Origin of the sequence: Klebsiella sp. K5-306 (assembly GCF_051835185.1) — a bacterium.
GTDB lineage: Bacteria > Pseudomonadota > Gammaproteobacteria > Enterobacterales > Enterobacteriaceae > Klebsiella > Klebsiella oxytoca.
Genome location: NZ_JAIFJY010000010.1, coordinates 115,344 through 171,306, shown reverse-complemented (window position 1 = coordinate 171,306; position 55,963 = coordinate 115,344). Strand labels below are relative to the sequence as shown.

The 55,963-nt window shown below is 51.9% G+C and carries 62 protein-coding genes and 1 pseudogene (2 of these 63 only partly in view); 50 read left to right on the top strand and 13 right to left on the bottom strand.

Annotated features, from left to right (window positions below):
- The 5 genes in view from K2184_RS16790 to K2184_RS16770 are tightly spaced (at most 14 nt apart) and all read left to right on the top strand, a layout consistent with a single transcriptional unit that may run on beyond the window.
- Positions 1–556: the 3' portion of a DNA adenine methylase gene (locus tag K2184_RS16790; RefSeq protein WP_047720913.1), read on the top strand. 254 nt of this gene lie to the left of the window's left edge; only the last 556 of its 810 coding nucleotides appear in the window; its start codon lies beyond the left edge, outside the window; its stop codon occupies positions 554–556.
- A gap of 9 nt (positions 557–565) precedes the next feature.
- On the top strand, positions 566–955 hold the full coding sequence (locus tag K2184_RS16785) for a RusA family crossover junction endodeoxyribonuclease (RefSeq protein ID WP_125286717.1): 390 nt from the start codon (positions 566–568) through the stop codon (positions 953–955).
- 14 nt (positions 956–969) lie between these two features.
- Positions 970–1,665: a phage antirepressor KilAC domain-containing protein gene (locus K2184_RS16780; protein WP_047720915.1), complete on the top strand. Its 696-nt coding sequence runs from the start codon at positions 970–972 to the stop codon at positions 1,663–1,665.
- Entirely contained in the window at positions 1,662–2,642 is a 981-nt protein-coding gene (locus K2184_RS16775) for a DUF968 domain-containing protein (RefSeq protein WP_154952927.1), read from the top strand. Before K2184_RS16780 ends, K2184_RS16775 begins: the two co-directional genes overlap by 4 nt.
- Positions 2,643–2,655: 13 nt before the next feature.
- On the top strand, positions 2,656–3,234 hold the full coding sequence (locus tag K2184_RS16770; protein WP_127673849.1) for a DUF1133 family protein: 579 nt from the start codon (positions 2,656–2,658) through the stop codon (positions 3,232–3,234).
- 582 nt (positions 3,235–3,816) lie between these two features.
- Here K2184_RS16770 and K2184_RS16765 read toward each other — a convergent pair.
- Positions 3,817–4,227 carry a hypothetical protein gene (locus K2184_RS16765; protein WP_181680420.1) on the bottom strand — a complete coding sequence of 137 codons (411 nt, stop codon included), beginning with the start codon at positions 4,225–4,227 and terminating at the stop codon, positions 3,817–3,819.
- A gap of 242 nt (positions 4,228–4,469) precedes the next feature.
- Between K2184_RS16765 and K2184_RS16760 the strand changes: the two genes are divergently transcribed.
- From K2184_RS16760 to K2184_RS16730, 7 genes are all read left to right on the top strand, one after another.
- Complete coding sequence (locus tag K2184_RS16760) at positions 4,470–4,865, top strand: phage holin family protein (protein ID WP_004121584.1); 396 nt, start codon at positions 4,470–4,472, stop codon at positions 4,863–4,865.
- Positions 4,852–5,133: a phage holin family protein gene (locus K2184_RS16755; protein WP_004121581.1), complete on the top strand. Its 282-nt coding sequence runs from the start codon at positions 4,852–4,854 to the stop codon at positions 5,131–5,133. The genes K2184_RS16760 and K2184_RS16755 overlap by 14 nt, the downstream gene beginning before the upstream one ends.
- Complete coding sequence (locus tag K2184_RS16750) at positions 5,133–5,762, top strand: glycoside hydrolase family 19 protein (protein WP_102811754.1); 630 nt, start codon at positions 5,133–5,135, stop codon at positions 5,760–5,762. The genes K2184_RS16755 and K2184_RS16750 overlap by 1 nt, the downstream gene beginning before the upstream one ends.
- 7 nt (positions 5,763–5,769) lie before the next feature.
- Positions 5,770–6,045 (top strand): hypothetical protein, encoded by a 276-nt coding sequence (locus K2184_RS16745; protein WP_142481531.1) that lies wholly within the window; start codon positions 5,770–5,772, stop codon positions 6,043–6,045.
- Positions 5,996–6,190, top strand: coding sequence for a hypothetical protein (locus tag K2184_RS16740; protein ID WP_142481533.1), 195 nt, complete (start codon positions 5,996–5,998; stop codon positions 6,188–6,190). The genes K2184_RS16745 and K2184_RS16740 overlap by 50 nt, the downstream gene beginning before the upstream one ends.
- On the top strand, positions 6,187–6,480 hold the full coding sequence (locus K2184_RS16735; RefSeq protein WP_181680421.1) for an Acb2/Tad1 domain-containing protein: 294 nt from the start codon (positions 6,187–6,189) through the stop codon (positions 6,478–6,480). The genes K2184_RS16740 and K2184_RS16735 overlap by 4 nt, the downstream gene beginning before the upstream one ends.
- Before the next feature lie 124 nt (positions 6,481–6,604).
- Positions 6,605–6,790, top strand: a complete 186-nt coding sequence (locus tag K2184_RS16730) for a hypothetical protein (RefSeq protein ID WP_014228564.1) — start codon at positions 6,605–6,607, stop codon at positions 6,788–6,790.
- Positions 6,791–7,004: 214 nt separating this feature from the next.
- On the opposite strand, the gene K2184_RS16725 is transcribed toward K2184_RS16730, so the two are convergent.
- Positions 7,005–7,169: a YnfU family zinc-binding protein gene (locus tag K2184_RS16725; RefSeq protein WP_224226066.1), complete on the bottom strand. Its 165-nt coding sequence runs from the start codon at positions 7,167–7,169 to the stop codon at positions 7,005–7,007.
- Positions 7,170–7,752: 583 nt separating this feature from the next.
- Here K2184_RS16725 and K2184_RS16720 point away from each other — a divergent pair.
- From K2184_RS16720 to K2184_RS16610, 23 genes and pseudogenes are all read left to right on the top strand, one after another.
- A complete protein-coding gene (locus tag K2184_RS16720; protein ID WP_032694447.1) occupies positions 7,753–7,998 on the top strand; it encodes a DUF2560 family protein in 246 nt (81 codons plus the stop codon).
- 54 nt (positions 7,999–8,052) lie between these two features.
- The gene (locus K2184_RS16715; protein WP_032694448.1) at positions 8,053–8,394 is read left to right on the top strand and encodes an HNH endonuclease; all 342 of its coding nucleotides are present in this window, start codon (positions 8,053–8,055) and stop codon (positions 8,392–8,394) included.
- Positions 8,395–8,511: 117 nt separating this feature from the next.
- Positions 8,512–8,976 carry a phage terminase small subunit P27 family gene (locus K2184_RS16710; RefSeq protein ID WP_181680422.1) on the top strand — a complete coding sequence of 155 codons (465 nt, stop codon included), beginning with the start codon at positions 8,512–8,514 and terminating at the stop codon, positions 8,974–8,976.
- A complete protein-coding gene (locus K2184_RS16705; protein WP_181680423.1) occupies positions 8,930–10,672 on the top strand; it encodes a terminase large subunit in 1,743 nt (580 codons plus the stop codon). The genes K2184_RS16710 and K2184_RS16705 overlap by 47 nt, the downstream gene beginning before the upstream one ends.
- Positions 10,672–11,979 carry a phage portal protein gene (locus K2184_RS16700; RefSeq protein ID WP_181680424.1) on the top strand — a complete coding sequence of 436 codons (1,308 nt, stop codon included), beginning with the start codon at positions 10,672–10,674 and terminating at the stop codon, positions 11,977–11,979. The genes K2184_RS16705 and K2184_RS16700 overlap by 1 nt, the downstream gene beginning before the upstream one ends.
- Positions 11,980–11,991: 12 nt before the next feature.
- A complete protein-coding gene (locus K2184_RS16695) occupies positions 11,992–12,840 on the top strand; it encodes a head maturation protease, ClpP-related (protein WP_017145568.1) in 849 nt (282 codons plus the stop codon).
- A gap of 9 nt (positions 12,841–12,849) precedes the next feature.
- Positions 12,850–14,067 (top strand): phage major capsid protein, encoded by a 1,218-nt coding sequence (locus K2184_RS16690; protein ID WP_181680425.1) that lies wholly within the window; start codon positions 12,850–12,852, stop codon positions 14,065–14,067.
- 42 nt (positions 14,068–14,109) lie between these two features.
- Positions 14,110–14,406: a DUF7210 family protein gene (locus K2184_RS16685; protein WP_439237767.1), complete on the top strand. Its 297-nt coding sequence runs from the start codon at positions 14,110–14,112 to the stop codon at positions 14,404–14,406.
- Entirely contained in the window at positions 14,406–14,732 is a 327-nt protein-coding gene (locus K2184_RS16680; RefSeq protein ID WP_181680427.1) for a head-tail connector protein, read from the top strand. The genes K2184_RS16685 and K2184_RS16680 overlap by 1 nt, the downstream gene beginning before the upstream one ends.
- 11 nt (positions 14,733–14,743) lie before the next feature.
- A complete protein-coding gene (locus K2184_RS16675; protein WP_181680428.1) occupies positions 14,744–15,082 on the top strand; it encodes a phage head closure protein in 339 nt (112 codons plus the stop codon).
- The gene (locus K2184_RS16670) at positions 15,079–15,528 is read left to right on the top strand and encodes an HK97-gp10 family putative phage morphogenesis protein (protein ID WP_181680429.1); all 450 of its coding nucleotides are present in this window, start codon (positions 15,079–15,081) and stop codon (positions 15,526–15,528) included. The genes K2184_RS16675 and K2184_RS16670 overlap by 4 nt, the downstream gene beginning before the upstream one ends.
- Positions 15,525–15,872 (top strand): DUF3168 domain-containing protein, encoded by a 348-nt coding sequence (locus K2184_RS16665; protein ID WP_181680430.1) that lies wholly within the window; start codon positions 15,525–15,527, stop codon positions 15,870–15,872. The genes K2184_RS16670 and K2184_RS16665 overlap by 4 nt, the downstream gene beginning before the upstream one ends.
- A gap of 56 nt (positions 15,873–15,928) precedes the next feature.
- Positions 15,929–16,633, top strand: a complete 705-nt coding sequence (locus K2184_RS16660) for an immunoglobulin domain-containing protein (RefSeq protein WP_181680431.1) — start codon at positions 15,929–15,931, stop codon at positions 16,631–16,633.
- A 30-nt stretch (positions 16,634–16,663) separates the two neighbouring features.
- Complete coding sequence (locus K2184_RS16655; protein WP_049069900.1) at positions 16,664–17,068, top strand: phage tail assembly chaperone; 405 nt, start codon at positions 16,664–16,666, stop codon at positions 17,066–17,068.
- A 2-nt stretch (positions 17,069–17,070) separates the two neighbouring features.
- The gene (locus tag K2184_RS16650; RefSeq protein WP_064351957.1) at positions 17,071–17,376 is read left to right on the top strand and encodes a phage tail assembly protein T; all 306 of its coding nucleotides are present in this window, start codon (positions 17,071–17,073) and stop codon (positions 17,374–17,376) included.
- A gap of 50 nt (positions 17,377–17,426) precedes the next feature.
- Entirely contained in the window at positions 17,427–17,612 is a 186-nt protein-coding gene (locus K2184_RS16645) for a YebO family protein (protein ID WP_017145578.1), read from the top strand.
- Positions 17,613–17,653: 41 nt separating this feature from the next.
- Positions 17,654–21,007, top strand: coding sequence for a phage tail tape measure protein (locus K2184_RS16640; RefSeq protein WP_181680432.1), 3,354 nt, complete (start codon positions 17,654–17,656; stop codon positions 21,005–21,007).
- Between the two features lie 21 nt (positions 21,008–21,028).
- Entirely contained in the window at positions 21,029–21,502 is a 474-nt protein-coding gene (locus K2184_RS16635) for a hypothetical protein (RefSeq protein WP_015370207.1), read from the top strand.
- A complete protein-coding gene (locus tag K2184_RS16630) occupies positions 21,489–21,965 on the top strand; it encodes a DUF1833 family protein (RefSeq protein WP_064374426.1) in 477 nt (158 codons plus the stop codon). The genes K2184_RS16635 and K2184_RS16630 overlap by 14 nt, the downstream gene beginning before the upstream one ends.
- Before the next feature lie 12 nt (positions 21,966–21,977).
- Entirely contained in the window at positions 21,978–22,358 is a 381-nt protein-coding gene (locus K2184_RS16625; protein ID WP_154927089.1) for a nitrite transporter, read from the top strand.
- The gene (locus K2184_RS16620) at positions 22,355–25,432 is read left to right on the top strand and encodes a host specificity factor TipJ family phage tail protein (RefSeq protein WP_181680433.1); all 3,078 of its coding nucleotides are present in this window, start codon (positions 22,355–22,357) and stop codon (positions 25,430–25,432) included. The genes K2184_RS16625 and K2184_RS16620 overlap by 4 nt, the downstream gene beginning before the upstream one ends.
- Before the next feature lie 77 nt (positions 25,433–25,509).
- A pseudogene (locus K2184_RS16615) lies at positions 25,510–25,896 on the top strand (right-handed parallel beta-helix repeat-containing protein); the annotation flags it as partial.
- Positions 25,897–28,486: 2,590 nt separating this feature from the next.
- Positions 28,487–29,215: a LamG-like jellyroll fold domain-containing protein gene (locus K2184_RS16610; protein ID WP_181334827.1), complete on the top strand. Its 729-nt coding sequence runs from the start codon at positions 28,487–28,489 to the stop codon at positions 29,213–29,215.
- A gap of 232 nt (positions 29,216–29,447) precedes the next feature.
- Here K2184_RS16610 and K2184_RS16605 read toward each other — a convergent pair whose 3' ends face one another.
- Complete coding sequence (locus tag K2184_RS16605) at positions 29,448–29,984, bottom strand: hypothetical protein (RefSeq protein ID WP_177942926.1); 537 nt, start codon at positions 29,982–29,984, stop codon at positions 29,448–29,450.
- 93 nt (positions 29,985–30,077) lie between these two features.
- Between K2184_RS16605 and K2184_RS16600 the strand changes: the two genes are divergently transcribed.
- A complete protein-coding gene (locus K2184_RS16600; RefSeq protein WP_064353157.1) occupies positions 30,078–30,257 on the top strand; it encodes a hypothetical protein in 180 nt (59 codons plus the stop codon).
- Between the two features lie 144 nt (positions 30,258–30,401).
- Complete coding sequence (locus K2184_RS16595; RefSeq protein ID WP_064374392.1) at positions 30,402–30,719, top strand: hypothetical protein; 318 nt, start codon at positions 30,402–30,404, stop codon at positions 30,717–30,719.
- Between the two features lie 140 nt (positions 30,720–30,859).
- Here the strand turns inward: K2184_RS16595 and K2184_RS16590 are convergent, their stop codons facing one another.
- Complete coding sequence (locus K2184_RS16590) at positions 30,860–32,143, bottom strand: YeaH/YhbH family protein (protein WP_064374391.1); 1,284 nt, start codon at positions 32,141–32,143, stop codon at positions 30,860–30,862.
- A 130-nt stretch (positions 32,144–32,273) separates the two neighbouring features.
- A complete protein-coding gene (gene yeaG / locus K2184_RS16585) occupies positions 32,274–34,208 on the bottom strand; it encodes a protein kinase YeaG (RefSeq protein ID WP_004101257.1) in 1,935 nt (644 codons plus the stop codon).
- Between the two features lie 427 nt (positions 34,209–34,635).
- Between yeaG and K2184_RS16580 the strand changes: the two genes are divergently transcribed.
- Both K2184_RS16580 and K2184_RS16575 read left to right on the top strand, forming a co-directional pair.
- On the top strand, positions 34,636–35,382 hold the full coding sequence (locus K2184_RS16580) for a MipA/OmpV family protein (protein WP_004101263.1): 747 nt from the start codon (positions 34,636–34,638) through the stop codon (positions 35,380–35,382).
- A gap of 93 nt (positions 35,383–35,475) precedes the next feature.
- Positions 35,476–36,330 carry an aldo/keto reductase gene (locus K2184_RS16575; protein ID WP_004101265.1) on the top strand — a complete coding sequence of 285 codons (855 nt, stop codon included), beginning with the start codon at positions 35,476–35,478 and terminating at the stop codon, positions 36,328–36,330.
- 163 nt (positions 36,331–36,493) lie between these two features.
- Here K2184_RS16575 and K2184_RS16570 read toward each other — a convergent pair whose 3' ends face one another.
- Both K2184_RS16570 and gapA read right to left on the bottom strand, forming a co-directional pair.
- The gene (locus tag K2184_RS16570) at positions 36,494–37,378 is read right to left on the bottom strand and encodes a D-hexose-6-phosphate mutarotase (RefSeq protein WP_004112268.1); all 885 of its coding nucleotides are present in this window, start codon (positions 37,376–37,378) and stop codon (positions 36,494–36,496) included.
- A gap of 269 nt (positions 37,379–37,647) precedes the next feature.
- On the bottom strand, positions 37,648–38,643 hold the full coding sequence (gene gapA / locus K2184_RS16565) for a glyceraldehyde-3-phosphate dehydrogenase (protein ID WP_004101269.1): 996 nt from the start codon (positions 38,641–38,643) through the stop codon (positions 37,648–37,650).
- 339 nt (positions 38,644–38,982) lie between these two features.
- Between gapA and msrB the strand changes: the two genes are divergently transcribed.
- The gene (gene msrB / locus K2184_RS16560; RefSeq protein WP_004101271.1) at positions 38,983–39,396 is read left to right on the top strand and encodes a peptide-methionine (R)-S-oxide reductase MsrB; all 414 of its coding nucleotides are present in this window, start codon (positions 38,983–38,985) and stop codon (positions 39,394–39,396) included.
- Between the two features lie 43 nt (positions 39,397–39,439).
- On the top strand, positions 39,440–39,715 hold the full coding sequence (locus K2184_RS16555; protein ID WP_004101272.1) for a YeaC family protein: 276 nt from the start codon (positions 39,440–39,442) through the stop codon (positions 39,713–39,715).
- Between the two features lie 49 nt (positions 39,716–39,764).
- On the opposite strand, the gene yajD is transcribed toward K2184_RS16555, so the two are convergent.
- Together yajD and K2184_RS16545 are read right to left on the bottom strand one after the other, a co-directional pair.
- Positions 39,765–40,109 (bottom strand): HNH nuclease YajD, encoded by a 345-nt coding sequence (yajD, locus tag K2184_RS16550; RefSeq protein WP_004101273.1) that lies wholly within the window; start codon positions 40,107–40,109, stop codon positions 39,765–39,767.
- A 100-nt stretch (positions 40,110–40,209) separates the two neighbouring features.
- Complete coding sequence (locus K2184_RS16545; RefSeq protein ID WP_024274039.1) at positions 40,210–41,463, bottom strand: glycoside hydrolase family 18 protein; 1,254 nt, start codon at positions 41,461–41,463, stop codon at positions 40,210–40,212.
- A gap of 323 nt (positions 41,464–41,786) precedes the next feature.
- Here K2184_RS16545 and K2184_RS16540 point away from each other — a divergent pair, with 323 nt between their 5' ends.
- The 8 genes from K2184_RS16540 (at position 41,787) to K2184_RS16505 (ending at position 50,530) form a co-directional block, all read left to right on the top strand.
- Complete coding sequence (locus K2184_RS16540; RefSeq protein ID WP_163525083.1) at positions 41,787–42,863, top strand: zinc-binding dehydrogenase; 1,077 nt, start codon at positions 41,787–41,789, stop codon at positions 42,861–42,863.
- A 26-nt stretch (positions 42,864–42,889) separates the two neighbouring features.
- Positions 42,890–44,269: an MFS transporter gene (locus K2184_RS16535; protein WP_163525082.1), complete on the top strand. Its 1,380-nt coding sequence runs from the start codon at positions 42,890–42,892 to the stop codon at positions 44,267–44,269.
- Positions 44,270–44,286: 17 nt separating this feature from the next.
- A complete protein-coding gene (locus K2184_RS16530) occupies positions 44,287–45,330 on the top strand; it encodes an NAD(P)-dependent alcohol dehydrogenase (protein ID WP_064370415.1) in 1,044 nt (347 codons plus the stop codon).
- A gap of 24 nt (positions 45,331–45,354) precedes the next feature.
- A complete protein-coding gene (locus tag K2184_RS16525; RefSeq protein ID WP_016808483.1) occupies positions 45,355–46,191 on the top strand; it encodes a ketose-bisphosphate aldolase in 837 nt (278 codons plus the stop codon).
- Positions 46,192–46,195: 4 nt separating this feature from the next.
- Positions 46,196–47,143: a carbohydrate kinase family protein gene (locus tag K2184_RS16520; RefSeq protein ID WP_004112280.1), complete on the top strand. Its 948-nt coding sequence runs from the start codon at positions 46,196–46,198 to the stop codon at positions 47,141–47,143.
- 9 nt (positions 47,144–47,152) lie between these two features.
- Complete coding sequence (gene ydjG, locus K2184_RS16515) at positions 47,153–48,136, top strand: NADH-dependent methylglyoxal reductase (RefSeq protein ID WP_196552848.1); 984 nt, start codon at positions 47,153–47,155, stop codon at positions 48,134–48,136.
- Positions 48,137–48,271: 135 nt separating this feature from the next.
- Positions 48,272–49,030, top strand: coding sequence for a DeoR/GlpR family DNA-binding transcription regulator (locus tag K2184_RS16510; protein WP_026055917.1), 759 nt, complete (start codon positions 48,272–48,274; stop codon positions 49,028–49,030).
- A gap of 141 nt (positions 49,031–49,171) precedes the next feature.
- The gene (locus K2184_RS16505; protein WP_023320745.1) at positions 49,172–50,530 is read left to right on the top strand and encodes an MFS transporter; all 1,359 of its coding nucleotides are present in this window, start codon (positions 49,172–49,174) and stop codon (positions 50,528–50,530) included.
- Between the two features lie 37 nt (positions 50,531–50,567).
- On the opposite strand, the gene pncA is transcribed toward K2184_RS16505, so the two are convergent.
- The 3 genes from pncA to sppA form a co-directional block, all read right to left on the bottom strand.
- Positions 50,568–51,209: a bifunctional nicotinamidase/pyrazinamidase gene (gene pncA, locus K2184_RS16500; protein WP_032728098.1), complete on the bottom strand. Its 642-nt coding sequence runs from the start codon at positions 51,207–51,209 to the stop codon at positions 50,568–50,570.
- 10 nt (positions 51,210–51,219) lie between these two features.
- Complete coding sequence (gene ansA, locus K2184_RS16495) at positions 51,220–52,236, bottom strand: asparaginase (RefSeq protein ID WP_004101295.1); 1,017 nt, start codon at positions 52,234–52,236, stop codon at positions 51,220–51,222.
- Between the two features lie 253 nt (positions 52,237–52,489).
- Positions 52,490–54,343, bottom strand: a complete 1,854-nt coding sequence (gene sppA / locus K2184_RS16490) for a signal peptide peptidase SppA (protein ID WP_004112300.1) — start codon at positions 54,341–54,343, stop codon at positions 52,490–52,492.
- 166 nt (positions 54,344–54,509) lie between these two features.
- Here sppA and K2184_RS16485 point away from each other — a divergent pair, with 166 nt between their 5' ends.
- Positions 54,510–55,061 (top strand): NAD(P)H nitroreductase, encoded by a 552-nt coding sequence (locus K2184_RS16485; protein ID WP_004101297.1) that lies wholly within the window; start codon positions 54,510–54,512, stop codon positions 55,059–55,061.
- 231 nt (positions 55,062–55,292) lie between these two features.
- Here K2184_RS16485 and phoC read toward each other — a convergent pair whose 3' ends face one another.
- On the bottom strand, positions 55,293–55,963 hold the 3' portion of the coding sequence (gene phoC / locus K2184_RS16480; RefSeq protein ID WP_004101298.1) for an acid phosphatase PhoC. The gene runs 76 nt beyond the window's last position; 671 of the gene's 747 nt are visible here — the last part of the coding sequence; its start codon lies beyond the right edge, outside the window; its stop codon occupies positions 55,293–55,295.

The following is a 55,963-nucleotide window of genomic DNA, read 5'->3' as shown; positions in this document are numbered from 1 at the left end:
TCCTGAAGGTTATGAACTGATCAGGAAGGAATTCAACGCGCAGACACTGGATGCAGCCGAGCGTGCAGCTGCATTCTTGTATCTCAACCGGCATTGCTTCAATGGGCTGATGCGTTACAACCTGGCCCATCAGTTCAACGTTGGCTGGGGAAAATACAAAGCTCCCTATTTCCCATTTCAGGAGATGAAGGCTTTCGCTGATATGTCTCACAACTGCGTATTCATGACATCCGGTTATCGCCGGACTATCGGCCTTGCAGGGAAAGGTGACGTTGTGTATTGCGATCCCCCTTATGAACCGATGCCCGGTACTGCAGGGTTTACCGCGTATGCCGCTGGTGGTTTTAACTGGGATGACCAGGTATTGCTGGCTAAGCACTGCGTAGAAGCGCACCAACGTGGCGCGAGGGTAGTCATTTCAAACTCATCAGCCCCCAGGGTAGTAGACCTGTACCGGGAGCATGGTTTTAATCTGGAATTTATCAAAGCGCGTCGTTCGATCTCCTGCAATGGCACCACGCGGGAAGTCGCTCGGGATGTCGTGGCGATCCTCTAAGGGGGCCTTATGAAACTGACACTGCCATTTCCACCAAGCGTAAACAGTTACTGGCGCGCTCCCATCAAAGGGCCACTGAAGGGACGGCATCTGGTTAGCGAGACTGGTCGCAAGTTCCAGAAAGCAGCCAGGGCGGCAATTATCGAACAGTTACGGGCAGTCCCAAGGCCATCAAGTGAGCTGGCGGAAGTTCATATTGTTCTGTATCCGCCGGATCAGCGCCGTCGTGATATTGACAACTACAACAAAGCGCTGTTCGACGCGCTGACTCAAACCGGTGTCTGGGAGGACGACAGCCAGGTGAAACGTATGCTGGTGGAGTGGGGGAACATCGTGAAGAAAGGGAAAGTAGAAATCACCATTAAGCGATTTATTTCCCCGGCAGTTGCAGCTGCCTGACAAGTGGAGAACGTATGAATCAGTTAATCGCAAGCAAGACAGTTACGATGTCGAGCATCGAAATATCTGTTCTGGTAGATAAGCGCCACGACAACGTAAAAAGAACAATTGAAGCGCTGGTGGATAAGGGCGTTATAGCTTCTCCTCAAATTGAGGAAAAGCCCACTGCAGGGCGGACGATGTCGGTATATCTCTTCAGGGGAGAGAAGGGCAAGCGAGACAGTATTATTGTTGTCGCGCAATTATCGCCAGAATTCACAGCACGCCTTGTTGACCGCTGGAATGAGCTTGAAGCTGCACAACATCCGGTCATCCCGCAGTCTTTCTCGGATGCTTTGCGTCTGGCTGCTGATTTGCAGGAACAAAAAGAGCATCTGTCGCAAGAACTGGCATTAGCCGCACCGAAGGTTGATTTTGTTGATCGTTACTGTACTGCTAACGGTTCAATGTCATTCCGTCAGGTGGCAAAGCTTCTTCAGGCTAAGGAAACAGAGTTCCGCTTATTCCTGATTGAGAATGACATCATGTACCGGCTTGGAGGAACGCTGACGCCGATGGCTCAGCATATCGATGCGGGACGTTTTGAGGTTAAGACAGGCACATCACTTACATCAAACCACGCGTTCAGTCAGGCTCGCTTTACCGCCAAAGGGGTCAGGTGGATTGGAGGCCTGTGGACAGAGTACAAAGCAGGAGGACACGCAGCGTGAGAGCACTACTTACTCCTGAGATCGCCCCTAAAATGGGCGTTGTTCTTCTTCGCCCAGGTGCTGAGCTTATGCCATTGTTCAGGCGAGGACGTGTACTGATTGAGCCTGAGCCAGAGCGTTACGCTGAATATCAGACTGGAGCTATCCCTCCAGCAACACAGCCGCTGGAAGGTGACCCAACGGTATTGCCTATCTTTGAAAATATGGATGTGCTGATCCGTGCTGGCGGTTTAGTAGGCCTTGAGGCCGAGTTGGAGCGTACTTTCGAATGTCAGTATCCGCATGCAACCTGGCATAGTGAGAATTTCACACTCTTCCGCCATGAACCTGGAAGCATTCGCCTTTGCTGGGGTTGTGACAATCTTGTCAGGGACCAATTCACACAGGAACTGGCAGGCATTGCGCGTAAAAACCTGGTATCCTGGCTGATATCAGTCATACGTTCCAGACTGGGATTTAATGAGGACCATGCACTAACAATTCCGGAGTTGTGCTGGTGGCTGGTCATTAACGATCTGTCGCACGTCATACCGGAAACGCTGGCAAGAAAAGCGATGCGATTGCCTGAAGTCAGGCACCAGTCAGTGATGAAAGAAAGTGATTTACAGCCAGAGTTTGCGGCAACCGAATTAGTCCAAAAAAAGATACTGGCGCTGAAAGTGGATACTGAAACGCCGGAATCATTCATGCTTCGGCCAAAGCGCCGACGCTGGATAAACGAGAATTACACCAGTTGGGTTAAAACCCAGCAGTGTGCCTGCTGTAATAAACCAGCAGATGACCCCCATCACCTGATAGGCCACGGACAAGGTGGAATGGGAACGAAAGCGCACGACCTGTTTGTGTTGCCGCTTTGCAGAGCGCACCACGACGAGTTGCACGCTGACACCGTGGCATTTGAACAGAAATATGGCTCACAGCTGGAGCTGATATTTCGATTCTTAGATCGTTCGCTGGCAATCGGCGTACTGGCGTAAGTGGAGACGCAAGATGATTAATCCTTCTGAAGTTGGCAAATCCGGCGAAATGGTTCGCCTCCGCACACTGGAAAGCATCTGGATACAGGGAAAGCTGCGTATGTGGGGCCGCTGGTCGTATATCGGCGGTGGTAGCGGCGGCAATATGTTTAATCAGTTACTGGCATCCGGAAAGATAACGAAAACGGCTATCAATGAGGCACTACGCCGGATGAAGAAGTCAGGCTTAACCAGACCAGAGCTTGAGGCATTCTTTAAAGAGATTCTCAGCAGTAAAAACAAAAGCGGCCTAGCGTTCTGCTCTGACGAGGAGGGATTAAAAATTGATGGTGTTATTGCTGGGGTCATAATGAATGAGGACTACCGGTCACTCTATGGTGTGATTGTTGATCGCTATCGCTTACGCAAAAGTAAACTTCAGATGGCTAACGAGCTTATGGAAAAACATCCTGACTGGGCACTGATTACGTGCCGCAGAAGAATTGACACATGGATAAGTTTGGCAGAATCGATACTTTACGCACCACTATGTGACGCGTTCGGCACAAATGGCGACAGATTTTACTTGCAAAGTGAGCAGGAAAGTGCTTGAATTGTGGTAGGCTCGGGACGTTAAAGCGAACTGAGCAGCAAAAATTACTGAAGCCCGAGGTTAACGCCTTGGGCTTTTTGCTTTCCGGCGACACGACAGGGGTATTCGCGAGATGCATTGCATCAGTACCCCTGTCACATCGTCGTAGAGCATTGAAACGAGTTTCATCAGATGTTAAATTTTTGGTGTGGTGAATCCCCCTATGCGGAGGGGCATTGCCAGTCTGATATGTTTTTTTGCGCATTGCGAGTCGTCTGTGGACTGGCGGCGACTTACCGGGAGGCACCCGGCACCACACCTAATAAAAAATGATGATAGCTGTAAGGCCCACTTCGGTGGGCTTTTTCTTTGGGCAAAAAAAAAGCCCGCATGGTTTCATGCAGGCAAGGCAGTTACATTTAGATTTTGTCCCGGTATATGTTTTTTTGTCCGGAAGTCGAAAGATACTGTCTTGACTACTTTTTGTAAATAACGGATTCAAATCACAAGGCCATGCATTTGCATGGCTTTTTTATTTGTGCCACCAGAGCATCATTCACTCTGTGCTTTGTCGTTAATCCATCTGGCGGCCATCCTAAAGGACTATCTGCTGAGTTCTTTTTTCAGAGGTTGCATTTTCTTCAGTATCTCATCTGAATTAGTGACTGAGAAACCCGTCGGGAAAAATAGCATTCCATCGGATGGATGTTCATCGTGCCAGTGCTTCGTGGTGGCCATCGTATGAGCGTCGAGATAACTGGTGTAAGCATCAAGGAGAGCGTTTTTCCTGCGCCTCGGGGCGTAAGGTAGCAACTGGTTGAAATCAGCATCGCTGATAAGCCTGAATGGATAAGAGCCTCCTTCAATAGCCTCAATTTCGCTTAGCAACTTTCCCCGCAGTGGTGCGGAATGCTTCCTGAACTCTGCCTTACGTGACGAATGGTTACTGATTAGTGACGGAATAAAGAGCCCTAGCAGTGTCAGTATCACTCCGATTACTGAAATAATTTCCATGAGATTTCCCTATGCCTGATTTTATTTATTCAGTATTACCCGTGGTGGGATTCGGTTTTTCTTGTTTTGGTCTTGGATACATCCTTGGCTTCGTACGCGGACGAGACTGAACAAGAAGAATAAATCCGTCTGAGAGGGTGGTGAACCCTGATATTTTTACAGTGATTTTTGGTGGCTGTCACCTGGCGGCCATCCTATTTTCCCCTCGTTCTGAGAGGATCCACAGCAATAGAGGGGGCTAAATGTCCGATCCTGTTTCTGCCACAACGATAGCAGCTGGTGGACTGTTCGGCGCCAGCCTATTCGGCCTGGCAACTGGTATTGATTACGGCGTGGTATTTGGCGCGTTTGCTGGTGCGGTGTTCTATGTCGCAACGGCGGTGAATATTAGCCGCATAAAGCTGGTGGGCTATTTCATCACTTCATTCATATTCGGTGTGATTGGTGCTCCTCTGCTGGGGTCGTACTTCTCAAAGTGGACTGGTTACAACGACAGGCCGCTTGATGCACTCGGAGCGGTAATCGTGGCAGCCATAGCTATAAAGCTGCTGACTTTCGTAAACAGTCAGGACCTGGGTAGCCTGTTTGGGATTCTCTCTCGCTTACGTGGAGGAGGGACAAGCAATGGTAACAAGTGATCCGAGCGCAATCATTAATGCGGTGATATGCGCTGTAATTGTTGTTGTGCTGATGTTCTACCGGCGTGATGGGTCAAGACACCGCCCCATGATTTCGCTGATGGCTTACTTCACTGTTCTGGTTTACGCCAGCATTCCTTTCCGTTTCCTGTTTGGCCTGTACGAGTCATCCCACTGGCTGGTGGTGCTGGCTAACATTCTTATCTGCGGCGCGGTTCTCTGGTTCAGGGGGAATGTGGCGCGACTGGTTGATGCACTGAGGCACTGATGAACCAATCACAATTTCAACGGGCGGCTGGTATTAGCGCCGGGTTAGCTGCGCGCTGGTTTCCGCATATTGATGCTGCGATGAAAGAATTCGGCATTACTGCTCCACTCGATCAGGCGATGTTCATTGCCCAGATGGGGCACGAGTCCGGAGGCTTTACCCGGCTGGTGGAAAACCTGAACTATGCAGCTGACAACCTTGTACCTACGTTCGGTAAACACCGTGTCACCGCCCAGCAGGCCGCCGCACTCGGCAGAGCGGCAACACAACCAGCTAATCAGCGAGCAATCGCGAACCTGGTGTATGGGGGCGAGTGGGGGAAAAAGAACCTCGGAAATCAGGTTGCCGGTGATGGCTGGAAATATCGCGGTCGCGGCCTGAAACAAGTTACGGGCTTGAGCAACTATCGCAGCTGCGGACAGGCGCTGAAGCTTGACCTTGTTACCCAGCCTGAGCTGCTGGAGCGAGATGATTACGCCGCGCGTTCAGCCGCATGGTTTTATGTCTCCCACGGTTGCCTTCTTCATTCCGGTGATGTTGAACGCGTAACGTTGCTTATCAACGGTGGCCGCAACGGTCTGGATAAACGCCGAGCGCTGTTTAACCAGGCTAAATCAGTACTGGTGTGAGGTCACTATGGGCATTGAAATGATTATTGGTCTGGTAACTGCGTTGCTGGCCGTTATCGCTGGCGCATTTGGGTTAGGCCATTCACGTGGAACCAGCAAGGCGGAAGCCAAAGCCGAACAGCAGCGCACAGAAGAGAACGCAGCTGCTACAGTCGCAGCAGCAGAACGGAAAGCGCAAGCAACGAAAGAGGCCAGCGATGTACAGGAAGACGTTAAGCGTATGGTCGATGACGATGTTGATCGCGAGCTGCGCGAAAGATTTACCCGCCCCGGTAGTCGTTGATACGGCCTGCAACTGGGTGAGGGTCATCTACCTGACCGACCACGATATTGACGTTCTCGACCGTCAGACCAAGCGCGACATTCTGGCGCACAACAAATCAGTGCAGGCTAACTGCCCGCAACCAACCGAAAAGGCTACGAAATGAGTGAAGCAAAACCGCAGGACGGCAGCACTGTAAAAGGCTACCGCACATTAACCGCGGGCGAGATTGAGCGCATGAACCGCCTCAAAGGCGTCAGCCGCCACTTATGTAGTTTGCTTGATACCGAGCAAGGTGACTTGTTGGCTGTCCGTAATGGCCCGGCAATGTTAAGTGCTGAGCAGGCTCTGGAGATTGATGAAGCTTTGCGCTGTCTGGCAATCGCTCGCACCAAAATGCAGGAAGCCTGTATGTGGGCATGCCGCGCGGTGGCTCGCCCTGACGCTGATTGCTAACACAACTTGCGAAAAGAAATCCACCGAAAATAAGTCAGTCGATGCTTGATGATTAGCAGATAGTCTGCTAACGCTATCGTGATAGTATTTCAGCGGAGTTTATCTATTAAAAGGAATGCGCGATGTGGACGTACTGATTGACAGTGCTTTCGAGGGATATCTCTTCCTCTTACTGGATATGTGGACAGTTTTAATTGTTGCTTTCGTCGGGTTGGCTCTGTCATTTTATGGCGTGCAAATGCGTAGAACTGCCGTCACCTTCTTTCTGCTTGCTGCGATAATCGGGACTGCTGGTTCGATCTATACTTAAATGTAGGTTGCAGAGAATATGCAGAAAGTCAACCCGCAATCCAACGGTGGCTATTACTGCGGTTACTCGTGTCATATGCCCTGACACACATAATTTGAACCCAGGTCGCCAATGGCGGCCTTTTTTATTGCCAGAAGCAGGAGAAGAAGCATGTCAACGTTTCGTTTACTGAAGCCTAAGAGTGAACATCAGCTTCAGTAAAGTATTCGATCAGTTACTTAACAGGTTTACTTTCTGAGGGGAGGAAAATATTTCCGCAGTATGGGCAGATCAATGTTATATCGTTTTTAATTCTCGACAGGCTATGTGTTGACTGGCGAGAGCAGTGAGGACAGGTGCTTTTTACAGGCCTGAGTGTACGTATCTTGTCTTTGAGCATAGACATGGTTTTATCCTCGTGAGTGATTGCTAACCATACACCACAGGACAGTAAATAGCTCACTTTTTAACCTTTATTTTTTTGTGACTATTTGGCTTGTACGGAAGATGGCAACGAACGATTAAATCTAATTTCGTCAGTGCAAGACCATTGCACCTGTTCGAAGGCGAGTGAACCGGCTAATGTTTTATTTTAAAGATTTTCATCGTGTGAGTGTGATGACCCCTGGCAGGATAATCATCCGTCTGGCCAGACTAATTGAATAGCAGTTATCGATTAACAAGAAGAACTGCCATTATTGTGTGGTTGCTGGTATGAAAAAAAATGAAACACACTACTCTCATTGCACCTCCGTCCCAACACCAGTCTGTCGGAGGTCAGTTACTCGTTTAAGTGAGGCTCTCCCGGATGGCTCCTGAGAGTTTATTTAATCGATAACTGTGCATGACAAAAGGCCGCATTTTTTTGCGGCCTTTTTCTTAGCCATCAGAAAGGCCACCTCCGGGTGGCTTTTTTAATGGCATCACGGAGCCGCTTTCCGAAGTGGTTTGATAAAGCCTCCCACATCGCACAGAGGTAAGACATGGCAGAAATCACCGACGCCCAGCAGATTCGCCTGAACCTGCTTTCCACCCTGAACTACGACACAGCAGCAGCTAAAGTCGCTGTAGAGTTTGTTCAGGATAGTCCGCTTAAATATCAGCTATTCATCCAGCAATACAGCCGTGTCACATCAGAGACTGAAGTGGTGGCAAAGACGATGAAAGCAGTGCAGGAAGCAACTGAAGCGCTGCCGCTCTTTGATACCGCTGCTGAGCAGTCCAGCTAGGCATTACAGCAGGCATTCACTGAGTGCCTGTGATAATGCTCAAGGAACGAAAACATGAACAAAGAACCGCGCATATATGGCAGCAAATGGGACCGTGAGCGTCTTCTATTCCTTCGTGCGCACCCCTTATGCGTCATGTGCCACGAGCAAGGCAGGGTGACAGCCGCCACGGTGGTTGACCACATCATCCCGCATAAACTGAAAGAGGCTCTGCGTTCTGGTGACAGCAAGGCAATAGCGAAAGCGCAAAAGCTTTTCTGGAGCCGGAAGAACTGGCAAGGGCTGTGTAAGCAGCACCATGACTCAACGAAGCAGCGAATGGAGAAGCGCGGCACCGTTATCGGCTGTGATGAAAACGGTATTCCGCTTGATCCAAACTCTCACTGGTTCAGATGACGTCAATTCCATAGGGGAGGGGCGGGTCAAAAGTTCAGAAGTCTGACCCGAAATGACCGCCGCCCATCCTTTTTGTGCACAACCGCGAAATGAAAAGTTTTTTTCTGGGAGGTTCCGATGGCAGGAAGACGCCCGAAACCGACCCATCTCAAAGTGGTAACCGGTAATCCGGGAAAACGAAAACTCAACGATAAAGAACCCGCGCCAGCGCGAGAAATACCCAGCCCTCCGGCGCATCTCACCGACTGGGGAAAAGTAGCCTGGGGAAAACTCACCATGCTACTCGACGGAATGGGGATTCTGACCGTTGCAGATACGCTGGCGCTGGAGCGTCTTTGCGATATTTATGCCGATATTTTGCAGCTGCGCCTCACTATCGCCGATGAGGGCCGAACATATACGGTGCAGACCGATGGTGGCTTTTTGATTAAGGCAAATCCGGCTGTGGCCATGCTGGCCGATGCTGATCGCCGTTTCAAAAGTTATCTGGTTGAATTCGGTCTTACACCTGCAGCCAGGACGAAGGTGAAAGTAGATGGTGGAGAAAAAGAAGAAGACCCGCTCAACCAGTTCTTCGGTTGATCCCGCCACGCAATATGCGCGGGATGTAGACTCCGGCAAAGAAATCGCCGGTCCTGATATTAGAAACTCCTGTAAACGACATCTCAGGGATTTGGAATCCTGCCATGCTCGCGGGTTGATATGGGATGTTGCAGCGGCGCAGCGTGCCATCGACTTTTTTGCAAAAGTACTGAAGCTCAACGGCGGTGAGCATGAGGGCAAACCCTTTAACCTGCTGCCGTGGCAGTGCTTTATTGTAGGTTCGATATTCGGGTGGAAAAACTCAGACGACTATCGCCGGTACCGGATGGCTTACGTCGAGTCAGGTAAAGGCTCTGGCAAATCTCCACTTGCAGCGGGTATTGCTCTTTACTGTCTGGTCGCCGACAAAGAACCTCGCGCAGAAGTCTACGCAGCGGCGACGAAAAAAGACCAGGCCATGATCCTTTTTCGTGATGCTGTCGCAATGGTGGATCAGTCCCCTGCGTTAGCACAGCGAATAAATAAATCAGGCGGCGCGGGGAAAGAGTGGAACCTTGCGTTTCTTCAGACCGGCTCATTTTTCCGGCCTATCAGTTCGGATGATGGGCAGTCGGGGCCACGCCCACACTGTGCGTTGATTGACGAAATTCACGAGCACAAAAACAACCAGGTTGTGGAAATGATGCGCGCCGGGACGAAAGGTCGTCGCCAGGCGTTGATTTTCATGATCACTAACAGCGGCCACGATAAAACCAGCGTCTGCTATGACTATCACGAGTATGGGCGGAAAGTTGCCGAAGGCTCGATTGAGGACGACAGTTTCTTTTCTTTCATTTGCTCCCTGGATGAAGGAGAAGACCCTTTCAAGGATGAGTCCTGCTGGAAAAAAGCAAACCCCTCACTTGGTCACACTTTTACCGATCGTTACCTCCGCGAGCAGGTTACTCAGGCTCGGGGGATGCCGTCGAAGGAAAGTATTGTTCGGCGGTTAAACTTCTGTCAGTGGGTGGATGCCGATAATCCCTGGATGAGCAGCGATGTGTGGATGGGGTGTGAAGAGGACTTTGACCTGCAGGAGATGCAGGGAGAAGAATGCTATGGCGGCCTGGACCTTTCAGGAACTCGTGACCTTACGTCTCTGGCGCTCTTTTTCCCTAAAAAAAGAAAGCTGCTGGTGGAGTTCTGGACACCAAAAGATACTTTGCTGGATAGAGCGAAAACAGACCGCGTACCTTATGACGCATGGGAACGGGGAGGCCATATTCATACTACGCCCGGAAAGGCGGTGAAATATGGCTTTGTTGCTGAACGCATTGCTGATCTTTCCATGTTGTTCGATATAAAGGCGATCGCCTTCGACCAGTACCGCATCAAATATCTTGAACCGGAACTGGAGAGCGCTTCTGTGTCGGTACCGCTTATTCCTCATGGACAGGGATATTACAAGGCGCAGGATTCTGGACTGTGGATGCCTCATTCCATCGAACTCTTTGAACAGATGCTGGATGATGGCGTAATCATTATTAAAACAAACCCCTGCCTCCGATGGAACGCTGCTTCCGCCGTAACCGAAGCCGACCAAAAAGAAAACCGCATATTCGCCAAGAAAAAGAGTACTGGTCGAATAGATGGTGTGGTTGCGTCAGCGATGGCAATTGGTGCTGCAGAAGGTTATGAGCCTGATGATGGCGATATTGAGGGCTTTTTTGACGATCCGATCATAGTGGGTATCTGATGGCTAAGAATAAACAGCAACCAGGGCGTGTTAAGAGCGCTCTTTTAAACTGGCTTGGTGTTCCCATAAGCCTGACGAACGGTGAATTCTGGCGGGAGTGGTTCGGAACCAGCAGTAGCGGAAAAGTGGTCACCGCTGACAAAGTTATCCGGCTTTCTGCCGTCTGGGCGTGTGTGAGGCTCCTAAGTGAGTCGGTCTCCACGCTACCGCTAAAAATCTACGAGAGGCAGGCAGATGGATCGCGAAAGCTGGCCCAGAACAATCCCGCCTACCAGATATTATGCAGGCGTCCTAACCCGGAAATGACACCTTCCCGCTTCATGCTAATGATTGTGGCCAGTGTTTGTCTGCGCGGAAATGCGTTTGTCGAAAAGCTGTATATCGGTAGCAAGCTGGTATCGTTGGTCCCGTTACTTCCTCAGAATATGGTTGTAAAGCGACTCGATAGCAGAAAATTGCAGTACACCTATACGGATAACGGCGTTCAGCGGATCATTCCTATAGACAGGATGATGCATATTCGTGGGTTTGGTCTTGATGGTGTGTGCGGGATGATGCCGACAATGGCCGGGGTTGACGTTTTCGGCGCGGCCATGTCGGTTGATGAAGCCGCGGCGAAAATCTTCGAAAATGGCCTGCAAAGTACCGGATTCCTGTCTTCAAAAACGGCGCTTAATAAGGAACAGCGAGAAAGATTGCGTCAAAACCTTCAATCTTTTATTGGTTCTAAAAACGCCGGGAAACTGATGGTTCTGGAAAATGAGCTGACATACCAGAATGTCACCATGAACCCGGAAGCAGCGCAGTTGCTTGAAAGCCGTTCATTCAGCATTGAGGAAATATGCCGCTGGTTTCGTGTGCCTCCATTTATGGTCGGCCATACGACAAAACAATCAAGCTGGGCGTCGAGTCTTGAGGGGATGAACATGCTGTTCCTGACCCATACTCTGCGCCCCCTGCTGGTGAATATTGAGCAGGAAATCTCGCGTTGCCTTCTGAACAGTGATGAGGATTTGTTTGCTGAGTTCTCCGTTGAGGGTCTGCTGCGAGCCGACAGCGCAGGACGTGCCGCGTACTATACCAGCGCCCTGCAGAATGGCTGGATGTCCCGCAACGATGTGCGAAGGCTGGAAAATATGCCACCAATTGAAGGCGGGGATATTTATACAGTTCAGCTCAACCTGACTCAGTTGAAGAATCTTGAAAACAGCAACCCGGCGGTTCAGGCGCTGGCTGTAAGAGAACTTCATAACCACGTATTCCCTGATATTCCTTTCGAGCAATCGCCACTTAAACAGGCTGCTTAGGAGCCAATCCCCATGACAATTAGACAACTTCCGGTTGCTCCGGCGGGGCGCCCGTGCGCGGGTGTTACCAGTGAGCCCCAGCCCTCAGCGCTTGAACGCTGGAATGGTGGGATCAGGGCTGCATCCGATAATGACAACTCGATTTCTATTTTTGATGTTGTTGGACGTGATTACTGGGATGAGGGTGTCACGGCAAAACGCATCTCCGGCGCACTACGTTCAATGAACGGTGCAGATGTGACGGTAAACATCAACTCCCCTGGTGGCGATATGTTTGAAGGACTGGCAATTTACAACCTTCTCCGCGAGTACCAGGGGAAAGTCACTGTAAAAGTGCTGGGCATTGCTGCCAGCGCCGCTTCGATTATTGCTATGGCCGGGGACGATATTCAAATCGGGCGCGGTGCCTTTCTGATGATCCATAACTGCTGGGTAGTGGCGATGGGCAACCGCCATGATTTTGCGGAATTATCGACTTCTCTTGAGCCATTTGATACCGCTATGGCGGATATCTATTCAGCGCGTTCAGGGCTTGATATCGCGACCGTACAGCAGCTTATGGATGCTGAAAGCTATATCGGAGGCAGCGACGCAGTAGAAAAAGGTCTGGCCGACAGTCTGCTTTCTGCTGATGCCGTAAGCGATGGTGATGACTCCCCGTCTGCAGCGCTGCGAAAACTTGATGCGCTACTGGCGAAAACAAATACCCCCCGGTCTGAGCGGCGGAAATTAATCAAAGCGTTAACAGGTAACACGCCGGGCGCTGTTACCGATTCCCATGGTAAGCCTGGCGCTGCCGAAGAAATCAAACCTGAAACCCTCAATTCACTTGAAAGCGCCCTTGCGGCGTTAGTCAAATAAGGACCCTTTATGTCTGAAGTAAACGAGATTCTGAAAAAAGTCACCGCCTCCATTGAAGAAGCAACAGGCAAATTCAACGCCAAAGCGGAAGAGGCTCTGACTGAGGCGAAGAAGAACGGTAAATTGTCAGCGGAAACTAAAGAAACCGTAGACAAAATGGCGACCGAGTTTAATGCACTCAAAGAAGCCGAAAAAACCCTGAAGGCTGCGCTGGGCGAACTGGAGCAGCATGTTGCGCAGATGCCACTGGCAAACGCAAAAATGGTTGTTGAGACTGTCGGCCAGCAGGTTATTTCTGCAGAAGCCATTAAAGTTCTTTCGTCCAGCATCGAAGGGAACAAGCGTATTTCTGTTCCTGTAAAAGCTGCGCTGATCTCCAGTGACGTTCCTGAAGGTATTGTTGAGCCACAAAGACTGCCAGGTATTGATGTAGCGCCAAAGCAGCGGTTATTTATTCGAGATTTAATCGCGCCTGGGCGCACTGGATCACCGGCTATTTTCTGGGTGCAGCAGACCGGCTTTACCAATGCTGCAAAAGTGGTTCCGGAGAATACGGCCAAGCCGTACAGCAATATTGAGTTCACGCCGAAAATCACTCCTGTGACAACCATCGCGCACATGTTCAAGGCATCCAAGCAGATTCTGGACGACTTCGCTCAGTTGCAGTCCATGATTGATGCTGAAATGCGTTACGGCCTCAAGTATGTCGAAGAGCAGGAGATTTTGTTCGGCGATGGCACTGGCGCACACCTTCATGGCATCGTGCCGCAGGCAACGGCTTATAGCGCGGCATTTGCCGTTGAACAGCAGAACGGTATTGACGATCTGCGCCTGGCAATGCTTCAGGCTCAACTTGCCCGCTTCCCTGCATCCGGACATGTTCTGCACTTCATGGACTGGGCGAAAATCGAACTGACTAAAGACACTCTGGGGCGCTATATCCTGGCGAACCCGGCGGCGTTGACTGGGCCGACGCTGTGGGGGCTTCCGGTTGTTGCCACCGAAGCATCAGCTTTCCAGGGTAAGTTCCTGACTGGTGCATTTAATGCTGCGGCCCAGTTGTTCGATCGTGAAGATGCAAACGTTGTGATTTCGACTGAGAACGGCGACGACTTTGAGAAAAACATGATCTCCATTCGCTGTGAAGAGCGTCTGGCGTTAGCAGTAAAACGCCCTGAAGCATTTATTTACGGCTCCTTTACTGTACCGGCTTCCGGCGGTCAGTAATTTCTCTGGCGGCCTCCGGGCCGCACTTTTCGGGGTAATACCATGAAACTTATCGCGGTGAAACCGATTTACTTTGGCGGGGTAGTGGTGACGGAAGGCGAGTCACTGGAGACTCTGGAACAGCATGGCCGTGAACTGGTTAAAAAAGGTTATGCACGGCTGGTGGATGTTGATAATTCTGCGCAGCCAGAACAGCCAGAACAGCCAGAACAGCCAGAACAGCCAGAACAGCCAGAACAGCCAGAACAGCCAGAACAGCCAGAACAGCCAGAACAGCCAGAACAGCCGGAACAGCCGGAACAGCCGGAAACCGTGCCAGATAAGAAGGCTAAAAAATAATGTTAAAACTTGAAGTGGTTAAAGAGCACTGTCGCATTGAGCCTGATTTTACCGATGACGACTCAATATTGACCCTCTACATCGGAGCTGCTTCTCGTTACGTCGAAACATGGACTCGTCGCAAAATGTATGAGTCTGAAACCATCGAGGGGTATGCAGATGATCCTGATTCAATTCTCCCTGGCGATGATGTGAAAGCAGCGATGCTTCTGCTTATCGGTCACTGGTACGAAAACCGTGAAACGGTCTCTGTTGGTCAGGCTGCTACAGATATTCCGTTTACTGTCGAGGCACTTCTCCAGCCTTACAAAATCTATGGCATTTAAGCGGGGGAATTATGCAGGCAGGACGATTACGGCACCGGATCACCATCCAAAATTTCACCACCACCAGAACGCCTTCAGGTCAGCCGGGTGAAAAATGGGAAGATGGGAAAACCATCTGGGCCGAGGTTAAGGGGATAAGCGGTCGTGAGCTGTTAGCCGCTGGCGTAGAGCATGCTGATGCGACAATCCGGGTCTGGGTGCGTTTTCGCAGGGATATTTCAGCCACATCCCGATTGAAGGTGCGCACCGGCCCGTTTAAAGGCGCAGTTCTTAACGTTACCGGGCCTCCGGTTCCGGATATCAAAGGTACCCGGCTGGAAATTCTCTGCAAACAGGGGACCGAAAAATGATTGATGTGAATCTGGATTTTTCCGGTTTGCAGGATATCGCCCGAGACCTGCAAACCCTCAGCAAAGCTGAAAACAATAAAGTCCTCCGGGATTCGACCCGCGCCGGGGCCGAAGTTCTCCGGCAGGAAGTGATTGACAGGGCTCCTGAGCAAACCGGGAAGCTGAAGAAAAACGTTGTTGTCGTCACCCAGAAAAGCCGCCGACGCGGTGAAATTTCCTCGGGGGTGCATATTCGTGGTGTTAATCCGCGAACGGGAAACAGCGACAACACCATGAAGGCCAGCAACAAGCGGAATGCTTTTTACTGGCGCTTTGTCGAACTTGGGACTGCTACAGCTCCGGCACATCCCTTTGTGCGCCCTGCGTATGACACCCGACAGGAAGAAGCCGCGCAGGCTGCAATGAACCAAATGAACAAGGCGATCGATGAGGTGCTGGCGAAATGACAGAGGATGATCTCTATGACCTGCTGTCGCCGCTGGCAGGCGGGCGCGTTTATCCGTATGTGGTGCCGCTTGGCAGCGACGATTTACCCGCCGCGGCCGCTCCTTACATCATTTTCTCGATACCGACTGATGTTGCCGGGGATGTGTTCTGTGGGCAGGCCGAATCGACGCTGCACATTCAGGTAGATGTGTGGGCCAAAACGAACGATGAGGCCAGGGCGTTGCGGCTTGAGGCCCTTTCCCGGCTGGAAGTGCTTTCACCTACCGAAGTAACCAAAATCCCCGGTTACGACACTACAACCCACTTGCATCGGGCAACGCTCGAAATAACGGTCATTGCCTGACTGGAACCAATCCAATCTGACCGCCGCTGGCGGTTTTTTCATTTATGGAGGCTGCAATGTCAGCACTATTCGAACGCGCCCAAAAAACGAAAGTAATGATTACGTCAGTGCCGGTCACTGAGGATGAGCTGGATGTAGCAACCTGGCTCAACCTGAGTTGCACCATTAAGCAGGCCAGCTTTACCGCTGGTCAGAAAAACGATATTGACGTGACCACGCTATGCTCCGAAGAAACGGAAAATATCAACGGACTACCGGCCCCGTCTGAAATGTCGCTCTCCGGTAACTTTTACCGCAACCCGGCGCAGGATACGCTGCGTACTGCTTATGATAATGACGGCGTATACGGGTTTAAGGTTGTTTTCCCTTCCGGAAACGGCTTCCTGTTCCGCGCCGAAGTTCGTCAGCATACCTGGGATTCACAGACCAACGGTGTTGTTGCTGCAACGTTCTCCCTGCGCCTGAAAGGAAAACCAACCAACATTGACGCCTCTGGTATTCTGTCTTTTGCCACAGACCTTCCCGCATCGCAAACGGTAGCGGCCGGAAGCGCCCTGACAATGAGTGTGGTGGTTCAGGGCGGCACAGAACCTTATACCTACGTCTGGAAAAAGGGCTCGTCCACCGTCAGCGGGCAGACCAGCGCAACGTTTAATAAGGCCAGCGCAGTATCAGGCGATGCGGGTGTTTATTCCTGCGTGGTTACTGATGCCGATGGCACCGTTATCACCTCTGCTGACCACACTGTCACCATCAGTTAATGGAGCGCCGGGAAACCGGCGATAAACTTAATGTCAAAACAGAATCTTAAAGCGCTGGCGCTGGCCCCGATGGCGGGTTTTCGTAAAAAAGAAGTCACCGTTCCGGAATGGGAAAACGCCAAAGTTATCATTCGTGAACCATCGGCTGAGGCCTGGATTCGCTGGCAGGGGATTGCCAGCCCGGAACAACCAAAACTACCGGAAGGGCAGGAAGCGCCAGAGGTGCCAGAACTGACCCCTTCAGAACGCGCGTTCCGCACGATGCGGGCAGATGTCACACTCTTCATTGATATTCTGCTGGATACCGACCTACAGTACGTTTTCACCGTCGATGATACCGAACAGGTTGAAGCAATTTATGGCCCTGTCCATTCCCGGTTGTTGAAACAGGCGCTTGATCTCATTCGTGATGCGGATGATGCCAAAGCAAAGTAAAAATGCCTGGCATGCAGTTCCTGATGGCGCTGGCGCTCCGGATGGGCCGCACGCTGGGCGAACTGCGACAAACCATGACGGTCGGCGAATTCAGAATGTGGGCTGAATACGACCGTATCAGCCCGATCGGTGATATCCGTGGCGATATTCTCAATGCTCAGCTGGTTTCAGCGATGTACGGGGCTCAGGGCGGTAAAGTCACCATTGAAGACGCACAGATTCAGTGGAGCGCAGAAGAGGAAGTGGCAAGCGACAGCGGCGATCCCTTTGCAGGCTTAGAAGCCGCTTTGCTCGCGGCTTCTCAGTGACAATACATGCGTGACGGTTTAGGATATCGCCAAATACAGGGGGAGGCGTTATGGAACCGTTATTCGTAGTCTTTGGTGTTTTTGGTTGGCTAATTAATATTATTATTGTTTTTTATTTGATTCGTTTTAGTGTAAGAGCTAATGATCAGGTAGCAGCCTTGCAGGAAATAAATAAAAAGCAAGATGCACAAATTGATTTGTTAATACAAATAGCCCATCAAAATAAAAACACTTAAACTAAAGCCCCGCAAACGCGGGGTGTTTTATTAGGTGATGTATGGCTACTCTCCGTGAGTTAATTATAAAAATATCTGCTAATTCTCAATCGTTTCAGACTGAAATATCTCGCGCCTCTAGAATGGGCAATGATTATTATAAGGTAATGCAATCAGGTGGTCGCCAAGCAGCAGCGGCCTCAAGAGAAACAAAAAGAGCTATTTCTGAGTTAACAAATCAAATGAACTCGGCAAAATCATCTGCCATTGGAATGGCTGGGGCTTTTGCGGGGGCATTTGCTACCGGGCATCTGATAAACCTCGCCGATGAATGGAGCTCTGTTAATGCAAGGCTGAAACAAGCCTCGCAATCTACTGATGACTTCAAAACGTCTCAAAATGCTTTAATGGAAATTAGTCAGAGGACAGGTACAGCTTTCTCTGATAACGCAGCTTTATTTTCGCGCTCAGCTGCATCTATGAGAGAATATGGGTATAGTTCGCAGGAAGTACTGAAAGTTACAGAAGCAATATCAACTGGATTAAAGCTATCTGGAGCAAGCTCATCCGAAGCAAGTTCAGTGATTACTCAATTTAGCCAAGCGCTAGCTCAAGGAGTTCTTCGTGGTGAGGAATTCAATTCTGTAAACGAAAATGGAGATCGAGTCATCCGTGCCTTGGCTTCCGGAATGGGAGTGGCAAGAAAAGACCTAAAGGCGATGGCTGATCAAGGGCTTTTAACTTCAGATAAGGTTGTTCCTGCGTTAGTTAGTCAATTAGGTACGCTCAGGAAAGAATATGAAGCAATGCCTCAAACAGTTTCGGCTGCTACGACTAAAATCGAGAATGCATTCTTGGCTTGGGTTGGCGGAGCTAATGAAGCTACCGGAGCTACAACCACTCTTGTGGGCGTTCTCAATTCTGTGGCGAATAACATTGACACGGTTGCAACAGCAGCTGGAGCATTGGCGGCAATTGGTGGGGCTAAGTATTTTGGGGGGATTGTAGGAAATATTGGTACTCAAACAGGGAATATTCTTGATGCTAGGAAGAATGAAATAGCTTTGGCTGCTGCGCGGTCACAATCGGCTACTCAATCTCAGAGAAAAGCGGTTGCTGATGCTATTGCAGCTGAAAGGGCTTATCAATTAGCACAAAGTGAATTAGAATTAGCCAAAAATACTAATGCCGAAGCTACAGCAACTCAGAATGCAATTTCAAAGCGCCGTTCGATGATAACGGCTAATGCTGCTTTAGTACAATCAAATATAACCGTTAGGGCTTCTCAAGAGGCGCTTAATAAAACCACCTCTGCTTTAGGATTAGTAAAAAACGGGGCGGCCGGACTACTTTCTTTAGTCGGCGGTATCCCCGGTGTTTTGATGTTAGGTGCTGGAGCATGGTATACGATTTACCAACGTCAAGAGCAAGCTCGCGCATCGGCTGTGCAATATGCTGATACCTTGGATCAAGTAAGAGACAGTCTTAAATCTATGTCTCAGACACAAATATCAGCCAATTTGGGGCAAGCAAATCTCTCCATTGATGCTCAAGATTATAATATTGATAAACAGAAACAGAAGGTAGCGGAGCTTTCTAATCAACTTTATAACGCCAGACAGGCCGCTAAGGCAGCTACTGAAGGAACCTGGCTATATAACGATGCAACTGAAAAAGCAGGGATTTTTGCTTCTGAATTAGCCGTTGAAGAGGGCAAGCTTGAATTAATGCTCAAAAAACGCCAGCAGACGCAAGATTTAATTACTGATATTACAAATGCAGCAATTAGTAAAACAGTTGAAATGACAGGCGCTGTTAGTTCTCTGGCAGATATGTACGACAGGCTTAATAAAGTTACTCGGCAAGCTGTCTTAGCAACCCAGGCTTATCAAGGCCCTGTCCTGCCCGGACTTGATTCTAAGCAACAATCCGCAATGGATAGAGCAAAGCAGCAGGCAGAACTTGCTGGTTTGAGCGGAGTTGAGCGAGCAAGGCGACAGGCCCAATTTGAAGCTTCAGACTTAAATCTTCCGGCAGGGCAATACGAGAAATATATAAATTATGCTGTTGATAGTGAGAGGAAGCTTCAGGAATTACGTGACTCCAATAAGAAAAGCCGAGGTAAAAGCCAGGAAGAAAAAACGGAAGATACATATACCCGCATTGTTAAACAACAAGAAGAACAGATTGCACTCGCCGGACAAAGCAATGAACTGGCAAAAATAAAATATCAGATAGTTCAGGGGGAGTTATCCTCACTCGATCAAGCTAAAAAAGAAACCCTTCTGCACAATGCTGCGCTAATTGATCAGAAAAACATTGCTGAACAGTTAAAAACGTTCCGTGAGGGGCTGGCTGACAGCAACGCTGCTGCACGCGACCGGGAGAATATTGATTTTCTTGGTGCCGGGATGGGGGATAAGGCCCGCGACCGCATGAAGGAAATGGCGGATATTCGTACTGATTTTCTCAAACAGCAGCGGGACCTGCAGAGGGATTTCAGCAAAGGTCAGATTTCTGAGGACCTGTACAAACAGCAAACGGAAGCGCTACAGGCGGCGCTTACTGAACGGCTCCAGATTCAGGAGGACTACTACAAGAAAACCGATGAACAGCAGTCAGACTGGCGGGCGGGGATCAGCGATTCACTGATGAACTACGCCGATCAGGCTGCTGATCTCAGTTCAATGGCAGCATCAGCAACCAGCGAGATTCTCAATAACACCACGAACTCCATTTCCAACAACCTGACCAGTGTTCTGACTGGTGCGACCTCGTTCAAAGATGGGATGTCGAATATCTTCAGCTCTCTGGGTGAAACGGTGATTAAGACGCTGATCCAGATGGCAACACAGGCGTTAATCACCAAAGCGATTATGGCGTCGTTCGGCGGTGGTGCTGGTGGGATGTTCGGTAGTCTTTTTGGTGGAGCAAGTGGAGCTGCAAGTAGTGGAACTGCGCTGCAAAGCTTTGGATCGTCTTTTGCCTTTAATGCCCTCGGTGGTGTCTACGATTCGCCTTCACTTTCCGCATACAGCGGCGGTGTATACAGCACTCCGCAGTATTTTGCCTTTGCGAAAGGGGCTGGTGTGTTCGGTGAAGCTGGTCCGGAAGCAATTATGCCGCTGACCCGTGGGGCTGATGGTTCACTGGGTGTTCGTGCGGTTGGTCGTGAGTCCCCTGCAGTACAGAGCGCAGCAAGCCAGATTCAGGCACAGCCACGGATAGCTGTCAGCGTGGACGCACGAAGCACCTTCACCGGCAAACCCGATGACATAACGATGCAGGCTGTAGAGCGAAGAAATGATGCTCTTGAACAGCGGATAGTTAACACCTTAACCGCCGAGGTAAATAACCCACAGAAGAAATTCGGCCGGGCTATTTACTCCAATCTACAGCCAAAAAAACCACGATAAACCAGCCCGGAGGGAAAGTTAATGGCAGATATTATCTATCCGGATGAATACCTGCCTATGCCGCTGATGGACGGGTACGGTTTTAAGCCCATATCACCGATACTGCGAACGGAAATGACGTCCGGTCGCGCTCAGCAGCGAAGGCGATATACCTCAACACCCACCCAGGCATCGGTTAAATGGATTTTTAAAACTGATGCTCTGGCGCAGGTGTTTGAGGCGTTTTTCAGGGATGCGCTTAAAGATGGCCAGTCATGGTTCTATCTGAAACTCCAGACTCCCATCGGGGTAAAGCCCTATAAAGCCAGGTTCGTGGATATTTACGAAGGGCCGACGCTGGTCGCGCCAAAATACTGGCAGTACAGCGCAACGCTGGAATTATGGGAGCGCCCGTTACCGCCTTCAGGCTGGGGAAATTACCCGGAATGGCTGGCGGGCCAGTCGTTACTAGATATTGCGCTAAACAGAGAGTGGCCGAAGCATGACAATTCTTGAGCGACTATATGCCAGCAGCGGATCGGAGGTTATTCACGATACGTTGCAGATATCGGCAGGCGATGATAACTACTGGCTAACCAGTGGCTGGGATGACGTTTCCGTGATGCTGGAAAATGGTCAGCCGGCGACGTTTGAAGCCTGCGCGATAGAAATTGCATTGCCAGCGCGTAATGCGGACGGAACGCAGGATCTGAAATTCGCCCTGAGTAATATTGACGGTGTCGTTTCGGGAGCCATCGATAAAGTTCTGGATGAAATGAAATCAGCCACGCTGACATTTCGGCGGTATATTTCATCCGATCTGTCTGCTCCGGCATCATCACCGTATACGCTCGATATCAAATCCGGCTCCTGGACCCCGACAGTAGTTCAGGTCACGGCGGGCTATATGAATATCCTTAAAACAGCCTGGCCCCGTAAACGTTACAACCTCGCAGAGCATCCTGGCTTACGTTACTAATCTGAGGCAAACATGTTTAACGCTGATAAATACCGTTCAGTCAGCTGGCTGAAAGGCGGTCGCGTATACCCGCAACTCGACTGTTTTGGCATTGTGAATGAAATCCGGCGCGATCTGAAATTACCCCTCTGGCCCGATTTCGCCGGAGTGACCAAAGACGGGGGAGGCCTCGACCGGGAGGCGAGAAGGTTGATGCTTTCCCTGCAACGCTGCGAGCCCTGCGAAGGTGCTGGCGTGGCCTGCTATTCCGGCTCAACGGTCACCCATGTCGGGATCGTTGTCATGCTCGATAACCAGCTGCAGGTCGCGGAATGTAATCCAGGCTCGGGGGTTACGTTTCTGCCACTGGCGCGATTCATACGAAGGTTTAACCGCGTGGAGTTCTGGCAATGACGATAAAGTTTTTTCCGTCCCGGTTGCCGGGTGAACCCCTGGAGACGCACGAACATGGCGCGATGACCCTGCATGAGTGGATGGCCAGGAATGTCCCGAGCTACTCGCAGGACAGAAAGCATCCTGTTGCGGTCGAACTGGACGGCCGGGCTGTTCCACCTGCGGAATGGCCACTATGTTTGCTGCGGCCAGACAGCGATGTGCGGATTTACCCGATCCCGTATGGAACCGGCCTGGAAATCGCCGTGTGGGTATCGGTTGCCGTATCTATTGCCTCTACGGCCTATGCGCTGTTTTTCGCCCCGAAACCAGAGCTGGGCGGGTTTTCGTCAGGCAATTCAGCATCACTGGACCTGAACCCGGCAAAAGCGAATACAGCTAAGCTTGGCGATCCTGTTCGTGAGGTATTCGGAAGAAACAGAATTTATCCGGATTACCTGGTGCAGCCGGTCACTCGCTTTGACCCCAATGATCCCACCCGGATGACGGTCGAAATGTTTGTCTGCCTCGGGTATGGACGTTTCTCTTACACCGGCGGTGATTTTCGGGTAGGTGAAACTCCTGCTCTGCCGTTAGGTGATGGCTTTTCTTATACCAGCTATGGCCCTGGCGATAACGTGGCGGGGGACCGTCGCAGCGAGGTCTGGTTCAACAGTACAGAAGTTGGCGGGACATCAAGCGGGTCAGGTCTGGATATGGCTCAGACTGCCCCTGAAGCCAGTGATATCGTTGCTGATGCCATGGCCGTCAGCGGCGCCTCAGTCTCGTTTTCAGGTCTCGATGTCGATGATGACAACGATGATGATGAAGATGAGAACAAGCTGCCTCCTGGCTGGATTGAGGGTGCAATTGTCACTCTGAAAGCGCCGGTGAATTATCAGGTATCGATTGAGGATGGTTTTAACGTTCTGACAGGTGACGCCGTCGAAGAAGTGGCGCCATATAATGGTATGCCTGTAACGCTGACGTTTAGCGGTACCGATTATGATCTGCAGATTGCCACGTATACCCCTCACCAGGACGCCGTTCCGGGAACGGGTGGATCGACTGCAGCATTGCGCGCCAGTGCGTCGCCAGCCACGTATGATTTTACGACAACCAGCCAGACGTTTGCTCTGACCTGGCAGGGTGTCACCTATACCCTGTCCCTGGTTGCTGACTACGGCACAATGTCCGGTTTGCTGGCGGCGATTAACAGCGGGCTCACCGGATCGGGGTTGATTGCTCAGGATGACGGCGGCGTGATTCGTATCGTGGAAATTTCCAGCCCGTGGCGTGGCGGTTCCATTACGTCATCATTCCTGCCCGTGTCAGTTTTTGGCGACAGCGCTGTGTTTACTGCCGGTACAGCATCCAGTGGCGGAAGCCCGGCGGTCACAGCCAGTGTCAGGCTGGCATACGATTCCGGTACCGCATTTTCTGGCCTGCCGGACGGCACGCAGCGGATTTCCCTGGCTCACCGTGGCAACGAATACCAGATAGCATCGACTGACGGTGCGTCTGCAACCGTACAGAGGGTGGTTAATGGTGTCGTTGATAATACCTGGGCAGGTTTCCTCACCCGTACCGTCGTGGATTTTGCCGCGTCTGGTATCAACGATAATGAAACATGGCTCGGCCCCTTTCTGGCCTCCCCGCAAAATGAAGTTGTGGACGCCTTCGAGGTCAACTTTGCTTTCCCAAACGGAATTTGCGGATTCCAGAACAACGGGAATAAGCGGGTTCGACATGTTGAGTATGAAATTCAGTACCGCGTATATGGTTCCGGATCAGGGTGGACGAGTAAGCAGGGGGTGTACGCGCTTAAAAACGTTAATGGCCTCGGTTTTACAGAGCGTTTTAATCTGTCTTCTCCCGGGCTGGTGGAGGTTCGATGCCGCCGCCGTAACGAGCAGGGGAGTAACAACGCGAGGGACAGCATGTTCTGGCAGGCGCTCAGAGGTCGTTTGATTTCCCGTCCGACCTTCTACGCAGGGATATCAACAATAGGGATCACGGTTGAAACCGGTGGCCAGCTGGCGGCGCAGTCAGACAAGCGTGTGAGTGTTGTCGCCACGCGAAACTATGATGGCGGTGGTGACAGGACAATCAGCGGGGCATTCCTGCATCTGGCCCGCAGTCTGGGTTATCGCGACGACCAGATCGACATTTCCACAATTAACATGCTTGAGGCTAACTACTGGACGCCACGAGGCGAGTATTTTGACCACCAGGCCAGCAGTGACAGCACGTCCGCAAAGGATATTTTCGACAAAATTGCTGAAGCAGGCATGGGGTATTTTCTGCTGTCTGACGGCTTACTTTCCGTCGGGCGTGAAGGGGTCAAAAGCTGGACCGGAATCATCACCCCCCAGGATACTGTCGAGGAAATGCAGACATCATTCAGGGTGCCTTCTGAGGACGATTTTGATGGCGTGGATGTGAAATACATCAATCCCGTGACCTGGGCGGAGGAGACCGTACAGTGCCGGACGCCTGAAAATCTGTTCCCCCGGAAAACGGAGTCTTACACCATCGATGTCGTCATGACAGCGGATCGTGCCTGGCGTATCGGGATGCGCCGGTTAATGAAATATCTCCATCAACGCCGGACGTATACGGCTACAACTGCAATGCTGGGATGGTGCCATGATTTTGGTGACCACATCATTTTGTCAGATGATATTCGAACCGGGAAAACCCAAAGTTGCCTGATTGACGCAATGACATACGACTTTCAGGAAATAACGTTACATGTCACCGAGCCTCTGGACTGGAGCTATACAAATCCCCGGTGCTGGATACAGTTTCAGAACAGTCGTCCATCGTCACGGATGCTGACGCCGCAGCGGATAGATGATTTCACTCTTACCATACCTTACAACGACGATCTGCACCCGGAAGACTGGATTATGGACGACCCTGATATTGATCTACCGCGTTTGCTGTTCTGCGACAGTGAAAAAGGTGCCCGGCATGGGATAGTCCAGGAGGTCGCCCCCTCCGGTGACAGCAACTGTCAGATTACCGCGCCGGAATATAAAGAAATTTTCTACGTCTACGACGACGCCACATACCCCGGCGACGTCGCGTAATACCCCATAAAAACCCCTTATTAACTCTTTTCGTTCAAACCCTCGTTTGGGCGAACGCCTTTTTTGGAGCAAAAAACATGGCCTTTAACCCGGAGCTGGGGAGCACGTCTCCCGCAGTGCTGCTCGATAATGCCGAGCGCCTGGATAAGCTGGTGAATGGTGATGCGCCGACCGAACCGGACCGCGCTGGCGTTGATCTGGATACCTGGCGCGGAATGATGGCGAAGAATGACCAGATTCGTCAGAACCTTGTGCCATTGAGTAAGCAGTACATGACGCTCGAAGCGGCCCAGGCCGATATCGCAAATATTCCAGAGGGCAGCACCACCTATGTGCGAAGCCAGGATGGTAGCGCTCTGGCAGATGAATATATCAATAATGCCGGTGTGCTCACTGCTACCGGGCGCCGATTGATTTCGAAAGAATATGTTGATGCTCTTGTCGATGCCATTTATGAACGCATAAAACCACTACAGTCTTCACCTGATGCGCTTTTTGACATCGTTTCACGTAATGGTCTCCGTCCCTTTAAAATCGATGACGATAATGGCGAAATCTCATTAAGTTTAATCGCCCGCTTATTAACCGGGGATTCCGGTCTGAATTTCAGCGGTAATATCCTCGATAATAATGCGCCTGAGGGGTGGTTATTCGTAATTTATGCGAAAAACGGGCTGGTTATCGCAGGGGTGAAAGAAGATGGAACAAAGGTCGGCTGGGGCGGGAGTGACAGCGGTGGCGGGCAGGCTGGCGGCATTACCCCTGGCGACACGGCAGTGGGTTATGACGATATCCGGAATTATACCGGTGAGGCTACACTCAGAGATGTAGTGGGTGAGCGTATTGGCGGCAGGTTCGTCGTTGATGCGTCTGACACGTCATCGCCGGATGATGGCGGCGGCGTTCTGGTCGGTGTTGACGGTCGTCGCTGGGTCCGCCAGTGCGATTTCGTTTCTTACGACATGTTCGGCGCTCCCCGCATACCGGAGGACACCTATCAGTCATATGCTCTGCTTTCCATGCAGGGAAATGAAGCCTCCGCGCAGGCGCTGCTGGCCGACCAGGCGGCAGCTGATCAGGCCATGATAAATTGCCATGCTTTTGCGAATAAGCATGCGATCCCGGTCGTGCAGAATGCTGGCCGCTTTCTCTGGATCGGCGAGTCTGTGATTATTCGCACGTCATCATACCTGACAGGCTGTACTGTCGTGACCTGTAACCGAAGTGGTCTGGCAGAAAATCGATGGGGAAAAGTTGACGGTGTTAATGATGGCGCGCCGGACCCGGTTTACATGTACCGTATCCAGGGAAAAAGCCGCATTGACTTTACGACTTCGGAACTGAACGAGCTTAACACCACCTATGCGTCTTATCTCAGGCGGGGCAGTATGCGGCTTCCCATGCCTAAATTGTATCAGTATCGCGGGGGGTATTTTGGGTATATATCTTCTGCCGTCGAACTGTACCGCAGTGGCGGACGTGGCAACCCCCGTCAGCACGTTCATTTTCGGGATTTTACCCGGATCGGAAGGAACGGGGCGATAACTGACGTGTTTGTGAAAAATACGCCAGCAGGTACCGTGTCAGAAGCGTGGATCCAGCCAAAAGAAAGCGCCTGGCTTAACTTTTATCCGCCTACATTCTTCGAGGCCGGTGCTGACCGCCGGTTTGTTAACATGATTATTGAGCGGTCGCAGGTGAACATTTGCGATCTGGTAATGGAAAACTGGGCGACAGGCAACATTGAGTCACGGGTGGCCATCAGCTCTTATGGTGTCTGCGATCTCCGCCTGCGCAACGCTACGGCAGAATGTATGCCAAACGCGAATAACGGGGCCTACGTCATCTGTTTTCGTAACAGTATTGAAGTTCATGTTGACGCCTATTACGGGCTGCATGGCTGGGGATTCCAGGGCCATCACGGTGTGAAACGCCTCTTTATCGATCGCAGCGTCATGAACCGGTTCGATTTTCACTCGTTTGGATATGACGTGTTTATCGACAATACCCGCTTCAAGGGAAAGCAGGTGAATCTCCAGGGCGGCGGAGTATTCTCAATGCGCAACATTGAATTTGACGTTGTCCCTGGCTCAACAGCGCAGAGCGGTACAATGGAGGATCGCCTTAACTACTTCATCAACATGCGTGAAGATTATGCCGGAGACTGCGAGTGTAACCTTTCCATTGATGGACTCGTGGTCAGATTTGATCGCACGGTCAACTGGGGTGGGAATAACACCTTTACGTTTGATGTTGTCCGCATGAACGCCGGAACGGCTTTCGACTACGGAATTGACACAAAAGACCCGCATACGGTCATTGGCAGGAACATCGTTTTCGATCTGGACGGGATGTCGGCGATATTGCCGGATAATTTCGCCTTCTCATTCTGCCGGCCGCTTAAAAATCTCTACACCTCAGCCGATCGCACGTACCTCCCGGGCCTGATAAAAGTTGAGAACATGACGGCGATTCATGTGCCGGACGATAAAAACGCGGTGATGGCGGTCTTCCGCTGCGGGGATGATATGGCGCAAAACCCGTTCGGCAGTCGGGTGAAGCTTCGCCCAAATGGTACCAACGCCGACATCATCGCCGTGGACGTGGTCAGCGTCATCAATAATCCGGTCGTGGCTCAGAACGCAAGCCCGACAGTCTATATGCCGGGTGAGGCATCTGCCTGGGATACGGTAGTGGACGGCTCGACATACCGGACCAGTGAATATTCATGGCGACCTAAAGTCACTCTGCGTAACTGCTATCCATCCATCATTAATGCGACGGGGGTAAAAGCAGAATTTGACATTCACGGCGGATTACTCGCCCGCTACAGCATCGGCAATACGGGAAACCGCTGTCGCGTGACAGGGGCTGATATTCAGCTTATTCCGGACTCCACCGGCACGCTCTATTTTGATGCCTCGAATGTCAGAGCAACAGGCTGTGACTGGTTTGACCCGATGAACGGAGCGACTTACAGCGGCATACTTAACGGCACTGGCAACGAGAACCGGGGCACCACAGCGCACTCACCCAATATTTAAGGATTAACTCATGTCCGGAACGCGTATTTTTTGCAATCAGATTATCTCCGTCACTGACTGGAATCACGACTATGTAACCGTGCCTTCTGTACTGGAAAGCCAGTCGCCGCTACCCACGCTTGCCTGCTTTGATTTACTCAATCCTCTGGATAACAGCGGGCATGGCTATACGGTGAGCCCGGGGGGCGGGCAGGTGCGTGATTGGGGGCTTCATTATGAAGATGGTGCTCTTCCTTCAAAAACGGATTTTTCAAAATCAGGACAGGGCGCAGTGTCTTTTATCACCGCGTTTAAATTATCTGCGCTGAGCCGCTACACGAACATTATCAGCAATCGTGTCGCTGGTGGCGGTTTTAACCTTTACTTCAATAATGGTCTCTACATGTCGGTTATTTATCCATCCGGGAATACTGTTATTGTAGATGAGGGCGGTGTGATTATGCCTGAGGTGGATAAGTGGTACGTTGCAGCCGGAATATTCGATCCGGCAAACAATAATGTAAGAGTTCAATTTAGTGATCTGGGTGTCCAGGTTGGAAGTATCGGTACAACATTTCCGCCAAACGCCTCTTTGATTGAGCCACTGATGATAGGAGGCGCTACCACAGGGGTGACGACATCCTCCATGACTGGCGATATCGCTTTTGTAGCTCTGTATGACGGCGCATTTACCCTGGCCCAGCGTGAAGCAATGGTTGTTGTAGGTCAGGAAGTTTTGCGGGAACGTGGGCTTATCTGACAGGAGTGCCGCCACCCGTAAAGGTGGCGGTTCATTTGATGTGAGGTCATGACGATTTCTTACAATGGACGCAGAGCGGCAAAATTCTTTTTGGCTATTATAATTGGTGCATGCTTGCAGAAATTCTTTCCCGGTGAAGTGCTTTGGTTAATACTGGCATTGCTTCCATTTGGGATAATATTAAAATGCTCGCATTAGCGACAATAAGTCGAAATTATTATTAGGTCTGTATTCAGGGCTTTTCTCCTAAAGGGATGTAAAGTTCACGTAATCCGGCGAAATACATGACCGAAAGATACATGGCAGTAAATAGCAATAGTAGCTTTATGTTATTATTGTCAGTGTATTTGTATCTTTTTTTGCGAGATTCAATTGATGACGTCTTAGGGTCGAATTCAGGCTCTCTGGCAATAAATTCTGATAGTGAATTATAAAGAGAATTTATCTCTTCTTCAGTCATTTCTGTTTTGTCAATCTGATGGGCGAACTTGTTGCGTATCGCGTTGAGTTTTTTCATAAACTGAAAGCACTCGTTTGGAAACGAGAAGTTTTTTGCAATAATAAGCTTGTTGTTAAAGGTTAAGCTAACTGAATTATTAAAAAAATTCTTATTGTGGCTGCTTGCCTCAATCCATGTTTCTAAAATTTTTTCACAAACCATGTGAATCACAAGAACAGCGCTGAGCTGGTCGGTATGGAATGTGAGCGACACAAAACGCATGTTCATCTCTTTCATTCTCAGCAGCGTTGAAAAATGCGCCTTATCCATAGATGCCTCCAATGCTATCATCGATCCTCAACGTAGCACGACGTCTGGTTTCCTTTGAACCTGGAATTTTATCCATAGCTTACGGATCACGATATGAGTGAAGACAATTATTTATGCCCGGAATGGGTAAAAAAGGATGCCAACATTCCTCATGACTGGAAGAAATACGTAAGTGAGGAAGTCATGGCGATTTGGGGAGACTTTAGCGTAAGCCAGCGCATGGCATTGGGCCGATGCTTTGATGACATTGCAAGTCGTGAGGAGTGGGATTGAAGAAAGCGAACGCTTTTTCAGTAATCGATCCTGCGCCATCAATGTGTTATACCTGCCGAGAAAATTGATAGCCGCGACCTCTCTTGATCTTCCCTTTCGATAAAACTACTGTATATACAAACAGCATTTATTGGAGGGCAGATCATGGGATTCCCGTCACCGGCTGCGGATTACATTGAAACCACGTTAACAGTGAGCTCACTGTGCAATATCGGAGCAAACTCGCGAATTATCCCCACCGACCGTGGGTATGTCGTTCTGGACTTGTCGCTGAAGGTTAAGCAGGGGAGTATTCTACTTATACGTTCGGCAGGAGAACTGCAGTTTGCAAAGCTAATGGGCCGTTCATTTATCACAGTTGAGGGAGAATCGATTGAAGGTGATGCCATGGATGAGGTAGAAGTGCTCGGAGTCGCAACGCACGCGATCAACGACTTGAGGCAGGACGATAGCCCTATTTGATGTGAGTAAAGTTAAGCTTAAAAAGGAAGAATGCTTCCCCAAAATGAAAGGCATATCATTGATTAAATAAGAAAATAAAACATACTCAAAAGAGGGGAAAATCAGCCAGGAAGTTTATATAACTGGCTGATTTTATTTAACTAAGTGTCAATTTTGGAAGTCTGCTTGTGAAACAGTTCCCGGAACACCGGATAAATATCTTCCGGGTCGCGAATATGCTGCATGGCAAAGTTTTCAAAGGTCGACTGCAGGTGTTCATACTCCCGCCACAGCGTCTGGTGCGCACGACGGGTTATCTCGATATAGCTGTAGTAGCGGACCACGGGCAGGATTTTCTTCGCCAGCAGCTCGTGACACAGCGGTGAATCGTCCGCCCAGTTATCGCCGTCCGATGCCTGAGCGGCGTAGATATTCCACTGCGCCGGGTCATAGCGCTCTTTAACGACTTCGTCCATCAGTTTCAGAGCGCTGGAGACAATGGTGCCGCCGGTCTCCTGCGAATAAAAGAATTCGTGTTCGTCGACCTCTTTTGCCTGCGTATGGTGGCGGATATAAACCACATCAACGTTTTTATAGGTCCGGCTGAGGAACAGATACAGCAGGATGTAAAAACGTTTTGCCATATCCTTTGTCGCCTGATCCATCGAGCCGGAGACGTCCATCAGGCAAAACATCACCGCCTGACTTGAGGGCTCTGGCCGCTTTTCGTAGTTCTTGTAGCGCAGATCGAAAGTATCGATAAACGGCACGCGGTCGATTTTCGCCCGTAGCTCGGCAATCTCTTTGCGCAGCCGCTCCTCCTCCAGCAGCTGCGCCGGTTCGCTTTTGCTAATACTCTCCAGATCCTCTTCCAGAGCATGCAGCTCCCGGCGCTTACCGGCGGTCATCGCCGTGCGCCGCGCCAGCGAGTTTTGCAGCGAGCGAACGACGCTGATGTTGGCGGGAACCCCGTTAGCGGTGTAGCCTGCGCGATGGGTTTTGAATTCCGTCAGCTGCCGATGCTGATTTCTCTTCAGATTCGGCAGGGCAAGATCTTCGAATAACAGATCCAGATACTCATCTTTCGAGATCTGAAAAACAAACTCATCCTGGCCTTCGCCATCGGCGCTGGCTTGCCCCTGACCGCTTCCTCCACCGCCTCCGCCGCCCTGAGGACGTTCAATACGGTCATTCTGCACGAAGTGATCGTTACCGGGATGAACGCGATTGCGCAGGCCGCCGCGCCCCTGATGAAACATCGGTTCGTTGATATCGTCCGTTGGGATGGAGACGGACTCTCCGCTCTGAATATCGGTCACCGAGCGCTTGTTTATGGCCTCGGAGATCGACTGCTTTATCTGCGCTTTGTAGCGGCGCAGAAAGCGCTGCCGGTTGACGGCGCTTTTATTTTTCCCGTTCAGGCGTCGGTCTATGAACCAGGTCATATGCCCTCCTGTACTGCATTTGCCAACTATGCCCCGGCCATTCAAGCGCCGGAATGTGCCTGGCGCTGAATGTCATTGGGTCTTCGCAGTTATTATTCACCCGGCAGCGGTTGCCTGCCGGGCTGGTCTATCAGGATGATTTACGTACCCGCAGATACCATTCGCACAGCAGACGAACCTGCTTGCGGGTATAGCCTTTCTCCATCATGCGGTCGACAAAGTCATCGTGTTTTTTCTGCTCATCGGTTGACGTTTTGGTGTTGAACGAGATCACCGGCAACAGCTCTTCGGTATTGGAGAACATTTTCTTCTCAATAACCGTGCGCAGTTTCTCGTAGCTGGTCCAGTTTGGATTGCGTCCGCTGTTGTGCGCTCTGGCGCGCAGCACGAAGTTGACAATCTCGTTGCGGAAGTCTTTCGGATTACTGATCCCGGCCGGCTTCTCGATTTTTTCCAGCTCCGCATTCAGCGACTCGCGATCAAACAGCTGGCCGGTATCCGGGTCGCGATACTCCTGATCCTGAATCCAGAAATCGGCGTAGGTCACATAGCGGTCAAAAATGTTCTGCCCGTACTCCGAGTAGGACTCAAGGTAGGCGGTCTGGATCTCTTTCCCGATAAATTCGGCGTATTTCGGGATCAGATAACCTTTGAGGAACTCCAGGTAACGTTCGGACTGCTCCTGCGGGAACTGTTCACGCTCAATTTGCTGCTCCAGGACATAGAACAGATGCACCGGGTTCGCGGCGACTTCGGCGTGATCAAAGTTAAATACCCGCGACAGAATTTTGAACGCGAAGCGGGTAGACAAGCCGTTCATCCCTTCATCAACGCCGGCATAATCGCGATACTCCTGATAGGATTTCGCTTTCGGGTCGGTATCTTTCAGGCTTTCACCGTCATAGACGCGCATTTTCGAATAGATGCTCGAGTTTTCCGGCTCTTTCAGGCGCGACAGAATCGAGAAGCGCGACAGCGTTTCCAGGGTTCCCGGCGCGCAGGGCGCGTGAGTCAGTTCGCTGTTATTGAGCAGTTTTTCATAGATGCGGATCTCTTCCGAGATGCGCAGGCAATAAGGCACCTTGACGATGTACACGCGGTCGAGGAAGGCCTCATTGTTCTTGTTATTGCGGAAGGTAACCCATTCCGATTCGTTGGAGTGGGCGAGGATAATCCCGTTAAACGGCAGGGCGGAGATCCCTTCAGTACCGTTATAGTTTCCTTCCTGCGTCGCGGTCAGCAGCGGATGCAGCACCTTAATAGGCGCTTTAAACATCTCTACAAATTCCATCAGCCCCTGGTTGGCGCGGCACAGGGCGCCGGAATATCCGTAGGCATCCGGATCGTTCTGCGCATAGTGTTCCAGTTTACGGATATCCACTTTACCCACCAGCGCCGAGATGTCCTGGTTGTTTTCGTCGCCGGGCTCGGTTTTGGCGATGGCAATCTGCGCCAGGATTGACGGCCACACTTTCACCACGCGGAACTTAGTAATGTCGCCGCCGAATTCCTGCAGACGCTTGGCCGCCCACGGCGACATAATTGTTCCCAGATAGCGGTTTGGAATGCCGTACTCTTTTTCGAGGATTTGCGCATCCTCTTGCGGGTTAAACAGACATAGCGGATGGTCGTTGACCGGGCTACGCTCTCCGTTTGCGCTAAGCACATAGATAGGCACGCGCTGCATTAAGGACTTAAGGCGTTCGGCAAGCGATGATTTACCGCCGCCCACAGGGCCCAGCAGATACAGAATCTGTTTCTTCTCTTCAAGCCCCTGAGCGGCGTGCTTTAAGTAAGAAACAATTTGCTCGATGGCATCTTCCATACCGTAAAACTCTTCAAATGCCGGATAGCGCGCAACGACCCGGTTTGAAAAGAGACGGGATAGCCTGGGTTCCAGGGCCGTATCGACCATGACCGGCTCACCGATGGCCATCAGCAATCTTTCTGCTGCGTTAGCATAAGCACTGCGATCTTGCCGACAGATGGTAAGAAACTCCTGCAGTGTGAACTCTTCGTCCTTGGCAGCTTCATAGCGCTGGCGATAGTGATCGAATATATTCATGGCATGCCGTCCTTTCGTTTTTAGCACAGGTTGAGAGCCGTTCATATGAATAGTGGGAGCCCCCGGAAGAGGTAAGCTGCACAGCGCTCTCTGATTCTCCAGCAACCCTTATGCCAGGTTGGCGAAGTCTCGGGATAACGTGCCCCGCATTTACTTCTTCTAAATTAAAGCGTAGATGCATTTGGAAAACTTGCATGGCGTGGAAAATCAATTTCAATGACTTATCAACAACTCATCCAGAAAAGCAGCCTCTCATTTCCACTTCTGGTTTCACGCCGTCATGACGCTGTCATTCGGCTGTCAGCGAATGGTCATCTGAGGATGAGAATCTGGTGAATTCAGTGTAATGACTGGTAAAGAATTTGAGGCATGACGTATACAACGTTAAACTGCCTGCGCTAATAATTTGACAACAGGAATATGGATCGTGACTAAAATCAAACTTCTGGCACTTGGTGTGTTGATTGCGACTTCAGCATCCGCCGTACACGCTGAAGGGAAGTTCACTTTAGGGGCGGGTGTAGGCGTCGTTGAACATCCGTACAAGCAGTATGATGCTGATGTTTACCCGGTGCCGGTGATTAATTACGAGAGCGATAACTTCTGGTTTCGTGGTTTAGGCGGTGGTCTTTACCTGTGGAATGATACCAACGATAAGCTTTCCGTGACCGCCTACTGGTCGCCGATGTACTTTAAGCCAGGCGACAGCGATAGCGAGCAGATGCGCCGTCTGGATAAACGTAAATCCACGGTGATGGCAGGACTTGCGTACGAACACTATACGCAGTACGGTTTCCTGCGCACCGCGCTGTCAGGGGACACCCTGGATAACAGCAACGGTATCGTATGGGATCTGGCCTGGCTATATCGCTACACCAACGGCAACCTGACGCTTACGCCGGGTATTGGCGTTGAATGGAATAGCGATAATCAGAACGAGTACTACTATGGTGTTTCGAAACATGAGTCGAATCGCAGCGGCATGCGCAGCTACGATCCGGACAGCAGCTGGAACCCGTACCTCGAGCTGTCGGCAAACTATCGTTTCCTCGGCGACTGGAGCGTATACGGCGTGGCCCGCTACACCCGCTTGTCTGACGAAATCACCGATAGTCCGATGGTGGACAAATCCTGGAGCGGTCTGATTTCAACCGGGATCACTTACTCCTTCTGATAGTGCTTTATTACAGAGCAATTTGTGCATCAAAACAGGGCGTAATGCCCTGTTTTGCATTACGGTGGTGCAATCAAACGACAGGAGGTAGTCATGGCACAAAGGACAATCAGTTTTGGCGAGCATCCAGCGGTTCCCGTCATAGGGCAGGGGACCTGGTACATGGGCGAAAACCCGGCGCTGCGCACTCAGGAGTCTGCTGCACTACGCGCGGGCATCGATCTTGGGCTCACGGCGATCGATACGGCGGAAATGTATGCTGACGGCGGCGCCGAAGAGGTTGTCGGCGAAGCCATTCGCGGCCAGCGCGAGCGCGTGGTGCTGGTGTCTAAAGTGTATCCGTGGAACGCTGGCGGTCGCAAAATAGCCAGCGCCTGCGAAGCCAGCCTGCGCCGTCTGAAGACCGACTATCTCGATCTCTACCTTCTGCACTGGCGCGGCGACTACGCATTGCAGGAGACGGTGGCAGGTATGGAAGCGCTCGTTGCGCAGGGCAAAATTCGTCGCTGGGGCGTATCGAATCTTGATTACGCTGATATGCAAGAACTCTGGCAGGTTGACGGCGGCGAGCAGTGCGCAACTGACCAGGTACTCTATCACCTGGCTTCTCGCGGTATTGAACATGATTTGTTGCCATGGTGCCAGCAGCAGCGGCTGCCGGTGATGGCCTACTGTCCGCTGGCCCAGGCCGGCCGTCTGCGCAATGGACTTTTAAATCATACCGTTGTGAAAAATATTGCGCAGGCCCGGGGCGTAACCGCCGCGCAGGTGCTTCTGGCGTGGGTTATCAGCCATCAGGGGGTACTGGCGATTCCGAAAGCATCGAGTATCGAACATGTTGAGCAAAATGCTGCGGCGCTGGACATCGAGCTGACCGCTGAAGAGAGGGCGCTGCTGGAAAAAGCTTATCCGGCACCGGGAAGAAAAACACCGCTGGATATGGTCTGAATAGGGTATAAAGAAAAGCCCCGACTCTGCGGGGCTCCGGTCGCGAGCTGCCACCAGGCATGAATACGATCGCAATCAGTGCGTCAGGCCGGGCAAAGCGTCAGCCGCCGCCCGGCAGAAATACGCGCACAAGATTTTAACCCGTATGCGCTCCTTCAGTGCGTTAGCGTTTCACCACGCGAATGGTTTGCGCCAGGCGCGAAGGTTTCTCTTCGCTGGCCTTCTGCGATTCGGTTACGCAGCAAGTTTCTACGCAAACGAAGGTCTTGTAGCCATCATCGGGCATATCGCCCATGCTGACGGAAAGGGCCGGTCCCGGGTTCCAGCCAACCACGTTGCTGTTGTGATGATGGACGACATCGATGTTGCGGCTGAGCGCATCATCGTGAATGACGCTGCAGGTTTCTGCATTAAGATAGACGCGGTCGGTACGATCCGGGAAGGTTTCAGTGCCGTTGCTTAATACGCCTTCTTCGGCATTTTTCACTTTATCAATATAACGGTCGCCCAGACCGCTGACCTTCACTGCCGCAATGTCACCGACGTTGAAATAGGTGTGAAGGGCGGAAGTGGTTTCAAATTCGCCGTGCGCTTCCAGCTCAATTTCGCAGGTTTTACCCAGTTTGAAACGCGCTAACAGGGTGAACTCATGCGGCCAGTACTGGCGAGTGGCATCGCTGCTTTTTAGTTCAAAGGTCAGCACCACGCCGTTATCGTCTTCATCGTGGCCTTTCAGGGCCCACGGCAGATTGCGGGCAAAACCGTGCGACGGCAGACCCTGCTGAGCTGATGGGCCAAACCATGGCCAGCAAATCGGCACGCCGCCGCGCAGGGCAACGCCATTTTTGAATGGAGTATTGCCGCTGAGCCACAGGACCTCTTCTTCGCCTGCGGGCTTCCAGGAGAGCAGGTGAGCGCCCTGGAAAGCCACGGAAGCTTTAACCTGCGGATGATCAACCACGATCAGTTCCAGGTCATCAAGCTGGCGACGGGAAAGGACAGGGGTAAGCTGTTCGATAACCGGGAGGGCAAAAATCTTATTAATCATTACGCAATCCTTTTTACCCTAAATAATTCGAGTTGCAGGAAGGTGGCAAGTGAACGACAAATTCGTCAGGAACGAATTTGAACAACCGAAGATGGCCTTCGGTCAGGGACATGGATGTCCCTGATTCATCCCGATGAGCTTACCGTAGTAAGTGATTCGGGTGAGCGAGCGTAGCCAACACACCTGTAACTTGAAGTATGACGGGTATATTTTTAGACAAAAAAAAGAGCGACCGGAGTCGCTCTTACAGATTACGGTCTCATCTCAACTTATTTGGAGATGTGAGCAATCAGGTCCAGAACCTTGTTGGAGTAACCAGTTTCGTTATCGTACCAGGAAACCAGTTTCACAAAGTTGTCGTTCAGAGCGATACCCGCTTTAGCATCGAATACGGAAGTGCAAACTTCGCCGTTGAAATCGGTAGAGACAACGTCGTCTTCGGTGTAGCCCAGAACGCCTTTCATTGCGCCTTCGGAAGCAGCTTTGATTGCTTTCTTAATTTCTTCATAAGAAGCAGCTTTTTCCAGACGAACGGTCAGGTCAACAACGGATACGTTCGGAGTCGGAACGCGGAACGCCATACCGGTCAGTTTGCCATTCAGTTCTGGCAGTACTTTACCTACAGCTTTAGCAGCGCCGGTAGAGGACGGGATGATGTTCTGAGCTGCGCCGCGGCCGCCGCGCCAGTCTTTATGAGACGGGCCATCAACGGTTTTCTGAGTAGCGGTAGTGGCGTGAACAGTAGTCATCAGACCTTCGATGATGCCGAAGTTGTCGTTGATAACTTTTGCCAGCGGAGCCAGGCAGTTGGTGGTGCAGGAAGCGTTGGAAACGATGTCCTGGCCTTCATATTTGTCAAAGTTAGCACCTTTAACAAACATCGGAGTGTTGTCTTTGGACGGGCCAGTCAGAACGACTTTTTTCGCGCCAGCGGTGATGTGCTTACGAGCGGTTTCGTCGGTCAGGAAGATACCGGTTGCTTCAGCAACAACGTCAACACCCACTTCGTCCCACTTCAGGTTAGCCGGGTCACGCTCAGCGGTAACACGGATTTTTTTACCGTTAACGATCAGATGACCGTCTTTCACTTCAACGGTACCGTTGAAACGGCCGTGAGTGGAGTCATACTTCAGCATGTAAGCCATGTAGTCAGCGTCTAACAGGTCGTTGATTGCAACGATCTCGATGTCAGAACGTTCCTGAGCAGCACGGAAAACAATGCGACCGATACGGCCAAAACCGTTGATACCTACTTTGATAGTCATATATTCCACCAGCTATTTGTTAGTGAATAAAAGGTTGCCTGTAAAATTACAAAAACCTTACGCAGCGTCAAGCGGAATCGTGTCAATCATTGCGACAAATCAATCCGGAGCATGCCTTTGCGCGGTTGATTTATCCCACTTTCCCTTTGAGCCCAATTCCATATGGGGGCTGCGCCCGGAATTTTAAAGGTCATTTGAGATAAAAATGTGATATTCATCACAATTGTGTGGCTGCCTTTTGGCGTCGCCTAAGTTTAGAACAAAAGTGCACGCTTCATTGTTAATATTTTGTTAGAATTAAGCCGAAAAAGTTGTCCTTTCACAGCGAGAAGCAAGCCAATGTCGAATAAACCCTCTTCGGACGAGCTCAAAAAAAATTTGAGCGAGATGCAGTTTTACGTGACGCAGAATCACGGTACTGAACCGCCGTTCACCGGGCGGCTACTCCACAACAAACGCGATGGCGTCTACCACTGCCTGGTATGCGACGCGCCGCTGTTTAACTCGCAATCCAAGTATGATTCAGGCTGCGGTTGGCCGAGCTTTTATGAGCCGGTAAGCGATGATGCTATTCGCTATCTTAACGATTACTCCCACGGTATGCAGCGCACGGAAATTCGCTGCGGAAACTGCGATGCTCACCTTGGACACGTCTTCCCGGATGGCCCGCAGCCTACCGGTGAGCGTTTTTGTGTTAATTCGGCCTCTTTAAGCTTCACCAATGATGAAAATGGTGAGCAAACCAAGGGTTGAAAAAACGATTCAGCAAATTATTCCAACATGAGGTGGGAGAACGATGGAAATTGAACGGATTATCGACGGCATGACGCCGGAAGTGTATCAGCGTCTGGCGACGGCGGTGGAGCTGGGAAAATGGCCCGACGGCGTGGCGTTAACAGCCGAGCAGAAAGAGAATTGTCTGCAGCTGGTGATGCTCTGGCAGGCCCGATATAACGTTGACGCGCAGCATATGACCATCGACACCAACGGACAGATGGTGATGAAGAGTAAACAGCAGTTGAAAGTGGACTTTGGTATTTCGCCGCAACCTATCGCGACGTTTAAATCCTGAGCCTGAACGGCCCGGCCAATTGAACGCCGGGCTTAGCGTCAGCTGGGCGTTATTTCTTGTTCATCATCGCTTTTAGATCGGCGAAAGGGTTATATTTCGCTTCGCCGACGCTTTTCTGCGCATCTTCGCCGGCCACCACCGTTGAACCATACTGATCGGCCTCGGTGTATTTTGAGTGCTCATGATCGTGGCAGTAGAGGCACAGCATCTCCCAGTTGCTACCATCTTCCGGGTTATTGGAGTGGTCGTGGTCGATATGATGTACCGTCAGTTCACGCAGATTCGAATAGACAAACTCACGCGAGCAGCGTCCGCAGACCCAGGGGAAGAGCTTCAGCGCTTTTTCGCGATATCCGACTTCCAGACGGGCGTAGTTTTTCGGGATATAAGCCATAATACCCATGCCTTCTGTTGCAAATGAAAAGCTGCGCCGGAGCTGGCGCAGCGGAATGTGCTTATCATAACCTATTGTGCAGGCGGTGACATCGCGCAGATCAGCGTTTGATCTCCAGGGATTCGGCCAGCTGTTTCGCTAGCTGGTTTTGATCATCGGCGCCGTACTCCCAAAACATCGCGCCTCCCAGTCCTTTGCTCTTGATATAGTCGGCTTTGATCGCCACCGAACGCGGGTTCTCGTAGGAGAGGGCAAAGAGCGCTTTACCGTCGGAAGAAGTTACCGACAGCCACGGCACTTTCGCTTCATCATCCCAATGCTGAGTAAAGCGCTTCTGCGGATCGTTGATGAACTTCGCCACGATATCGTTATATTTCACGTAGGTATCTTTTGACAGATCGACGCCTAGCGTTTTGAACAGCTCGACCTGCTGCGGCTCAAAATAAGGCTGCGTTGCCGGATTTTTCTGCGCATCCGGTTTGCTCCAGTCAATGCCCGGCTCGACGGCGCGTTTCGGTACCCGCCCATAGAAACCAATCCCCAGGTTCATCTGGCTGGGCTTCAAACCCGCCGCAAGATAGTTGTTGACCACGAAATCAGCGCTGTACTTATCGGCTTCTGCGACCGTCGGCCATTGAGAGGAGTCGTACAGGTTGGAATTGAAGTACTGGGTGCCGTAAGCCATGTCGTAGGTCATCAGGTTGATGTAGTCGAGCGAGGGGGCTATCGCTTTGACATCCACCCAGCTCTTCGGACTCTCCGCGTTAGCGCCCACGGCGATGGTCACCAGTTTTTTATTGCCCACCGCCGCACGCAGCTCTTTCAGCAGGGCGGTAAAATTATCGCGATCGGCCGGTTGGCTGTCGACCAGTCCCCATGCGCCGTTGACCGGATACTCCCAGTCCAGATCGATACCATCAAGACCATATTTTTCAATGATCTCCTGCGCCGACTGAATAAACAGCGCTCGGGTTTCTTTTGTCGCCGCCGCGCCGGAGAATCCACGCGCTCCCCAGCCGCCGACGGAAAGCAAAACTTTCAGGTTCGGATTCTGCTGGCGCAGATGCGGGATTTTCTGCAAATCAGCCTGCACTTTCGGCGACAGCCAGATTTGATGCAGCCTGCCGGGGTCTTTCAGGGCCGCGTTGGTTTCACCTTTTTCGTCGTTATAGATCAGACCAAACGAGTAGTTGAGATGGGTAATCTGCCGGACGTCAAGTTTATCGATATTGCCGCCAGGACCGGCAGTGACGTCGCCGCCGCCGTTAAAGTAGCCGACGGACATCAGGGTATTAGCAGAAACGACGCTCGCGCAGAGCAGGGGTAAAGCTGCCAGTAAAGGCAAAAGTTTCATAGCAAATCCTCTTTGACAGAAAAGTGACTTAGTAAAACAAACACGCCACGGAAATGGCGTGGCGAAAAAACAGCTCGTGCAGGCTAGCATCTTCCATTGCCCAAAACTGCGAAGGGGTTCACGCTGCATCAGCGAAGCCGCGCCATGCCAACGCCATAAGCTTTCCTTCACATCTCTCTCCGCCATCCATTTTGCCGTATTTGTGATCTAAGTTGTGAAATGCAGATCAATATCTGTGTTTTAAAGATTTAATGTTGACCTTAAAGATTTCGTGGTTAAGTATTGCTCCCACTGATGCAAAACCACAAACAAAGGAAGACGCAATGAAAGCACTGGCAAGATTTGGTAAGGCCTTTGGCGGCTATAAGATGATTGATGTTCCGGAACCGGTCTGCGGTCCGGATGATGTGGTGATTGAAATCAAGGCGGCAGCCATTTGCGGCGCGGATATGAAGCACTACAACGTCGATAGCGGATCCGACCAATTCAACTCCATTCGCGGCCACGAATTTGCCGGTGAAATCGTCCGGGTCGGCGAAAAGGTTAAGGACTGGAAAGTGGGCCAGCGGGTGGTTTCTGATAATAGCGGGCACGTCTGCGGCGTGTGTCCGGCCTGCGAACAAGGTGATTTTCTGTGTTGTACAGAAAAAGTTAATTTAGGTCTTGATAACAATACCTGGGGCGGCGGATTTTCGAAATACTGCCTGGTGCCGGGAGAGATCCTCAAAATTCATCGCCACGCACTGTGGGAAATCCCGCCGGGTGTTGATTACGAAGAAGCGGCGGTGCTGGATCCTATCTGTAACGCCTATAAATCTATCGCTCAACAATCCAAATTTCTCCCCGGTCAGGACGTGGTGGTCTTCGGTACCGGTCCGCTAGGGCTCTTTGCCGTACAGATGGCGCGCATCATGGGGGCCGTCAATATCGTGATGGTCGGGCTGGAAGAGGACGTCGCGGTGCGTTTCCCCATCGCTAAAGCGTTGGGTGCGACGGCGGTGGTCAACGGTTCGAACGAAGATGTCGTTGCGCGCTGTCAGGAAATTTGCGGCAAAGATAATCTCGGTCTGGTTATCGAATGTTCAGGCGCCAACATTGCCCTCAAACAGTCTATCGAAATGCTGCGCCCCAACGGTGAAGTGGTCCGCGTGGGGATGGGTTTCAAACCGCTGGACTTCTCCATCAACGACATCACTGCCTGGAACAAAAGCATCATCGGCCATATGGCTTACGACTCCACCTCCTGGCGCAACGCCATTCGCCTGCTCGCCAACGGCGCGATCAAAGTCAAACCAATGATTACTCATCGCATTGGCCTGTCGCAGTGGCGCGAAGGTTTTGATGCCATGGTCGATAAAACCGCGATTAAGGTCATCATGACTTACGACTTTGATGAATAACCCATTTATTAAAGGAAGGTTCCCGGATGGAACAGATAGCAAAACCGCACTGCGGCGCCAGGCTCGATCGCCTGCCCGACTGCCGCTGGCACGCTTCAATGTTTGCCATGGTCGCTTTCGGATTACTTGTCTGCTGGAGTAATGCCGTAGGCGGGTTAATACTCGCGCAGCTAAAAGACCTGGGCTGGACCGATAATTCCACGACCGCTACGTTTTCTGCCATTACCACGGCGGGAATGTTTCTTGGCGCGCTCGGCGGCGGCATTATCGGCGATAAGATCGGGCGTAAAAATGCGTTCATCCTGTATGAAGCGATTCATATTATTGCCATGGTCATTGGGGCGTTTTCGCCGAATATGATCTTTCTGATTGCCTGTCGTTTTATCATGGGGGTAGGGTTAGGCGCGCTGCTGGTGACCTTATTTGCCGGATTCACCGAATATATGCCCGGCAGAAATCGCGGCACCTGGTCCAGTCGGGTCTCGTTTATCGGCAACTGGTCTTATCCGCTCTGTTCGCTGATTGCGATGGGATTAACGCCGTTAATCAGCGCGGAATGGAACTGGCGCGTACAGCTGCTGATCCCGGCGCTGCTGTCGCTAATTGCTACCGTTATTGCCTGGCGCAGTTTCCCTGAATCGCCCCGCTGGCTGGAGTCTCGCGGACGTTACGCGGAAGCGGAAAAGGTGATGCGGGCCATTGAAGAGAGGGTCGTGCAGCAAACCGGTAAGCCATTGCCGCCAGTGGTAACAGAAGATGATGGTAAAGCGCCGCGCGCGGTTCCTTATTCAGCCTTATTAACCGGCGTATTACTCAAGCGGGTTATTTTAGGCTCCTTCGTCCTGATTGCCATGAATGTCGTCCAGTATACCTTAATTAACTGGCTACCGACGATATTTATGACCCAGGGCATTAATCTGAAAGACTCCATTGTTTTAAACACCATGAGTATGTTCGGCGCGCCGTTTGGCATTTTCATCGCTATGCTGGTGATGGATAAAATACCGCGGAAAACTATGGGTGTGGGCTTATTGGTATTAATCGCCGTGCTGGGATATATCTATTCTCTGCAAACCAGTATGCTGTTCATCACGTTAATTGGCTTCTTCCTGATTACGTTTGTCTATATGTACGTTTGTTACGCCTCAGCGGTCTATGTGCCGGAAATATGGCCGACCGAAGCGAAGCTTCGTGGTTCAGGCCTGGCGAACGCGGTGGGGCGCATCAGCGGTATCGCCGCACCCTATGCGGTGGCGGTATTACTTAACGGCTATGGCGTAACCGGGGTATTTGTGCTGCTGGGGGCCGTCTCCATTATTGTTGCAGTCGCTATCGCCACAATCGGAATTGAAACTAAAGGCGTCTCTGTCGAAAGTCTCGGTATTGATGCCGTTACCAGCAAATAATATTGACGGAAAATAAAATGAATAATTCAAAAGCGATTTTAAAAACGCCGGGTATGATGAAAATCATCGCTGCCGATATTCCGGTACCCAAAGAACATGAAGTGCTGATCAAAATTGAATACGTTGGTATTTGCGGTTCAGATGTTCACGGTTTCGAATCAGGTCCCTTTATTCCGCCGAAAGATCCCAATCAGGAAATTGGTCTGGGGCACGAATGCGCCGGTACGGTGGTCGCGGTGGGAAACCGCGTGAGCAAATTTAAACCCGGCGACCGGGTGAATATTGAACCCGGGGTGCCGTGCGGCCACTGCCGCTACTGTCTGGAGGGGAAATACAATATCTGTCCTGACGTTGATTTCATGGCCACGCAGCCAAATTATCGCGGCGCGTTAACCCACTACCTGTGCCATCCGGAGAGCTTCACCTATAAGCTGCCCGACAATATGGACACGATGGAAGGCGCGCTGGTGGAGCCTGCGGCGGTCGGCATGCATGCCGCAATGCTGGCGGACGTCAAGCCTGGCAAGAAAATCGTCATTCTTGGCGCAGGCTGTATTGGTTTAATGACCCTGCAGGCATGCCTTTGCCTGGGGGCTACTGATATCACGGTGGTTGATGTGCTGGAAAAACGCCTGGCCATGGCCGAACAGCTCGGGGCCAAAGTCGTTATCAACGGCGCAAAAGAGGACACCGTCGCGCGCTGCCAGCAGTTATCCGGCGACATGGGGGCTGATATCGTATTCGAAACCGCCGGTTCGGCCATCACCGTTAAGCAGGCACCGTATCTGGTCATGCGTGGAGGGAAAATCATGATCGTCGGTACGGTCCCCGGGGATTCGGCAATTAACTTCCTGAAAATTAACCGCGAAGTATCGATTCAGACCGTTTTCCGCTATGCCAACCGCTACCCGGTGACTATTGAAGCTATCTCCTCCGGCCGTTTCGATGTGAAGTCGATGGTGACGCACATTTACGACTACGAGGATGTTCAGCGCGCGTTTGAGGAATCTGTTAATAACAAACGCGAGATGATTAAAGGCGTTATTAGAGTTAACCATTAATTTATTAAAAAGGGAGAAACAACTATGCTGGCTGATATTAAATATTGGGAAAATGATGCGCAAAATAAACATTATGCCATTGCCCACTTTAACGTGTGGAATGCCGAAATGCTGATGGGCGTTATCGATGCCGCGGAAGAGTCAACATCGCCGGTGATTATCTCTTTCGGCACTGGATTTGTGGGCAATACCTCGTTTGAAGATTTTTCGCATATGATGGTTTCAATGGCCAAAAAGGCCTCGGTACCGGTGATTGCGCACTGGGACCACGGACGCAGCATGGAAATTATCCACAATGCGTGGGCCCATGGCATGAACTCCCTGATGCGCGACGCTTCCGCCTTTGATTTCGAAGAGAATATTCGTCTGACCAAAGAAGCGGTGGACTTCTTCCATCCGCTGGGCATTCCGATCGAAGCGGAGCTGGGACACGTGGGCAATGAAACGGTCTACGAAGAAGCGCTGGCGGGCTATCACTATACCGATCCGGATCAAGCGGCGGAATTCGTCGAGCGCACCGGCTGCGATTCCCTGGCGGTAGCGATTGGTAACCAGCACGGGGTCTATACCTCAGAGCCGAAACTCAACTTTGAGGTGGTGAAACGCGTGCGCGAGGCGGTATCCGTTCCGCTGGTACTGCACGGCGCATCCGGCATTAGCGACGCGGATATTAAGCAGGCTATTTCGCTGGGTATTTCCAAAATTAACATTCATACCGAACTGTGCCAGGCGGCGATGGCGGCAGTGCAGGAGAACCAGAATCAACCGTTCTTGCACGTTGAGCGCGAAGTACGCAAAGCGGTCAAAACGCGCGCGCTGGAGAAAATCAAACTGTTTGGCTCTGACGGTAAAGCGGAATGACAACATGGATAATATCGAGGTTATTTGTATAGGCGCGGCCATTGTTGATATTCCCCTGCAGCCGGTGAGCAAAAATATCTTTGATGTTGACTCATATCCCTTAGAACGCATCGCCATGACCACCGGGGGGGACGCAATTAACGAGGCAACCATTATTTCCCGACTCGGTCATCGAACGGCATTAATGAGTCGGGTAGGGGACGACGCGGCGGGACATTTTATTCTTGCACACTGTCGCCGGGAGAATATTGATATCCACAGCCTGAAGCAGGATGGCGAAATCGATACCTCCATTAATGTGGGTCTGGTCACCGCCGATGGCGAGCGTACTTTTGTGACTAACCGCAATGGTAGTCTGTGGAAGCTGAATATTAACGATGTGGACTTTGGCCGCTTCTCTCAGGCAAAGCTGCTGTCGCTGGCGAGCATTTTTAATAGCCCGCTGCTCGATGGTAAAGCGTTAACGGAGATATTCACTCAGGCCAAAGCGCACGGATTAATTATTTGCGCCGATATGATTAAGCCGCGGCTTAACGAAACTCTGAACGATATTCGCCAGGCGCTGAGCTACGTCGATTATCTGTTTCCCAATTATGCCGAGGCAAAACTGCTCACCGGCAAAGAGACGCTGGATGAGATCGCCGATAGCTTCCTGAACTGCGGGGTGAAAACGGTGGTTATTAAGACCGGCAAGCGAGGCTGCTTTATTAAGCGTGCCGATATGAAGCTGGAAGTGCCGGCGGTTTCAGGCATTACCGCCATCGACACCATTGGCGCAGGGGATAATTTTGCCTCGGGATTTATCTCCGCGCTGCTTGAAGGCAAACCGCTGCGCGAGTGCGCGTTGTTTGCTAACGCCACGGCGGCGATCTCGGTGCTGAGCGTAGGCGCCACGACGGGCGTGAAGAACAGAACGCTGGTTGAACAACTTCTCGACGAATATGAAGGGTAATAGCAGCAGATGAAAATGATTTCTTTAGGCAGTACGGATATCACGCTTTCCCGAATGGGATTAGGCACATGGGCCATTGGCGGCGGCCCGGCGTGGAACGGCGATCTCGATCTGCACATATGTATCGACACCATTGTTGAGGCGCATCGCTGCGGGATCAATCTGATTGATACCGCGCCAGGCTACAACTTTGGCAACAGCGAAGTGATTGTTGGCCAGGCGCTTAAACAGCTGCCGCGCCGCGAAGTCGTTGTCGAAACCAAATGCGGTATCGTCTGGGAGCGCACGGGCAGCCTGTTTAATAAGGTGGGCGATCGCCAGCTGTATAAAAACCTGACGCCCGAGTCGATTCGCGAAGAGGTGGAGGCCAGCCTGCAAAGGCTGGGCATCGATACTATTGATATCTATATGACCCACTGGCAGTCGGTAGAGCCCTGCTTTACGCCAATTGCGGAGACAGTAGCCACGCTGAACGCGCTTAAGAAAGAGGGAAAAATTCGCTCTATCGGCGCGGCGAACGTAGATGCCGGGCATATCAGAGAGTACCTCAAGCACGGCGAGCTGGATATCGTGCAGGCCAAGTACAGCATTCTTGACCGGGCGCTGGAGGCCGAGCTACTGCCGCTCTGTCAACAGAACGGCATTGTAGTGCAGGTCTACTCGCCGCTTGAGCAGGGGCTACTGACCGGGACTATCGGCCGTGATTATGTTCCCGGCGGTGCGCGGGCCAATAAGGTCTGGTTCCAGCGGGAAAATATGCTGCGCGTGATTGATATGCTTGAGCAATGGCAGCCGCTATGCGAAAAATATCGCTGTACCATCCCCGCGCTGGCGCTGGCGTGGATATTAAAGCAAAGCGATCTCATTACCCTGCTGAGCGGCGCTACGGCGCCCGAGCAGGTGCGCGAGAATGTCGATGCGCTGAACATCGCTCTGACCGATGATGATTCATTATTGATGAGGCGAATGGCGGAAGCGCTGGATACTAAATAAGAGAGAAGACGCGGACCTCTGTTTCTGTGTAAAAGAGTATTAAATCTGTGATTCAGACAGGTTCTTTTGAAAATAAACATGGCCTGTGCGATACTAGAATCTTATTATGACTTTGCAGGAAACAGAGGTGTCATCGTGGCGGCAAAAGACAGGATTCAGGCCATAAAGCAAATGGTGGCTAATGATAAGAAAGTAGCGGTTTCTAATTTAAGCGCAATTTTTCAGGTCACTGAGGAAACCATCCGTCGCGATCTGGAAAAGCTCGAAGATGAAGGTTATTTGACCCGCACGTACGGCGGCGCTGTATTAAATTCCAATGCTTTAGCTGACAATATTCATTTTTATAAACGCGCTAAATCTTTTTTAGAAGAGAAGCAGATCATTGCCCGCAATGCATTACCGTTTATAAAGAATAAAACCACCATGGCTGCCGACTCCAGCAGTACCGCGATGGAATTATTAAAGCTGTTGAAAGAGAGAAACGATCTCACGCTGTTAACCAACTCGGCGGAAGCCTTTCATGAGCTGGCACAGTCTGAAATCAACGTGGTATCTACCGGCGGCGAGCTCAATAAGAATACGCTGTCGCTGCAGGGAAGGATCACTAAGGAAATTATTAGCCGCTATCATGTTGATATTATGGTGATGAGCTGCAAAGGGCTGGATATGCAGAGCGGGGCGCTGGACTCTAACGAAGCGGAAGCGGAAATTAAGAAAACCATGATCCGCCAGGCGACCGAAGTCGCTTTGCTGGTCGATCATTCAAAATTCGATCGCAAAGCATTCGTCCAGCTCGTGGATTTTAGCCATATTAATTACCTTATCACCAATAAGGCGCCGGGTGCACAGTGGATTGCATTTTGTAAAGAAAATAATATTCAACTTGTTTATTAACATTAAGATTGGCTGTATCGATATTATTTTAATTTGCACCTGGATAATGCCATAAAAATTTAATGATGATGGCTGGCGCGGCAAAAATGATTCTGCCGCGATGGCCATACTTTATATTTTAGCTGAATTTGAGGCATCCAGATGGAACAATGTGACCCTATCGGCGCAAGATTAGACCGCTTACCTTTATCACGATTTCATTTTCGTATTTTTGGCATTATTAGTTTTAGTTTATTAATCACCGGTTTTCTCAGCTATTCCGGCAACGTGGTGCTGGCAAAGTTAGTCAGCAATGGCTGGTCAAATAACTATCTCAACGCCGCATTTACCTCGGCGCTGATGTTTGGCTACTTTATTGGTTCGTTGACCGGAGGTTTTATAGGTGATTATCTCGGGCGACGTAAAGCATTTCGGCTGAATTTACTGATCGTCGGGGTCTCTGCCTGTGCGGCAACCTTTGTGCCCAACATGTACTGGCTTATCTTTTTTCGCTGTCTGATGGGCTGCGGAATGGGGGCGCTGATTATGGTGGGCTATGCCTCCTTTACCGAATTTATTCCGCCCGCGGTACGCGGAAAATGGTCCGCCCGGCTCTCCTTTGTCGGCAACTGGTCGCCTATGCTATCGGCGGCAATTGGCGTCGTGGTGATTGCTTTTTTAAGCTGGCGGATGATGTTTCTGTTCGGCGGAGGAGCCATGCTGCTGGCCTGGTATCTGTCGGGAAGATACTTTATTGAATCTCCCCGCTGGCTGGCCGGAAAAGGGCAGCGCAGCGCCGCTGAAAAGCATCTCCAGCAGGTAGAGTCGCAAATCGAGAGAGAGAAAAATATTACCTTACCGGCCTGGCAAAGCGCGGATCAAACGGCGGATGTGTGTGTGGAAAGCGGCTCTTTCTGGCTGCTGTTTAAAGGCCAGATGCTGCGGCGCACGCTGGTGGCAATCACGGTGCTAATCGCCATGAATATTTCGCTCTATACCATTACGGTGTGGATCCCGACAATTTTCGTCAATTCGGGCATCGACGTGACGAAGTCAATCTTGATGACCGCGATTATTATGATTGGCGCGCCGGTGGGAATATTTATCGCCGCGCTGATTATCGACCGTTTTCCGCGGCGGTTATTTGGCTCATTGCTGCTGATTATTATTGCGGTGCTCGGCTACTTCTATTCGATTCAAACCGCAGAGTGGGCCATCTTAAGCTATGGCCTGGTGATGATCTTTTTCCTGTATATGTACGTCTGCTTTGCCTCGGCGGTGTACGTGCCGGAGCTGTGGCCAACGCATCTCCGGCTGCGCGGTTCAGGCTTTGTCAACGCGGTAGGGCGAATTGTCGCCGTCTTTACTCCCTACGGCGTCGCTGTCCTGCTGACCCGCTACGGCGCGATTACGGTTTTTATGGTGCTCGGGGTGATGCTGGTACTCTGTGCGCTGATCCTGTTCTGCTTTGGCATCGAAACGCGCAAGATATCGCTGGAGGAGATTTCAACGCTGGCCTGAGAAATGCGCCGACAGGGAAAATGCCTGTCGGCACCGGTTATGCGTGGGTTTCCAGCCAGTCGTCCAGGGTATAGAGGGTGGCGCCCGCGGCGGCCATCTCCATAAATGCCTGATTGCTGTCGTGCGGCTGAATATTCACCCCGCGGCAGCCGTCGGTAATGACGTTGACGTTGTAGCCCAGATTGAGAGCGTCGAGCACGGTAAACTTGACGCAGTAGTCGGTGGCCAGACCCAGCACCGTGAGTTCGCGAATATCGCGTTCGCGCAGCCACGCATCAAGCTGCGTTTTCTGTCGGTGGCCGTTGTCGAAAAAGGCGCTGTAGCTATCTATGGCCGGATTTTCGCCTTTGTGGAAGACGGCGGCGATATGCTGCTGTTTGAGCAGCGGATGCAGAGCCGCGCCTTCGCTGTTTTGCACGCAGTGATCCGGCCAGAAAGTTTGCGCCAGGCCGTCGAGCTCGCCCTGGGTATAGGGTTCAACCTGATGCTGGCTGGCAAAGCTGCCGTGATTCGCCGGATGCCAGTCCTGGCTGGCTACCACCGTTTCGCCCCGCGTCAGGCTCCAGTCGATAAGCAGGTTGGCGACGTCAACCGTACTATCGCCCTGCGGGACCGCAAGTGCGCCACCGGCGCAGAAATCATTTTGTAAATCGACCAGAAGCAGCGCGCGCTGGGTCATGTGTTTCTCCTTACTCATCGGGGGTCAGTTCGCCGCGCAGGTTCTCCTGCATTGCGCGACGGATAGCCGCAACGTCCAGATCCTGACTCAATAAATAGTGTAGCTTGGTCAGCGTGGCTTCGACGGTCATATCAAAACCGCTAATCACCCCGGCCTGAGCCAGCGCGTTACCGGTGGCGTAACCGCCCATATTCACCTTGCCGGACATACACTGGGTCAGGTTAATCACCACGATACCGCGCTGGCTGGCTTCAGCCAGGACCTGAATAAATTCGCCGTTCTGCGGCGCGTTACCGACGCCATATGAGCGCAGGATCAGCGCTTTGACCGGCTGGCGCAGGAAATTGCGCACGACGTCGGCGGAAATGCCGGGATAAATGGTCACCACGCCAATCGGCTGCGGCGTGATAGGGTGAACCACCAGCTCACCGCTGCCGTGCGGTGCGGGAGGGGTGCCGAGACGGCGAATATGGATCCCGGCTTCCAGCAGCGGCGCCAGGTTTGGCGAAGCGAAGGCGTTAAATCCGTCGGCGTGGGCCTTTGTTGTACGGTTGCCGCGGTAGAGACGGTTGTTGAAGAACAACGACACTTCGTTAATCGGATAGTTGGCGGCGACGTACAGGGCGTTGAGGAGATTAATCTGCCCGTCGGAGCGTAGCTCAGCGAGCGGAATTTGTGACCCTGTCACAATGACCGGTTTCCCCAGATTCTCCAGCATGAAGGAGAGCGCCGAAGCGGTAAACGCCATGGTATCCGTACCGTGCAGGATCACGAAACCGTCGTACTGGTCATAACGATCGCGAATATCCTCGGCGATATGCTGCCAGTCTTCCGGCGTCATATCGGAGGAGTCCATCAGCGGAGCATATTCATGAATGGTGAAGTCCGGCATCTCCGGACGGTGAAACTCGGGCATCAAAGCCAGCTGGCGCTGGAGATGGCCGGAAACGGGAATGTAGCCGTGTTCAGAACGCTGCATACCAATGGTGCCGCCAGTATAGGCAACGTAGATAGATTTCTTCTGCATAGCATCGCTTAGGTTAAACGTAGACAGGCGCAGTATATACCCGTCACGCCGCAAGTTGCAGGGGCGTCGGCTGCTTTCGTGTATTGCATGGCTTGCCTGACACAAAAACATTTACGCTGCATCGAGGCGGCAAGCAATGAAATCTGTGGGAGCATAGTGACTATGGGGCCAGCGTTGCTGCGCGTAGCCAGGAAAGAGGCGGCGGGAAGGATGAAGTGAAAAATGCCGCCCCGTGGAATGGGGCGGCGTGGGATTAACGAATGTTGGCGCAGGTCAAGCAGAAGGCGTAGCGATTCTGCGGATCATTAAAGGCCGCCAGCTTGTCGCTTTCGTTTTTCACTGCATTAGCCGCAGCGGCCACCGGCGCAGGCAAATAAGCCTGAACCGCCGCCGGCAGCGCCGCGCGAACGGAACCGGTCAGGCTATCGACTACCATCGAGAAGAAAGTCGGCTCTTCCTGATAATAATTGATATGCCACTCTTTCAGCTTCGCCAGCTCGGCGGCTTTTGCCACCGCGTCGTCAAAGTCGCCGAGGCTGTCGACCAGACCGTTTGCTTTCGCATCTTCACCGGTCCAGACGTGGCCCTGGGCGATTTGGTCGATTTTTTCCGGCGTGCTCTTACGCGCGTTCGCCACCAGGGTGATAAAGCGCTTATAGCCGTTTTCGATGCTGAGCTGCATCAGCTGTTGTACTTCCGGCGGAAGCGCTTTAGTGGTGGAGACATCGGCCAGCGGAGAGGTGGCCACGCCATCGGTATGAACGCCAATCGAGCCGAGCGTATTTTCGACGGTGTTAATTACCCCAAAGATACCGATAGAGCCGGTCAGGGTGCTCGGGTTCGCGACGATATAATCCGCCGGGGTGGAGATCCAGTAGCCGCCGGAGGCCGCCATGCCGCCCATCGATACCACCACCGGTTTGCCGGCCGCTTTTGCCGCCGCCAGCTCTTCGCGAATCACCTCCGAGGCGCTGACGCTGCCGCCAGGGCTGTTTACCCGCAGTACGATAGCTTTCACTTTCGGATCGAGGCGGGCGTCGCGGATCTGCGCAGCGGTAGTGTCGCCGCCGACGTTACCCGGCGTTTCCTCGCCATCCATAATCGCGCCGTTAGCAAAGATAACCGCTATCGCGGAGCCTTTATCGGCAGGCGTTTTCACGGTGTAGTCGTAGTAGCTGATCGCGCTGTAGTTATTATCCGCTTTGCTCCAGCCAAACTGCTTAGTCAGCGCTTTCTCCACTTCGGTAGAGGTGCCAAGCTCGTCAACCAGCTTGTTATCCAGCGCGTACCTGGCGGTGTCGCCATCAACTTTACGCAGACCGTCGAGGACCCCCTGAGCGCCAGGGAACAGCTGCTGTGCGGAGATCTGGCGGTTGGCGGCGATGGTGTTGAGGTAGTTTTGCCACAGTTCGCCAATCCAACGGCTATCCGCCTCGCGCGCTGCCGGGGACATATCATCGCGGATAAACGGCTCTACCGCTGATTTATAAGTGCCGACGCGGAAAACGTGGGTCGATACTTTGAGTTTGTCGAGCAGCGATTTGTAGTACAGGCCGTTGGTCGCGAAACCATGCAGATCCACTTCGCCCTGCGGCGAAAGCCAGATTTTATTGGCGAAGCTGGCCAGATAATACTGCCCCTGGCTGTAGCTGCTGCCAATGGCGTAGACCGGTTTGCCGCTATCGCGGAATTCGCGCAGCGCTTTACCGATGTACTGCATCGATGGCTGATCGCCGCCGGCAAAGTTTTTCAGATCCAGCACGATGCCGGTGATATTGCGGTCGTCTTTCGCCTGGCGAATTGTCTGCACAATATCAAACAGCGAGTTTTCCTGTAGGCGATCCGAGCTGGCGCCAAACAGTTGACGGCCAATGACCCCAAGTTTGCTGCTGGCCGAAGGTTTATCGACCACCACGCCGGTGATATCCATCAGCAGCGCGCCGCGAGTGGTATGCTCTGTTGTGTTACTGCTGAACTGGGCCCAGATACCGACGCAGGCCAGCACCAGCACAAGGAAAACCACGTTCAGTGCGAGCTGGCGAATGAAGTTGAGCACTCGCCATGTCCATTTAAAGATTCCGGCGAGCAGTCGCCAAAGAGTTCGCATGTATTCTCCCTAACCATTATCAAAATAGGGCAAGCCGCAGGGGCTGCCGCGTCTGGCTATCCTAATGAGAGTGCCGACGGTTGTCAGCAGGAATCACCCGCTGGGCTGTAACAAAATCCTTGTGCATGTTAATTTTATGAAAAATGACATCACAGGAGTTACACAGATGGATGCTCTCGAACTACTGGTTAATCGCCGCAGCGCTTCACGTTTGACCGATCCGGCGCCGGCTGGCGAACAGCTGGAAAACATCCTTCGCGCGGGGCTGCGCGCGCCGGACCACGGAACGCTACAGCCGTGGCGCTTCTTCATTATTGCCGATGATGGGCGCGAGCGCTTCAGCCAGCTGCTGGAAAAAGGCGCCGTGGCGGCAGGCGGAGATGAAAAGGCGATTGAAAAAGCGCGCAGCGCGCCGTTCCGCGCGCCGCTGATTATTGCGGTGGTGGCGCGCTGTGAAGATCATCCGAAGGTCCCCAGGTGGGAACAAGAGATGTCGGCGGGCTGCGCGGTGATGGCCATGCAGATGGCGGCCGTGGCGCAGGGTTTTAACGGTATCTGGCGCAGCGGCGCATTAACCGAGAGCCCGGTCGTCCGTGAAGGGTTTGCCTGCCGCGAGCAGGATAAAATCGTGGGCTTTCTTTATCTGGGAACGCCGCAGCTCAAAGCTTCAACCACCATCACTTTGCCGGATACCGCGCCGTTCGTGACGCGCTTCTGAGTCCATTCTCGTTATGCCGGGCGGGCCCGGCTCACCGCCGCCTCCGGGATTGTAGCCCCGCTAAGCGCAGCGCGAGTCGGGTGGAAGCCGTACCAGTGTACCAGGCTCGACACCTTTCCCGGAGGCGGTGCTGGCGCATCTGCCCGGGCGACCAAACCGCGGACGGCTGGGAACCCGTAGCCCGGATAAGGCGCGTCAAGCGCCGCCTCCGGGAATTTAACAGCGATGAGGTTACTTCTGCCGTTTGGCGAATTCGTCTTTCGCTTTCTGAAGCTGCTGCTGGAAGGCCGGGTTGGTATGCAGCGTGGCAACCACCGCCGAACCGACAATCCGCGCCGCGTCGACGTCGCTCTGCCAGTGATAGCCGCAGATCACCCGGCTTTCGCCCAGCTCAAAGCCGCGCTTAAGAATTTCATTTTGCCGCTGCGGATTAATCTCAGCCAGCACCAGCGCGGTGGCCCAGCCGATAGAGGTGTGGCCGGAGGGGTAGGAGCCGTTTTTCGATAGCGTATCCTGTTCCTTGGTGTTACAGGTGGCGACTCCGTAAAACGCAAAGGGGCGAATGCGCATGTATTTCTCCTTCGCCCCTCGCGTGGCCAGGTCGCCGGCATCTTCAATCATATTGGTGAGCAGCTTGTGCAGCTCCGGCGCATCTTTGGCGGTAATGGGCGAGCCGAAGGCACCCGAGAAGGCGTTGGCGACGCCGCCGCCGCTCAGGTTTGCGTCTTCCGCCGCCAGTTTGCCGCGCTCGGTGCCGCGCAGCAGGCGTCCCTTCTCATACATGGCCTGATCGTTTAAAAACGCGATACTGCCCACCTCCGGCGGCGGCGGTAGCAGCGCGAGGCTGTCGATAGCCTGCGCATTGGTCAGGTAGTAGAGATCCGGTTTGGTGGTGACGTCGT

Coding starts and splice junctions, on each gene's coding strand:
- ydjG (WP_196552848.1), top strand. CDS start 47,153: ATGAAAATGATTTCTTTAGGCAGTACGGATATCACGCTTTCCCGAATG.
- K2184_RS16715 (WP_032694448.1), top strand. CDS start 8,053: ATGAACAAAGAACCGCGCATATATGGCAGCAAATGGGACCGTGAGCGT.
- K2184_RS16540 (WP_163525083.1), top strand. CDS start 41,787: ATGAAAGCACTGGCAAGATTTGGTAAGGCCTTTGGCGGCTATAAGATG.
- K2184_RS16710 (WP_181680422.1), top strand. CDS start 8,512: ATGGCAGGAAGACGCCCGAAACCGACCCATCTCAAAGTGGTAACCGGT.
- K2184_RS16640 (WP_181680432.1), top strand. CDS start 17,654: ATGGCTACTCTCCGTGAGTTAATTATAAAAATATCTGCTAATTCTCAA.
- K2184_RS16635 (WP_015370207.1), top strand. CDS start 21,029: ATGGCAGATATTATCTATCCGGATGAATACCTGCCTATGCCGCTGATG.
- ansA (WP_004101295.1), bottom strand. CDS start 52,236: ATGCAGAAGAAATCTATCTACGTTGCCTATACTGGCGGCACCATTGGT.
- K2184_RS16690 (WP_181680425.1), top strand. CDS start 12,850: ATGTCTGAAGTAAACGAGATTCTGAAAAAAGTCACCGCCTCCATTGAA.
- K2184_RS16700 (WP_181680424.1), top strand. CDS start 10,672: ATGGCTAAGAATAAACAGCAACCAGGGCGTGTTAAGAGCGCTCTTTTA.
- K2184_RS16545 (WP_024274039.1), bottom strand. CDS start 41,463: ATGAAACTTTTGCCTTTACTGGCAGCTTTACCCCTGCTCTGCGCGAGC.
- K2184_RS16650 (WP_064351957.1), top strand. CDS start 17,071: ATGCCTGGCATGCAGTTCCTGATGGCGCTGGCGCTCCGGATGGGCCGC.
- K2184_RS16675 (WP_181680428.1), top strand. CDS start 14,744: ATGCAGGCAGGACGATTACGGCACCGGATCACCATCCAAAATTTCACC.
- K2184_RS16535 (WP_163525082.1), top strand. CDS start 42,890: ATGGAACAGATAGCAAAACCGCACTGCGGCGCCAGGCTCGATCGCCTG.
- K2184_RS16575 (WP_004101265.1), top strand. CDS start 35,476: ATGGCACAAAGGACAATCAGTTTTGGCGAGCATCCAGCGGTTCCCGTC.
- K2184_RS16770 (WP_127673849.1), top strand. CDS start 2,656: ATGATTAATCCTTCTGAAGTTGGCAAATCCGGCGAAATGGTTCGCCTC.
- K2184_RS16785 (WP_125286717.1), top strand. CDS start 566: ATGAAACTGACACTGCCATTTCCACCAAGCGTAAACAGTTACTGGCGC.
- K2184_RS16780 (WP_047720915.1), top strand. CDS start 970: ATGAATCAGTTAATCGCAAGCAAGACAGTTACGATGTCGAGCATCGAA.
- K2184_RS16625 (WP_154927089.1), top strand. CDS start 21,978: ATGTTTAACGCTGATAAATACCGTTCAGTCAGCTGGCTGAAAGGCGGT.
- K2184_RS16620 (WP_181680433.1), top strand. CDS start 22,355: ATGACGATAAAGTTTTTTCCGTCCCGGTTGCCGGGTGAACCCCTGGAG.
- K2184_RS16505 (WP_023320745.1), top strand. CDS start 49,172: ATGGAACAATGTGACCCTATCGGCGCAAGATTAGACCGCTTACCTTTA.
- K2184_RS16750 (WP_102811754.1), top strand. CDS start 5,133: ATGAACCAATCACAATTTCAACGGGCGGCTGGTATTAGCGCCGGGTTA.
- K2184_RS16765 (WP_181680420.1), bottom strand. CDS start 4,227: ATGGAAATTATTTCAGTAATCGGAGTGATACTGACACTGCTAGGGCTC.
- K2184_RS16745 (WP_142481531.1), top strand. CDS start 5,770: ATGGGCATTGAAATGATTATTGGTCTGGTAACTGCGTTGCTGGCCGTT.
- yajD (WP_004101273.1), bottom strand. CDS start 40,109: ATGGCTTATATCCCGAAAAACTACGCCCGTCTGGAAGTCGGATATCGC.
- K2184_RS16755 (WP_004121581.1), top strand. CDS start 4,852: ATGGTAACAAGTGATCCGAGCGCAATCATTAATGCGGTGATATGCGCT.
- K2184_RS16645 (WP_017145578.1), top strand. CDS start 17,427: ATGGAACCGTTATTCGTAGTCTTTGGTGTTTTTGGTTGGCTAATTAAT.
- pncA (WP_032728098.1), bottom strand. CDS start 51,209: ATGACCCAGCGCGCGCTGCTTCTGGTCGATTTACAAAATGATTTCTGC.
- K2184_RS16530 (WP_064370415.1), top strand. CDS start 44,287: ATGAATAATTCAAAAGCGATTTTAAAAACGCCGGGTATGATGAAAATC.
- msrB (WP_004101271.1), top strand. CDS start 38,983: ATGTCGAATAAACCCTCTTCGGACGAGCTCAAAAAAAATTTGAGCGAG.
- K2184_RS16525 (WP_016808483.1), top strand. CDS start 45,355: ATGCTGGCTGATATTAAATATTGGGAAAATGATGCGCAAAATAAACAT.
- K2184_RS16695 (WP_017145568.1), top strand. CDS start 11,992: ATGACAATTAGACAACTTCCGGTTGCTCCGGCGGGGCGCCCGTGCGCG.
- K2184_RS16655 (WP_049069900.1), top strand. CDS start 16,664: ATGTCAAAACAGAATCTTAAAGCGCTGGCGCTGGCCCCGATGGCGGGT.
- K2184_RS16485 (WP_004101297.1), top strand. CDS start 54,510: ATGGATGCTCTCGAACTACTGGTTAATCGCCGCAGCGCTTCACGTTTG.
- K2184_RS16735 (WP_181680421.1), top strand. CDS start 6,187: ATGAGTGAAGCAAAACCGCAGGACGGCAGCACTGTAAAAGGCTACCGC.
- K2184_RS16570 (WP_004112268.1), bottom strand. CDS start 37,378: ATGATTAATAAGATTTTTGCCCTCCCGGTTATCGAACAGCTTACCCCT.
- K2184_RS16685 (WP_439237767.1), top strand. CDS start 14,110: ATGAAACTTATCGCGGTGAAACCGATTTACTTTGGCGGGGTAGTGGTG.
- K2184_RS16705 (WP_181680423.1), top strand. CDS start 8,930: ATGGTGGAGAAAAAGAAGAAGACCCGCTCAACCAGTTCTTCGGTTGAT.
- K2184_RS16520 (WP_004112280.1), top strand. CDS start 46,196: ATGGATAATATCGAGGTTATTTGTATAGGCGCGGCCATTGTTGATATT.
- K2184_RS16555 (WP_004101272.1), top strand. CDS start 39,440: ATGGAAATTGAACGGATTATCGACGGCATGACGCCGGAAGTGTATCAG.
- K2184_RS16740 (WP_142481533.1), top strand. CDS start 5,996: ATGTTGATCGCGAGCTGCGCGAAAGATTTACCCGCCCCGGTAGTCGTT.
- K2184_RS16590 (WP_064374391.1), bottom strand. CDS start 32,143: ATGACCTGGTTCATAGACCGACGCCTGAACGGGAAAAATAAAAGCGCC.
- gapA (WP_004101269.1), bottom strand. CDS start 38,643: ATGACTATCAAAGTAGGTATCAACGGTTTTGGCCGTATCGGTCGCATT.
- yeaG (WP_004101257.1), bottom strand. CDS start 34,208: ATGAATATATTCGATCACTATCGCCAGCGCTATGAAGCTGCCAAGGAC.
- K2184_RS16725 (WP_224226066.1), bottom strand. CDS start 7,169: ATGCTCAAAGACAAGATACGTACACTCAGGCCTGTAAAAAGCACCTGT.
- K2184_RS16670 (WP_181680429.1), top strand. CDS start 15,079: ATGATTGATGTGAATCTGGATTTTTCCGGTTTGCAGGATATCGCCCGA.
- K2184_RS16630 (WP_064374426.1), top strand. CDS start 21,489: ATGACAATTCTTGAGCGACTATATGCCAGCAGCGGATCGGAGGTTATT.
- K2184_RS16605 (WP_177942926.1), bottom strand. CDS start 29,984: ATGGATAAGGCGCATTTTTCAACGCTGCTGAGAATGAAAGAGATGAAC.
- K2184_RS16660 (WP_181680431.1), top strand. CDS start 15,929: ATGTCAGCACTATTCGAACGCGCCCAAAAAACGAAAGTAATGATTACG.
- K2184_RS16610 (WP_181334827.1), top strand. CDS start 28,487: ATGTCCGGAACGCGTATTTTTTGCAATCAGATTATCTCCGTCACTGAC.
- K2184_RS16595 (WP_064374392.1), top strand. CDS start 30,402: ATGGGATTCCCGTCACCGGCTGCGGATTACATTGAAACCACGTTAACA.
- K2184_RS16665 (WP_181680430.1), top strand. CDS start 15,525: ATGACAGAGGATGATCTCTATGACCTGCTGTCGCCGCTGGCAGGCGGG.
- K2184_RS16680 (WP_181680427.1), top strand. CDS start 14,406: ATGTTAAAACTTGAAGTGGTTAAAGAGCACTGTCGCATTGAGCCTGAT.
- sppA (WP_004112300.1), bottom strand. CDS start 54,343: ATGCGAACTCTTTGGCGACTGCTCGCCGGAATCTTTAAATGGACATGG.
- K2184_RS16600 (WP_064353157.1), top strand. CDS start 30,078: ATGAGTGAAGACAATTATTTATGCCCGGAATGGGTAAAAAAGGATGCC.
- K2184_RS16720 (WP_032694447.1), top strand. CDS start 7,753: ATGGCAGAAATCACCGACGCCCAGCAGATTCGCCTGAACCTGCTTTCC.
- K2184_RS16760 (WP_004121584.1), top strand. CDS start 4,470: ATGTCCGATCCTGTTTCTGCCACAACGATAGCAGCTGGTGGACTGTTC.